This is a genomic window from Actinopolymorpha sp. B9G3 (assembly GCF_040120725.1).
In the GTDB taxonomy this organism is placed as follows: Bacteria; Actinomycetota; Actinomycetes; order Propionibacteriales; family Actinopolymorphaceae; genus Thermasporomyces.
On the sequence record NZ_JBEEAB010000006.1, the window covers coordinates 342874 to 392683 of the forward strand.

Sequence of the window (49810 nt, forward strand, 5' to 3'; positions counted from 1 at the left end):
ATCGGCGTACGGACGATCCATCCGCCCGCTGCCGCCAGGATCACCAGTGCGGCCAGCAGGGACGCCACGGAGACCACAGGACCGGGATCGACCGCCGGCATTGCGGTCGGCGGTCCCGACGGCACCGAACCCGACGGATTCGAACCCGACGGCACCGAACCCGACGACGTCGAACTCGGCCGAGTCCAATCCGGCAGGTCCCGGCGGAGGTTCGCCGCGAGTGCGGTCACCGCATCCGTCCGCCTTCCAGCGTCAGGCTCGGCGAGAGCCGAGCGCAGCACGAGCAGGCGTACCGTCCGCTCCTTCACCGCACGACTCCCACGCGCCACCAGGGCACGGGGATCGTCTCCTGGCCGCACATCGACGACGTGGCCGCGGACGATCCGTCCGGACAGCTGCCCCGCGTACGACGGCGCGCCAGGCAACTCCCCGAAGTCGGGGAACGCCAACGTGAACCCGCGCCTCGTGAGGAACGCGCTGAACGCCGCCCGCTCACCAGCCAACGACGGGAACGGCGGCGAGCTGAGCACCAGCGCCGTCCAGGTGTCGGTCGCCTCATCCGGCTCGATGTCCGCCACCGTCCGGGCGCGGTCGATCTCGCGTTCCAGCCAGCCGCGACCGCGCGCGATCCGGGCAGGGAGAGCGAGCACGATCCCGATCCCGGCCGCGTCCAGAGCCCGGACGCGGGCAAGGTCGTAACCCACCGGTACCTCGTCGAGGTCCGCCAGCTTCGCTACGCCGTCGATACGTACGAACGGCACCGCGGCACCCTCGCTCGGCGAGCCCTCCTCGTTCGCCGCCCCGTCAACGCTTGACCCGCCAGTACCGGACTCGCCAGTGCCCGGCCCGCCATTGCCCGGCCCGCCATTGCCCGACCGCCCTGGACTGGGGGTGGCTTCGGCTGTCGTGACCCGGGAGCCGAACTGTGCACGCAGCGCGGTGACGACCCGCCCGAAGGCACCGTCCGGATCGCCCACACGACCGCGAAACACCACCGCGGGACCGTCGCCGGTGAGGGGCGCCGGGATCGAAGAGGCACCCCGTGCGACGGGGATGACGGACCCGTCCCCCCGGTAGTCGCGCAACGGCCGCATCCCGACGACGACGTGCGTGACGCCCGCGCTTCGCAACCGTCGTACGACCGACTCTGCCGTTCCCGCGCCCGCCACGGTCGAGTCGGTGACGGCGATCGCCACGCTGCCGGACCGCTGTTCGGCCGCTACCCGGACCACGAGCGCCGGTACGGCCAGCGCGACGGCGAGCAGGCACGCGAGCGCAAACCGCGCCCTCATCGCGTCGCTCCTGCGCCGCCGACCCGGCGATGCGGCACCCGTGCGCGCACCAGTCGCAGCAGTCGCACCAGGTCGCCGAGATCACCCGGCCGAGGTACCAGCATCAGCAGCCGCCCACCTGTCACTCTCCGGTAGCAGGCGAGCAGGACGACAGCGGTTCCGCCGTACGCCACGACCGACGCGACGGCTGCTCCCTCGATCCCCCACACCGGGATCAGCAGCAGGTCCGTGATGACTGTCAACGCCGCCCCCACACCGCTGCCGACCGACACCAGGCCCGGCCGGCCGCGTCCCTTCAGGTCCGCCGCGAGCACCCGCGCCATGGCCAGCGGCACCATGCCGACCAGCAGGATGAGCAGCGCGGAGGTTCCTTGCCGGTACGCCGGACCGAATACCCACCCGAGCAGCAGCGACGCCCCACCCGCCAGGACGAGCGCAGCGGCGACCGTCGCCAGCAACGTCAACCGGCTCGTCCGTTCGGTGACCGCGGTGGCGCGCCGGTCCGGCTGGCCGGCGACGTGGGGGAAGAGCATCGAGGCGGCGGCCGTGGACGCCTGGCCGACCACATCGGCGACCCGCGTGGCCACGAAGTAGATGCCGGCCAGATCGAGCCGCAGCAGTGCGGGCACGAGCAGCAGGTCAAGGCGCAGGTTGAGGAACGTCAACACATTGCCCAGCTGGCCCGCCAGTCCCAGCCGCATCGCCTCCCGGGAGAACGCCGCGTCGAACCGGGGCCGCAGCGAACCCACCGCCCGGCGTACGCCCCACAACGCGACCGCCGCCGCCACCGCCGCACCGAGCACGGTCGCGAGAAGGTAACCCTCGGCGGTACGCACGAACAGGACCAGCAGCAGGACCGTGATGCCGAGCGTCGCGGCGCTGCGGAGGGCATCCGCGAAGACGTAGGACCGGCGGCGTTCGAGCCCGAGCAGCAAGGCGCCCGCGACTTCGTACCCGAGGGTGGCCACCGCCAGGAGTGCGGCCGCGACGAACAGCAGCGGTGCCTGCCGCTCCAGGACGACCGCGCCCACGACGGGTGCCGCGGCCCCCGTCAGCAGCACCGCGGCGAGCACGGCGCCCAACGTGAGCGCGAGGACGTACGCCACCACCGCTCCGCGTGAGTCCGGCCGCCGCCCGAGGAAGTAGATGGCCGCGATGTTGAGACCACCGTTGGCGACGATCGCGACCGCCCACCCGACCGTCAGGCCGACGCCGGCGACACCGAGCGCGGACGGGTCGAGCAGCCGGGCCGCGACCACCCCGGCGAGGAACACCGCGGCGACCGACAGCAGGCGGGCGGCTGTGAGCGCGACCATCGCCGAGCCGAGCGACCCTTTAGTCGCTGTTCGCCCGGCGCTCCGCGAGGTGCCGCGCCTGGGAATGAGGCTCTCCTGACACATGTGGGGGCTTGCCGTAAACGACCACGCTAAGCATGCCCGTGGAACCCCGGCCATGCGTCGGTGCCTCGTCGGGCTTCCAGGCATGCTCAACGTGGTCATTGGCACGCGGGTGCCGGGGGGTTGCGGCGCTACTTGAGCAGGCGGGAGAGGCGACGGTCGGCGAGTGGCTTGCCGCCGGTCTGGCACGTGGGGCAGTACTGCAGGCTCGAGTCCGCGAACGACACCTCGCGTACGGTGTCGCCGCACACGGGGCACGCCTCGCCGGTGCGCCCGTGCACGGCGAGGTTGGTCTTCTTCTCCGACTTGAGCTCCTTCGCGGCGAGGCCACGGGAGCGTTCGGCGGCGTCGGTGAGCACCGACTGGATCGCGTCGTACAGCGTCCTGCGTTCGGCGTCGGTCAACCCACTCGCCGGCTTGAACGGCGAGAACCGCGCCGCGTGCAGGATCTCGTCGGAGTAGGCGTTGCCGATCCCCGCGATCCGGCCCTGTTCGGTGAGGACGCCCTTGAGCTGCGATCGACCCGCGGCGGCCAGGATCTCGCCGAGCCGCTCAGGGGTGAAGTCGTCGCCGAGCGGATCGGGTCCGAGCTTGGCGACGCCGGGCACGTCGGCGGACCTCGCGACGACGTAGCAGGCGAGGCGCTTCTGCGTGCCGGCCTCGGTGAGGGTGAAGCCCACGCCGTCGCCCAGATGCACCCGCAGTGCGAGCGGGTTGTTACGCCCACGCGGCCGGACGGGCATCTCCGACAACGATGTGCTCCACCGCAGCCAGCCCGCGCGAGCCAGGTGCGTGACGAAGTGCAGGTCCTCGGCGCCGTCCTGGCGCATCGTCAGGTCGAGGAACTTCCCGTGCCGACCCACGCTCGCGATCGTCCGCCCGACAAGCGCGTCGATCGGCGGCTGGAACGTCTTGAGCGCGCTGATCGCCACGACGTCCACGCGCGTCACGGCTCGGCCGACCGCCTCCTCGCGGAGGAATTCGGCGAGCGCCTCCACCTCTGGCAGCTCAGGCATGTGCCCATCTTCCCCTGTCGCACAAGTGGTCTGGATGAACGAGTCCGTTCGTACGCATGCCGCGCGGGCGCGGGTCTCCGACACCTCGTGGATAGAGCGGTTGCCGACCCGGGCGGCGGAACAGATGCGGTGATCCCGTTTTGTCGGTATTCGCGGTAGGTATTGCGGGAGGTATTCGCGGTATTCGCGGGTCGAGATGCGACGCGCCTGGGCGACCTGGGCGCTGACCGACCACTCCTTCCTCCGCCGCGGCCGGCCCGGAGGGGCTCCAGGTCAGCAAATACGCGGCCCGTACCTGTCCAGGCGCGGCGCAGTCCTACTCCGGCGCTCGAAGCGACCCCGTCCCTGGGGGATGGGGCGCTCGCTCAGAAGTCCTGACCCGACCCACGCAGAGGTCCGGCGATATCCGGACAGGCCGCGCATAGCCGGTCGTACGCCGCCGCAACTCCCTTGCCCGCGAGGGAGGATCGAAGCATGTCCGACGTCACCGCACCGCCGGTCAACGGCGAGGTCTTCCTCGATGCCAGGGGTGACGAACGCTCGCTGCGGGTCAGCTGGTACGAGCAGTCCAGCCATGACGGCACCGTCGTACTGTCGATCTGGCGCGAGGCGATATGCGTGGTCTCGTTCCGGCTCGAGGGTCGCGAGGTGCCGATCCTGATCGAGGCTCTCGCCAGGGCCTCGGACCTGTTTCCCTCCTCGGCGGCGCGCCCTCAGGTGCCGGAGCAGGCCGGGTCGGCGGACAACGCGTAGGACGGACGCGACCGGCCGCCCCGCCCGGCTCCTCGGTGCTGACGAAGACCGACCCGACGTACGCGGCGAAATGGCCTGCTTGCAGTCGTCGGGGCCGACGTCTCGTGATCATGCGTGGGAAACCGGGGATCTGGCCGGGGTAAGACGACCGGTTTCCCGTACTTGATCACGGCCAAGGCCCCTACACGCCCCGAAGACCCTCATGATCACGGTCATGATCACGGTCTCTTGGCCCGCCGAACGCCGGCGGCGGGGGAAGCTTGAGCGACTGGTCGAGCAACTCGAGGTAGGTCGCCCTGGGTACCTCGACGGCCCCCAAGGACGCGAGGTGGGGCGTACGCCACTGCAGGTCGAGCAGCCGCCGTTCTGCATCCCCGCCCGCGGCCAGGAGCTCCACCAGGCCCACGAGGGCGACCTTCGACGCGTCCGTCTGCCGGTGGAACATCGACTCCCCGCCGAAGAAGCCGCCGATCGCGAGCCCGTACAGTCCGCCCGCCAGCTGCCCCTCCGGCGTCCACGCCTCCACGGAATGAGCCCAGCCGAGCTGGTGCAGTCGTTCGTACGCCCGGATGATCTCCGGCGAGATCCACCCGCCGGGCCGGCCCGGATCCGCGCACGCCGCGACCACCTCGTCGAAGACTGTGTTGATCCGGATCACGTACCGCCGGCACGAACGCCGCAGCGACCGCGACACCGCAAGACCGTCCAGCGGAAGGATCCCCCGCTGCGCCGGCGACCACCAGGTCATCGCACCAGACCGCCGGACCGGCATCGGGAAGATGCCCTGGCGGTATGCAGCGAGGATGGTCGCAGGCTCGAGGTCGGCGCCCTGACCGATGAGGTCCCCGGTGCCCGCGACCTCAGGCGACGGAAACTCCCAGCGGGTGGGCGGTAGCTCGGTCGGCACGGGACCATCCTGCCGCCACCTCCCGCCCGGAGGATGGCGGCCCGACGTCAGCTGTCCCACCCGTCGGCGCTCGGTGCGCCGGGCGGTGATCATGAAGAAAATCGGTCTATACGCCCCGAAAACCCTCATGTCAGGATCATGATCACCGGGAGGTGACCAGCGCCCACAGCTGACGCGCACTGCTCCACCGTCCCCAGGCGATCAGCGCGGAGACGACGAGCAGAGGGACCGGCCGGAAGGCACCGCTACCCACGACGAGCAGCTGGATGAGAACCGCGCCCGCCATCAGCCCGACGAATCCCAGCGCGGCAAGGCCGACGAGCCGCGGGATGAACATCGCCACCGCGCCCGCAACCTCGAGGACGCCGATCAGGTAGCGGAACCAGTCGCCGAAGCCGATGGCGTCGAACGTCGCCACGACCAGCTCGTCACCGGTGAACTTCCCGAGGGCGGCCATCAGGAACCAGAGTGCTGTGACGACCTGGAGAACCCAGAGCGTGATGCTCTTGGCGCGGCCGCCGATGGTGCGTTCGGTGGCGGGGCGGGTGGTGGTTGCCATGTCCTACGTTCCTCTCCTCGGCCCGGATTCCGCTCCAGGGCAGCCACCAGTGGCGGCTTGGGGTGGTGGTGATGCTTCCTGTTGGTGGTGGACGTGCGCGGCGGCGGCGTCAGACCGTGACCCGCCGCATGGTGCTGGGATGCGATGGTGCTGGATGCGCGGCGCGCTGGCCTCAGACCGTGACCCGCCGCATGGTGGTGAACCCGCCGAACGCAAGTGCAGCCGTGGCGAGGACCAGCACTCCCGTCAGACCGAGGGCACTCGAGGTCGCGAAGAAGCCGCCGACTCCGGACCAGCCATCAAGCCACGTGATGGCAAGCGCGGCGACAACCAGCACGGCAACCTGCGCAGCGGTGAAGATCACCACGCCGGCCTGGTTCCAGCGCCGGTAGATCAGCCCGAACCACATGCCGTAGACGAACACCAGCGTCAGCACGACGTACGACGTCAGCCAGGTCAGGTACCACGGTCCGTCGAGAATCCACGGGATCCGGAAGAAGTGCATGGACACACCCCAGCCTCCGGTGGCGCCTTCGACCCCCTGCAGGACCGTGACACCCAGCGCGTAGACGGCGGCGAGCGCGCCGAAGAACGCAAGGGTGCCCAGATAGTAGGAGCGGCGGCTCAGCCCCAACGCGAAGCCGAACGGCAGCAGCCGCGTGACACTCCGCGCACCGGGAAAGAACAGCAGGGCCAGCAGGGTCGACAGTCCGCCGGTGAACGCACCGCCTGCAGGCGTCGGGACCATCGTGAAGATGACGAGGTTCACCAGGAACGCGAATGCGGTCACACCACAAGGCAGGATGACGTACTGCAGCCGGTCCATCAGGTGGTAGCGGGCGACCTTGGTCAGCGTGCTCATGCCGTTGCCCTCTTTCTTGGCTCCTCAGCCGACTCGTCGCCTGTCGTGTGCACCATCAGCTGTTGCAGTGAGAGCGGTTCCAGCTTCAGGTGCAGGGTGCTCGCCCGCGCCCGGTCGGCCGCGTCGAGTGGATCGGCGACCGTGACCGAGACCCGCGACCCGATGCCCCTGCGGTGCAGGACGCGCCTGCCGGCGACGAAGTGCTCGACGGCGGTGCCTGGGCCACTGACCGTGACCGCGCTGCCGCGTACGTCGTCGGTTGCGGCGGCCAGCACGATCCGGCCCTTGTCGATCATGACGACGTGCTCCAGGAGGTCCGCCACCTCGTCGATCAGGTGGGTGGACAGCAGGATCGTCCGGGGATGTTGCGCGTAATCGGCGAGTAGACGGTCGTAGAACAGCTGGCGTGCCACCGCGTCGAGTCCGGCGTACGGCTCGTCGAGAAGGGTCAGCTCCGCGCGCGCGGCGAGCCCGATCACGATGGACAGAGCCGAACGCATGCCGCGGGAGAGCTTGCAGACCCCCCGGTTGGGAGGCAGGTCGAAGTCGCGCAGCAGCGTCTCGGCGAACTCAGCGTCCCAGTTCGGGTAGAACCACGAAGCTGCCTGGACGGCCTGGCGCACCTTGAGGTCGGGGAACACCTGGTCCTCGCGGACGAAGACCATCCGGCGCAGCACCCGGTCGTTCTCCATCGGATCCTCGCCGAAGACGCGCACGGATCCACCGGTGGCGAACTCCTGGCCGGTGACGAGGCGCATGAACGTGCTCTTGCCGGCGCCGTTGCGACCGAGTAGTCCGGTGATCGCGCCTGCTTCGACATCGACGGTGACGTCGTCGAGCGCGGTCTGGTCGCGGTACCTGCGGGTCAGGCCAATCGCGGAGATCGTCGGTGTCATGCTGTGCCGCCTCCGGTGGTGTGGCTGGCGCTGTCGCTGCGGCTGGCGCTGTGGCTACTGCTGGCGCCCGTGGTCGTGCTGGCGCCGGTGCCCGTGCTGGCGCCGCGGCTGTTGCTCGCGTCCCGGACCATCGAGACCAGGGTGTCGTCGTCGATGCCGAGGCGCCTGGCTTCGATGAGCATCCGGTCGATGTACAGCTCGGCGAACCTCTTCCGGCGCTCGGTGACGAGCCGCTCACGGGCGCCGGGGGCGACGAACATTCCGATGCCGCGGCGCTTCTCCAGCAGTCCGTCGTCGATCAGGACGTTGATGCCCTTGGCCGCGGTGGCGGGGTTGATCCGGTAGTAGGCCGCAAGCTCGTTGGTCGATGGCACACGTTCCCCCTCAGCCAGGTTTCCCTCGGCGATGTCGTCGGCGATCTGCTCGGCGATCTGCACGAACAGCGGGCTTCCCTCGTCGAGCACATTCACCTCCGGCACCGTCTCCGCCTCTCACAATCAGAGGTTCAGGGGTTCATTACTTGAGTAATGTACCTACGAACCATCGGCCTGGCAATCTCTCAGTCCAGGAGCCGGCCAGTGCGCTCCAGGGCCGCCATGATCCTGAAGGAAATGGGGCCGTATTCGCCGAAGAAGCTTCATGATCACACTCATGATCACGGGAGCGAGGGGGCCCGGATCGGGGCGGGAGGACGTAGAGTTCGCGACAGATCCCCGCATCAGATGCGGGTTCGCGGCTCTGCGCCACCGGCCCGGCCGGCACGACCGCAGCGGCCACGGGATGGGACAGGTGGACCATGAACGCAGGCACACCATGAGCGTCAGCAAGATGGTGGCCCGGAGCCTCGCGCCCGTCGCCCGGCAGATGACCCCGCGTGCGGCCACCGGCTTCTTTCGTACGATCCTGGACGCCGCGATCGACGGACGAAGCGGATTCCCCGGCGCGGTCGCGGTCGGCGACCGCCAGCTGACCAAGGCTGACGGCGACGCCACGCGCGCGGCCAACGCGATCGTCGAACAGCACGTACGCCTCGCCGGCGCGCAGGGCTTCGTGACGAGCCTCGGCGGCTTCGTCGTCATGGCGCTCACGCTTCCCGCCAACATCACCGGCCTCGCCATCCTGCAGGCCCGCATGGTCGCCGCGATCGCCCACGTGCGGGGCTATGACCTGTCCGATTCCCGTGTACGCACCGCCGTCATCGCCTGCATGCTCGGCGAGGAAGCGGCGGAGGAGCTTCTCCGCAAGGGCACCCTGCCGACGACTCCATTGGGTATCGCCACGGCGCCGGTCCCCGATCCCGGGCTTGATGCCCGGGTGGCCGCGGAACTGGGTACGGCTCTCACAGCGCAGATCGGCGGCAAACGCCTCGGGCTCAGCGTGACCCGTCGGGTCCCGCTCGTCGGCGGGGGCGTGGGCGCGGTCGTCGACGGGGTTGCGACGTACCGTGTCGGCCGTTATGCACAGCGCGAACTGCCTCCGCGGCGTTCCGGAGAACGCCCTACCGCATCCCACTGACAGCCATTCCAGCCAGCCGGCGCCCCGAATGGCGCACGGTGCGTGACACCGTCGACGTCCTGAGCCACGACCGCGACCTTCCGGCTCCATGGACGAGTCCGGAAGTGGCAAGCATTCTTCCGCGTCTCTGACGCACGCTCTACGCTGCGGAAACGCTTCGATGACCGCAATCCGGTCTGCGAGGCGGGACAGCCGTGTGCGCTGAGGCCCGTTCGTGCCCCCGTGCCGGCTCCCACTGCTTCTTCAACCACTCGAAGCGCGACTGAAACGAGGTGAACCCATGACGCACAGCCGGCGCGCGTTCCTTGCGGCGGCCTCTGGACTCGTCGGCACCGCCCTGCTCGGCACCTCCGGTTGCGGTCGAGGCAACTATCTGACGCCTGAGGGCACGCTGAGTCTGTGGTACTGGGACCGGTCGATCAGCGACAAGCTGCTCGACATGGCGCCCGACGAGACCGGGGTCCCGCTCACCCAGCAGAAGATCGGCGGCGACTTCAAGGCGAAGCTGCTCACCAGCCTCGCCGGCCAGGCGTACATCCCCGACATCACCGGGCTCAACGAGGACGTTGCGACGTACTTCCCGGACGCCGACCAGTTCATCGACCTGTACGAACTCGGCGCCAAGGACGTCGAGTCGCAGTACCTCGACTGGAAGTGGCAGCGCGGTGTGACGCCGGACGGCAGGCTGATCGGCTTCCCGATGGACACCGGCCCGACGGCCCTCTTCTACCGACCCGACATCTTCGAACAGGCGGGCCTGCCCACCGAGCCTGACGACGTGGCGGCGGAGCTCGACACGTGGGAGGCCTACCTCGAGGCCGGTACGACACTGACCGAGGCTCTGCCGAAGACCAAGATGGTTCCGAACATCGTCGACCGGGTCTACTTCCAGGCCGTGGCCCAGCAGGCAACCCGCTACCTCGACGAGAAGAACAACTTCATCGGAGACGGCCCCCAGATCAAGGGCCCCTGGGACCTCGCCGTCGACGCCTACCAACGGAAGCTCGCGGCCAACGCCGACGACTGGACGCCGGACTGGAACGCCGGCATGACCACCGGCCGGATCGCGACGTTCGTCGGCGCCGTGTGGATGGCCCAGGTCCTCAAGGACTCGGCCGGCGACACGTCAGGCAAGTGGCGGGTCTGCCGCGCGCCCGGCGGGGCTGGCAACCACGGCGGGTCCTTCCTGGGCATCACGAGTTCGTGCCGCGATCCCGAGGCCGCGTGGGAGGTCATCTCCTGGCTCCAGTCACCGGAGAACCAACTGGTCTACGGCCTCAACGAGATGCAGCTGTATCCGGCCGCGGCGTCCGCGCTCGAGGACGAGCGGGCCCAGCAGAAGGACGAGTTCTACGGCGGGCAGATCATCAATGACGTCTTCGCCACCGCGGCCAAGGAAGTCAAACCGGTCTACCTCAGCCCGTACGACAACGTCATCAACCCGGCGTTCACCGACGAGCTCGCGCTTGTCTGGAGCGCGGGCAAGGACCCCGACCGGGCGTGGCGGGACGCACTCAACGAGGTCGACCGGCAACTTTCGCACCTGGGGTTGATCTGACATGACGACGACACCTCTTGCCGCACCGCCGGAGTCGGCGCCAGGATCCGCCCTCCGTGCGGCAGCCGGCCGCAAGCGCAGCGAATACCTCTCGCTGTATCTCGCGATCTCGCCGTTCTACATCCTCTTCGCGATCTTCGGACTCTTCCCGATCATCTTCTCGTTCTACCTGTCGTTCCAGAACTGGGACGGCATCGGTGACATGCGCTTCGTCGGGCTCGCGCAGTACGAGTTCATGCTGTCGGACCCGATCTTCTGGAAGTCGATCGTCAACACGTTCCAGATCTGGATCATCTCGACGATTCCGATGCTGGCGTTGGCGTTGGTCATCGCCTTCATGCTGAACCAGCAGATCCGCGGGCGTAGCGGCTACCGCATCGCGTACTTCATTCCGAACGTCACGTCGATCGTCGCCATCGCCATCATCTTCGGGTCGATCTTCTCCAACGAGTTCGGCCTCATCAACGCGTTCCTGCAGAGTGTCGGTCTCGGCACCGTCGAGTGGCTGAACACCCCGTGGGGCATCAAGTTCGCCATCGCCGCGATGGTGATCTGGCGCTGGACCGGTTACAACGCGATCATCTATCTCGCCGGCCTGCAGGCGATTCCGACCGAGTTGTACGAAGCCGCACGGGTCGACGGCGCCAGCTGGTTCCAGGTGTTCTTCCGGATCACCATCCCGCTGCTGCGGCCGATCATCCTCTTCACCGTCATCACCTCGACCATCGGCGGTATGCAGCTCTTCACCGAACCGCAGGTGCTGGTCGGCAACGAGGGTGGCGTCGGTAACGAGGGCCAGACGATGGTGCTCTACCTGTACCAGCAGGCGTTCATCCTCAACCAGTTCGGCTACGGCGCAGCGATCGGGTGGGCGTTGTTCGTCATCATGATCATCTTCTCGCTCATCAACTGGCGGCTCGTCCAGGGTGCCGGCACCCGCAGCCTGCGGAGAGGGGCACGCGCATGAACGCGCAGACCTCGCAATGGTTCAAGTCCGTCGTCACGCATGTGCTGCTGATCCTGGGCGTCGCCATCTCGATCTTCCCGTTCTACTGGATGTTCGTGATGGCGAGCCGGACGACGACGGAGATCTTCAGCTATCCGCCGAAGCTCCTGCCCGGCGGAAACCTGCTGGAGAACATCCGCAACCTGCTCGACAGCATCGACATCTGGGGGTCAACGCTCAACACCCTCATCGTCGCGGTGGCGACGACGATCCTGGTGTTGTTCTTCGACTCGCTCGCGGCGTTCGCCTTCGCGAAGTTCGAGTTTCCGGCCAAGAACGTGCTGTTCGTCTTCCTGCTGGCGACGTTCATGATCCCGTCGCAGCTGTCGACGGTGCCGTCGTTCGTCATCATGGCGAACCTCGGCTGGGTCGGGACACTGCAGGCGTTGATCGTGCCAGGGGCGGTGAACGCGTTCGGCATCTTCTTGTTGCGGCAGTATGCGCAGGGCGCCATTCCGTCCGATCTGCTCGACGCGGCACGGATCGACGGGTGCAGTTTCCTCCGTCAGTACTGGCATGTGGCGGTGCCCCTGCTGCGGCCGGCGATGGCCTTCCTCGGGATCTTCACGTTCATCAACGCCTGGAACGACTACTTCTGGCCGTTGATCGTGCTGATCGACCCCGAACGCATCACGCTGCAGGTGGCGCTGTCGCAGCTGTTCGGGCTCTACCAGACCGACTACAGCATGGTGATGGCCGGCGCGCTGCTCGCGGTGATCCCGTTGATCATCGTGTTCTTCCTCGGCGCCCGGCAGTTCCTGTCCGACCTCGCGGCGGGAGCGCTCAAGCAGTAGGCCGCGGCCTGGCCGGGTGGTTGGGTCCAGCCAGCCAGCCAGCCAGCCGGCCGGCGGCGGTAAATGACCACGCTGAGCACGCGCTTCGGACCTGAGCCAGGCATCGACGCCTGGCGTCCGGGCAGTTGCCTGCTCAGCGTGGTCATTTGCGGCTCACCTGACGAGGCTGCCTGCTCAGCGTGGTCATTTGCAGCTCGCCTGACGAGGCACCGTGCTCAGCGTGGTCATTTGCGCGTCTCCTCGGGTGCCCTCACCTTGCGGTTACTCTGCGAGCATGCGGAAGAAGCGTGCGGCTCCGGCCCTGCTCCTGCCGCATGCCGTGCGGGCGTTGGTTCCGGTGTTCGCGCCGATCGGGGGCGCCGGACGGTCGACCGTGTCCGGACTGCTCGCCCAAGTGCTCGCGCCCACCACACGCACCCTCGTCGTCGATTCGGCACCGCCGTCGTCCTCACCCTGGCCGGGCTGGCTCGGCATCGATGCCGGCGAGTGGCCGCATCCCGGGCTTCCGGCCGTCCTCAGCCACGGACCCGTCGCCGGGCTGGCGTCGGTCGTCGGTCGGCCGGTGCCGCTCGGTGGGCAAGGCAGGGGTCCGGGCCGGGGTCGGGAGGACCCTCTCGATGTCGGCCCGGGAGGACCCGGCGGTCCCGGCTACGACGTACTCACCGACTGCCGTCCGCTCACCGCTCCGCCCGTCGTGGTTCCTGAGGACCCGAGGTGGTACGTCGACGTGCTGGAGTCCGGCAGTTGGTTCGCTGGCGTGCTCGACCTCCGCGCGCCAGTGCCGGCAGCCCATGTCCAGGCCCGGAACGCCGGGCACGCGTCGGTGCTCGACCTGTGGTGGCGGAGGACCGACGCCGTGCCGGTGGTGGTGCTGCCGTCCAGCGGTGACGGCCTCCGGGCCACGCGACGCCTGCTGGCTCTGCTCGACCGCGACGGACTGTCCCCTGCACGGATCGTCCTCGCTGTCGTCGATGTTGCCGGGCCGGACGTGCCGCGCCACGTGCGTACGGGGATCGCGGGCCTCGGCGGGGCCGACCAGCGCGGGGTGGCGGCGGTCGTGCCGGTCCCGTACGACCCGGCCATCCGGGCGTACGGGCTCAGCCGGCTCGACCAGGTATCCCACGCAGTCCTCGCCGCAGTGACGGACGTCGCCCGGCTTGTTGTCGCCGGCGTACGACCGCACCGGGATGCGCCGGCTGAGGGCCCTGGGGCGGAGCAGACGGAGCGACGCACGTCGGCCCGAACGAGAGCACCTGGATGGGTTCCGGTCCGACATCGGGTGTCCGCCACGCCGTACGACCCGCTTGTCGAGCCGTCCGAGTTCGATCCATCCGCGTCCGATCTATTCCAGTCCGATCTATCCGGGTCCGAGCCGTCCGAGTCCGAGTCCGAGCTGTCCGGGTCCGAGCCGTCCGAGTCCGAGCCGTCGGCGTCCACTCCGTCTGCGCGGCGTGATCGGCTTGACTCCTCGGATGCGGCCGACCGGGCCGAGGAGCCGTGGAGCCGGGCTTGACCCTGCCCTTGGGGTAGACCCGACCGTGGACCACGGCCGCCGGGGCGCGGCCGCCACGCTGAACAGGTACCGCACGCTCGGAGGTGCTCCACCCATGAACATCAGCCAACCCACGATCATCGACCGGGCGGCGCAGCCCTACGTCGCGATCACGTCGTCCGTCCCGATGAACCAACTCGGCAGCAACCTTCCGCCGCTGATCGGCGAGGTGTTCGGCTGGCTCGGAGCGCACGACATCGCCCCGGCCGGCTCGCCGTTCTGGAAGTACAACATCATCGACATGGAGGGCGAGCTCGAGGTCGAGGTCGGCGTACCCGTGGCCAGCGAGGTCACCGGTGACGACCGCGTACAGGGGGGCGTCCTGCCCGCGGGCCGCTACGCCACGCTCCACCACGTGGGCCATCCCGACGAGCTGATCGACGCCACCGCCGCTCTGCTCAAGTGGGCCGACGGTGAGAGTCTCACCTGGGACGTATCGGATACACCGGATGGTGAGCGGTGGGCCGCCCGCCTGGAGTTGTACCAAACCGATCCGGACGAGGAGCCCGACATGAACAAGTGGGAGACCGACCTCGTCTTCAAGCTCTCCGACTGATCATCGCCCGGGAGGTCCGGCACCGGTCCTCCCGGGCCCTCTCCTCGTCCCCCGCGGACCTCGACTCGCGTCCGCTCCTCCAGTGATCATGATCGTGATCATGAACGTTTCGAAGGGCTATGGCCGACTTTCTCTTCATGATCACGGGCCAGACGGCCGCTCTCGGGCTTCATCTGTCGGGTCACCACCCACGTCGTACGCTGCCGGCGTGACCCCAACCGAGGGCCTCACCGAAGGCACCACCCCCGCCCCTGCCCGACGCAACGCCGACGCCTCGGGGACGTCGGCTGCCGACGGTCCGGGCAGAGGGACCGCTGCGACCCCCGCCACAGGCACCCGGCCCACGTCCACCGTTGAGGCCCCCGCCGCGTCCACCGCTGACACCCTGGGCGGACGTACCGTCGACGCGGCGCCCGCAGACATCGCCGACCCCACGCCCCCAAGCACCACCGACCCCACGCCCCCAAGCACCACCGACATCCAGGCCGGAGACGCCGCGGAGGCGACGGACCAGTTGCTGAGCATCGGCGTGTTCGCCCGGCGGTCGCGGCTGTCGCTGAAGGCACTCCGGCTCTACGACCGGCTCGGCCTGCTCACCCCTGCCGATGTCGATCCGGGCAACGGATACCGGCGGTACCGGGAGAGCCAGCTGTTCGCGGCCCGGCTGATCGTGCTGTTGCGGCAGCTCGACATGCCGCTGTCGACGGTGCGGGACATCCTCGCGGCGCCCGGCGCAACGGGGGCCGACGTCCTCACCGCGTACTGGGAGGCCATCGAACGCCGGCTCGCCGGTCAACGGGAACTGGCCGCACTTCTCCGCACCAGCCTGCTCGGCGGGGACGCCCGGTTCGACGGGTACGACGTGCGCGAGCGGGAGGTCCCCGATCAGCTGGTGCTCACCGAGTGCCGGCACCTGCGCCTGGAGGAGCTCGAGTCCTGGCTTACCGCGACGAAGGTCCGGCTGTCGGCGGTCGCCCAGGACAACGGCGGGATGACCGGGCCGCTCTTCGTCATCTTCCACGGCGCGGTCAACGACGACAGCGACGGACCGGTCGAGGTCTGCGTACCCGTGCGGGGGACCCTCGGACGTGACGGAGCGTTACCCGCTGATGGTCCTACCGCGCGGGAGGAGCCGGCCCACCGCGAGGCGTACGTCCGGGTGACCAAGGCGCAGTTCGACATGCCGCAGATCCTGTCCGCCTACGACGCCGTTGAACGCTGGATGACCGCGCGGAAGCGGACCTGCGCCGGGTCGCCGCGCGAGGTCTACCTTCCCGGCGTCGACGTCGCCGCGGCCGCGCCGACCGACCACGTGTGCGACGTCGCGTACCCGATCTGACCGCACCCCGCTCGAAGGGCCGCCGCTCCAGCGAGCAGCAGGAGGATCGCCAGGACGTCGATCGGACGCTGTTCGGGCTGGTTTTGGGCGGCGCTGAAGGTCCCCCGTGCGATCTGGACCAGGCGATGACCAGCGGGACGCCGACGGGTGCGCCGGCGATGCCGGTCCACCACAGCCGTTCCTACCGCGTGGGGAGTACGCCTTCGGCAACGGCATCGTTCGTACCCTCGCCAACCGCGTCGTTCGTGCCTGTGCCAACCGCGTCGTTCGTACCGTCTGACCCGTCCCGGTCGGAATGTCCTGCGTCGCGGCCGGTGGGCGCCGGTCCCTGGCCGCTGGCGTCGGGCGCCGCGTCGAGGCGGGCGAGGAACACCTCGGGTGACATCAGCCCTGGCGGACTGCCCGCGCGGGCGGCCTGGTTGGCGAGCTGGCGGGCGAGTTCGTTGGCGGGGGTGGGTACGCCGTGGAGCCGTCCGAGAAGGACGATCTCGCCGTTGAGATAGTCGGCCTCGATCGTGCGGGTGCCCCTCGCGAGGCTCTGCCACGAGGAGCTGCCGGTGCGGTCCTGGCCGTTGACCGGTTTGACCTGCAGCAGGTCGCCGCGGCGGGCCCGGTCCTCCTCGAACGACTGGTACTCGATGCCGGCCGCGTCCAGCGCCGCGAGACCCTCCGCGCGCAGTCGGTCGATCACCTCGTCGCGGCCGTCGCCTCGCGTGCACACGGCGTCGACGGCGTTGCCGAGGTTGCCGAGCAGCTTGGTGTACTTCCGCCGCATGATGTCGGGACGCGGTTCGGAGGCGAACGTCGCGGACCGGAACGCCTCCGCGACCTCACGGGCGGTGTCGTCGACACCGCTCGGGTACCTGCCGAGGTCGAGGATCCCGGTGACCGGCGTGGACGGTGCCTGGACGACCCCCGGCGTGAGGTACGTCGCGGGGAACATCACGTGGACGCCGTAGACGTTGGCGAACTGCCGCAGGACCATAGGCTCGTTCGCGACGCCGTTCTGCACGCAGAAGACCGGCGTCTGCGCGTCGGCCGCTCCAGCGAGGGCCCGGACCGCGTCCGCCGTGTCCGTACTCTTCATCGTCAGCAGCACGATGTCGCCGCGCCGCCACTCGATCTCGCTCGGGTCCCCCACCGCGGGCAGCGGCAGCGTCTCCGTGTCGTACGGCGACTCCACCCGCAGCCCGTCGTCCCGGATCGCGTCGAGGTGCGCTCCACGCGCGATCAGTACGACCTCGTGGCCCGCTCTGTGCAGTCGAGCTCCCAACACGCCGCCGATCGCCCCGGCACCGTAGATGACGAATCGCCGACCCGCCTCACCCATGTCCTGTCTCCCAAGGATTCGTCCCGCCCGAACTCCCGTCGTACGAAGGTCTATCGACTGGGCGGGGCCGCTGGCAAATGACCACGTTGAGCATGCAGGTGTGACCTGGACCGGTGTCGATGCCTGGCTGGGCGTCCGTACGCCTGCTCAGCGTGGTCATTCGCGGGCTGCCCCGAAACGCCTGCCTCCCCCGGAACGCCTGCGGCATGCGGGACGACCGGCGCCCTGTCCTGGACGACCTGCTCGCCATGCGGGAAGACCGGCGCGCTATGCGGGGACGGTGGGCAGGCCCGCGACGGCGGCTGCCACCTGGTCCGAGGCGAGTTCGTGGTCGACAAGCTCACCGGCGAGATACGTACCGTAGGCCGCGAGATCCAGGTGACCGTGCCCGCACAGTGCGGTGAGAATGACCTTCTCCTCGCCAGACTCCTTGCAGCGCAGGGCTTCGTCGATGCACGCGGCGAGGGCGTGGGTGGGCTCCGGCGCCGGCACGATCCCTTCCGTACGCGCGAACTGCACACCCGCCTCGAAGCACTCCCGCTGCGTCTTCGCCACCGCCTCGATCAAACCCAGCTCGTAGATATGGGAGAGCAGCGGCGACATGCCGTGGTAGCGCAGCCCACCGGCGTGGATCGGGTCGGGGATGAAGTCGTGGCCCAGCGTGTGCATCTTCATCAAGGGCGTCATGCCTGCCGTGTCACCGAAGTCGTACGCATAGACCCCCTTCGTCAGCGACGGGCAGCTCGCCGGCTCCACGGCGCGGATCGTGACGTCGAGCCGACCCGCCAGCTTCTCGCGGAGGAAGGGGAACGCGAGCCCGCCGAAGTTCGAGCCGCCGCCGGTGCAGCCGATGAGGACGTCCGGTGTCAACCCCACCTTGCCGAACTGCGCGACCGCCTCCTCGCCGATGATCGTCTGGTGCAGCAGCACGTGGTTGAGGACGCTGCCGAGGGAGTAGTTGGTGTCGGCGTTCGTCGCCGCGACCTCGACCGCCTCCGAGATCGCGATGCCGAGCGACCCGGGCGAGTCGGGATCCTTCTCCAGCACGGCGCGCCCGGCCGCGGTCAGGTCCGACGGCGACGGGTGGATGGTGCCGCCGAACGTCTCGATCATGATCTTGCGGTACGGCTTCTGGTCGTACGACGCGCGCACCTGCCAGACCTCGCAGGCCAGGTCGTACTGCGAGCAGGCGAACGCCAGCGCCGTGCCCCACTGGCCTGCGCCTGTCTCGGTCGTCAACCTGCGTACGCCCGCCTTGGCGTTGTAGTACGCCTGTGGCACGGCGGTGTTGGGCTTGTGGGACCCGGCGGGTGAGCCGCCTTCGTACTTGTAGAAGATCTTGGCCGGCGTGCCGAGCGCCTTCTCCAGGCGATGGGCGCGGTAGAGCGGCGACGGCCGCCACAGCCGGTAGACGTCGAGGACCTCCTCGGGAATCTCGACGTACCGCTCGGTCGTCACCTCCTGCAGGATGAGGTCCATCGGGAAGAGCGGGGCGAGGTCGTCCGGGCCAACCGGCTGGTGGGTGCCCGGGTGCAGGACCGGCGGCGGTGGGCTCGGCAGGTCAGCGAGCACGTTGTACCAGGCTCGTGGCAGCTCGGACTCGTCGAGAACAATCTTCGTCGGTGCAGGCATGCCGGTCACGGTAGCCGGGCCGCGTCGATGGGCGGAACCCCGAAGCCGTGGGTACGCCCGGTCGGTTCACCGGACGGTCAGGATGCGGACCCGCCCGAGCGAGCCCGCGGCGGTCAGTTCGACGACCCCGATCGGTCGATCGCCTGCCAGGCTGCGGATGTGGGCCTCCGACGGCTGGTCACGACCTTCGGCAAAGAGGACGTACGACTATGGGCTGCCGGAGGTCGAGCTGCAGGCTGCCCACATATTGGTACGCGCGTCCATTATTTGATACATCGAGGCGAGTTGCTACTGCCACCGGTTAACGTGTGTCGCGGTCATGAGTGCCAGCAAGGGCGCCAAGCCCTGAGAGCCCCGGCTTGCTGGCCGGCAACCCTCCAACCGCGGTGGGGTGCCCCGGGTGAGGACCAGGTGGTGCCGCCCGGCACCACAAGCGCGGGACCCGCAGCCCACAGGGTCCCCGAGACCTTGTGAGGTACGCCATGACACCAGTCGACACCGCGCCTGCGCCCTGTGCGCCGTTCGCCCCCAGCGCCACCACACTGCCGCTGAGCCCCACCCCACTGTCGTTCACCGCCACCTCGCCGCCGCCGAACACCGCTCCACCCTCGCCGAACACCGTTCCACGTGGCTCAGAAGCCGGCCTCCAGCCGCTCCTCCCGGTGGTCGGTGCCGACCTGCAGGTGCCGGTCGTCAGCGGCCAGCAGGTGCCGTACGCCCAACTCGACTATGCAGCAAGCGCGCCCTGCCTGTCCGCCGTCGCGGCCCACCTGAACGGCGTTCTCCCGTTCTACGCGAGCGTGCACCGAGGGGCGGGATACGCCTCGCAGGTGAGTACGACGCTCTACGAGACCGCGCGGGCCAAGGTCGCCGCGTTCGTGGGTGCCCGCCCGGACGACGTGGTGGTCTTCACCCGCAACACGACCGATGCGCTCACCCTGCTCGCACACTGCGTACCCACGGGCGAAGCGGTCGTCCACCTCGACATCGAACATCACGCCAACCTGCTCCCGTGGCGGCATCGCGCGAGTGGAAAGACCCGCTGCGTCCTCGCCGGCACCACGCAGCGCGCCACGCTCGTCAGCCTGCGCGCCGAACTCGCCGCCCGCCCGGCCGCACTGGTCGCGGTCACCGGCGCGTCCAACGTCACCGGCGAGCTGCTGCCGATCGCCGACATCGTGGACATCGCGCACGCTGCCGGGGCGCGGGTCGTCGTGGACGCGGCCCAACTCGCCCCGCACCGCCGGATCGACCTGGCGGCCAGCGGTGTGGACTACCTCGCGCTGTCGGGTCACAAGCTCTACGCACCGTTCGGAGCGGGTGTCCTCGTCGGACGTCGCGACTGGCTCGACGCTGCCCCGGCCTACCTTCCCGGTGGCGGCGCGGCGCGCGAGGTCGGCCTCACCCACACCGATTGGGCGCCCGCGCCCGCCCGGCACGAGGGTGGTACGCCCAACGTGCTCGGCGCGGTGGCGCTCGGCTTTGCGTGCGACGCCCTGGCCGGCCTCCCCGACGGTGCGCTCGAAACCCACGAGGAGACCCTTCGGGAACGCCTGACCGAGCGGCTGGCCAGCATTCCCGGCGTACGCCTGCATCGGATCTGGCGGGACAGCCCGAGCTCGATCGGTGTGGTGGCGTTCTCGGTGGGCGAGTTCCACCCGGGTCTCGTCGCGGCGTACGTCTCGGCCGAGCACGGCATCGGCATCCGGCATGGACGGTTCTGCGCTCACCCGCTGGTGTCCCGGCTGGGTGCGCCGGAGGGTGCGCTTCGGGCGAGCTTCGGCGTCGGGAGCACGGTGGCCGACGTCGACCGACTCGCCGATGCCGTGAGCGCGCTGGTCTCGTCGGGAACCTGCTGGTCGTACTCCGACAGCAGCGGTGCGTGGGCCCCGACACCGGACCCGCGGCCCCGTCCGTCGTGGGCCCAGCCGGAAGCGGCGGTGATCCCATGACCGGGACCCGGGTCACGAGATCTGGCTGATCAGCTGGCTGCCAGGACAGAACACCGGACTCCACGACCATGGTGAGGCTCTGGGCGCGTTCATCGTGATCGAGGGCACGCTGTCCGAGGCAACCGTCCAGCCGGCGAGCCAGGTCGGCGGCCCCGTTCGTACCGCCCGTCGTGCGTTCGCGGCGGGTTCGGTTCGTGGCTTCGGGTATGAGCACATCCACGACGTCGCCAACCTGGGTACCGTCCCCGCCATCAGTCTGCACGCCTACGCACCGGAGCTCACCGCCATGACGCAGTACGTCCTCGAAGGCCAACGACTTCGCGTCGTCTCGTCGGATCGCGCGGGAGTGGACTGGTGACCAGCACGACGCAGACCCTCCATGGCCAGCAGACCCCGCAGTCCCCTCAGTCCCCTCAGTCCCCTCAGACCCCTCAGACCCCGCAGTCCCCTCAGACCCCGCAATCCCCTCAGCCCCCACAGGGCATCGACGACCTGCTCGCCCGCGCCCGCAGCCACCTCGACCGCGTGAGTCCGGCTGAGGCGTACGAACAGGTGAAGGCCGGCGCGCTGCTCGTCGACATCCGCCCGAGCGAGCAACGGCGACGTGAGGGCCACGTCGAAGGCGCCGTCCCGAATGTGCTCGTCATCGAACGCAACGTCCTCGAATGGCGGCTCGACCCGGCATCCGTCGCTCGCGCCCCCGAAGCGACCGGCTACGACGTGGCGGTCATCGTCCTGTGCTCGCAGGGTTATGCCTCCAGTCTGGCGGCCGCGACCCTGCAGGAGTTGGGGCTGCACCGGGCGACCGACGTCGACGGCGGATTCGTGGACTGGCGAGCGGCAGGTCTGCCGCATCGGACGGAGTAGCCCCGCCCGACCACCGCTGAGGCGAAGCTATGGGACCAGGGCGCCCCTCACGCAGAGCCGCCTGGGATGAGGGGCACCTTGAGCCGAACCTTTGGGAGCAGGACGCCCCTCCATCCAGTGCCGCCTGGGTTGACGGGCACTCTCAGTCGCCGGTGGGATCGGCACGGCTGAGTCCCAGGTCCCGTTGCCACGGATCCTGGTCACGGCTCACCACGCCCGTACTCTTCCGCAACCCCAGCAGCCACTGTCCGCCGTCGGACCCGGTGAGCAGCCCCAACGCGGCGGACGGCTGGAAGTCACCCGCGTTGCCCTCGGGTGCGACACCGCAGGCACCGTCGTACTCACCGGGCGGCTTCACCCACAGCTGCAGGTCGAGCCCGTACGCACCACCGGGTCGCGGGCGGTCCCCGACCTGCTGACCAGCCGGGTTGCACCACTCCGATCCCGCCGGTGGGCGACCGTTGCGGCTGGTGTCGATGACGAACGTGGGATGGATACCGTCCGGTTCCATCCGTTCGACGACCTCCTGGCCGTACGCCACGTTGGCCTCGGTCGGCTGGTAGTTGGAGACGTTGAGCGAGAAGCCGCGCGCGTTGCCGACATGGGCCCGGCGGAGGCGCTCGGCCATGGTCGCGGAGTCGACCCAGTTGGAGTGCCCCGCGTCGATGTAGACCCACGTGTTGGGTGCGCGGTTGGCGAACTGGTCCACGGCGTACGAGATCAGCGCGAGCGCCTCGTTCCGCTGCGTGTCGGGGCGGCAGTCCAACTGTGCAAGGGCATCCGGCTCGAGGATCACCACCGCCGGTCGCTGGCCGACCGCACTGGCGAGGCCGTCGACCCACTTCCGGTACGCCACCGAGCCGTCCGCGCCACCAGCACTGAACTGGCCGCAGTCACGGCCCGGGATGTTGTACGCCACCAGCACCGGCAGTTTGTCGGCCGCCTCGGCTCCGCGTACGTACATGCTGGCTTCCGTGCGATCGTTGTCGTTGCCCAGGAACCACCGGCTGATCGGCATCTCGGCGATCCCGGTCTTGATCGCCTCCTGCCGCGGGTCACCGGGGTTGGTCTGCACCCACTTGGCAGGTTGCGACCGCGGGTCGACGTAGAGGCCGGTCGTCATCGATACGGGATCGCCAGGCATCGATCGGCCCGCTGGCCAGGTGAGGCCCGACCACTGCCCAGACCACAGCCTGGACTGAGGATTGAGGCTCACGACGCTCACGGCACTGAAGAAGAGAAGGAGTGCCACCAGAACCGCCACCGCGGTTCGGCGGCGTGGACGCGTCGGTCGTGTGCCCGGAAGGTCCATCGCTGTCTCCCCCTGGGTACCGGTGCCGGCCGCACACTGCTGTGGACGTGGGCAATGCCAACGTAACCCGGGGGTGGGGAAGGCGTCCGCGACTCCGCGGATCGGTGCCAGATGCCCGGCCTGTCCCGCCGTGACGAGTGCGGCGAACGCGTTTCATGCTTGGCAAACCGCGCAGGTACGGGCCAGTGCGGACAGCCTGTGCCGGAACGCCACATCCGCCGAACGTCGTCGGCAAACCGACCCAGTCCTCCGACGGGCGGACGAACGGTCCTCAGCGGGGGAGCTGCGCCTCCACTGCGGCGACGAGGGCCACGTCCTCAGGATCCGTGCGCGGCCGGAACCGGCCGACGACAGCGCCCTGCGGGTCGACGAGGAACTTCTCGAAGTTCCACTGCACGTCTCCCGCCTCGCCGTCGGCGTCGGCCGTGGAGGTGAGCTCGACATAGACCGGGTGCCGGTCGGCACCGTTGACGTCGAGCTTCTCGAACATCGGGAACGTCACGCCGTACGTCGTGGAGCAGAACTCCTGGATCTCCTCGTGCGTACCCGGCTCCTGCCCACCGAACTGGTTGCACGGGAAACCGACGACCGAGAAGCCACGGTCGGCAAAGCGCTGGTGAAGACGTTCCAGGCCGGAGTACTGCGGCGTGAGGCCACATTTGGAGGCGACGTTGACGACCAGCAGAGCCGAGCCGGCGAGGTCGCCAAGTGAACCGGAGTCGCCGGCGAGGGTACGCAGTGGGATGTCGTGAATGCTCACGGTGGTCCTTCCGGAGTTCGGGCGGCGAGACAACTCTCGGCACCCTTGAGCGTGGGACGCGCCGTCGACAATACCCATGCCATCCGCGCGGCAGCCCTGAGCGGACCCGCGCCACCGCCGTTCCCGCGCACTGGTAGGACTGCAGTGTGCACAGCGGTGACGATCAGGACGCCGGGCCCGACGGCGTTGCGGCGTTCAACCCGCATCGCGAGCTGCTCTTCGGCGTCGCCTACCGCGTACTCGGCCGTGCGGTGGACGCCGAGGATGTCGTCCAGGACGCCTGGCTGCGCTGGCGGGACGTCGACCACGCGCGCGTCGTGGACGTCCGTGCTTACCTCGTGAAGGTCACCACCAGACTCGCCATCGACCGGCTGCGCAGCGCCCAGCGCAGGCGTGAGACCTACGTCGGCCCCTGGTTGCCGGAGCCCATCCTCACCGGTACTGGCCACACTCGCACCGGCCTTCCCGGCTCCGGCCCTCACGCCACGAGCGTCGCGGGCTCCAGCGTCGCCGGCAGCAGTCTCACGGGCGGAGGCCTCACCAGTCCGGACGTCGCGGACGAGGTGGCGCGCGCCGAGACGGTGTCGTTCGCCCTGCTGGTGGTCCTCGAAACCCTGTCTCCGCTGGAACGCGCGGTGTTCGTGCTACGGGAGGCGTTCGCCCTGTCCTACGCCGAGATCGGGGAGGTGCTGGACCGGACCGAGGAGGCCGTTCGCCAGCTCGCCCGCCGCGCGCGCGACCACGTACGCGAACGCCGGCCGAGGTTCGACACCGACCACGCGACCCAGCGGAGGGTGACGGAGCAGTTCCTCGCGGCCAGTATGTCCGGCGATCTCGCTTCCCTCATGCGGGTCCTCGCGCCGGACGTCACGCTGCACGGCGATGGCGGCGGCGTGGCCAAAGGGCCGCTCCGCGTCATCTCCACCGCCGACAAGGTGGGTCGCTTCCTGCTCGGCATGGCCACCAACGCACCACCGGAGCCGCGGGCCTTCCTCGCCACGGTCAACGGCCAGGTCGCGCTCGTCGTCACCTCGCGCGGCGTACCGCACTCGGTTCTCGCGCTCGAGGTGGCGGACGGCAGGGTGACGACCGTGCGGCTGATCGCCAATCCGGACAAACTCCGCGGCCTGCGGGACATCGAACGAGTCGGAACGCCCATCCCGCTCGGCTGACCGGCCGGACCCGTGTGTGCTTGCGCCGCGAAGGATCGCAGAACCACGTCGGCCGTACGGACGTGCAGTCAGTAGCTGGTGATCACGCCCGTCAATGCTTGGACTCGTCCTCGCTCACATAGGTGCCGCGTCCCGTGACGGTGAAAGCAAGCCCTTCCTCGACGACTAGGCGCACTGCCCTTCGCACCGTCGCGCGCGCCAGTCCGTACTCGCCCATCAGCTGAGACTCGGACGGAATCGGCCAGCCGGGCTCCCAGTCGCCGCGTGCGATCCGGGCGGCAAGGATGCCTGCGAGCTGCCGGTAGGGCGGCTCCGGGGCGTTGTGTCGCACCTGCTCGTCAGGTCCGTAGTCCATGGCTGGGCAGGCTAGGGCGGGCAATCATAGCCGCGCCGGGTCATCATCAGCTGCACTTGGATGTAGACGTCTAGATCGGGCTAGGGTTACAGTTTCCGTCGCTCGGGGGGTCAAGCGAAGGAGGCGACTGTGCGGTGGAAGGTGGCGACGTTCGCGGCGTTCGTCCTTATCGGCCTGGTGTGGGCGGCGGGGTTCGGCCGGTGAGCGCGGATGCGGAGATGGCCGACCCGATCGACTCCGGCGTGGTGGACTGGGTGTTCGAAGGGTCGGTGGCCGCGGACTTCGGCTACACGCAGGGCGATCTGGGCATCCTGGCCCGGTTGCTGTGCCGCCCCTGCCCCACCTGCGGGGCCGAGCCGGGAACCTGGTGCCGCACGCGGAACGGCCGGGTGCTCGTCGGTCTGGACACCCGGCATTCCGCGCGGCGGCGATTCCAGGCCGGGTGCACCCCCGTCGTCCGGTGACCATGATCGTGATCGTGAAGGAAAAGTCAGCTATCCACCGAAAAGTCTTCATGATCACGATCATGATCACGGGCAGGACGGCCTGAAACTCACCGCGCAGCCGACCGAACGGACCATGTCACGTCCGGTTCCTTCCCGTCGTCCGAGTGGGTGGACGGACCGCGGCCGATGGCCCCGAACCACGGCGGCCGCCCGCGGACTGCGTACACGGGTAGGAGTTCCCGCATGAAGCAGGTGACCGTGATCGGCGGCGGGCTGGGCGGCCTCGTCGCCGCGATCGCAGCTGCCGAAGCCGGCGCGAGAGTCGAGCTTTTCGAGTCACACCAGACGCTGGGCGGGCGGGCGCGCTCGACCGAGGGCGCGTACATCGCGAACGATGGTCCGCACGTCTTCTACAGCGACGGCCCGCACTGGCCGTGGCTCGTCGAGCGTCGCATCGTCACGCCCGCGGCGCGGATCCCGCTCCGTGAGGGCCGCTGGCTGCGCTTCCGCCACCAGGGCCGCCGCCGCGCCATGCCCCCGGCCGGCGTCCTGCGACCCGCGAGCCGCCGGCGCCTCGAGGCGCCGTTCGACCAGGACTTTCGCAGCTGGGCGACCTCCCGGTTCGGCGCCGGGAGCGCGCGGATGACGGCGAACATGATGGGCGTCGCGACGTTCGACCGTGACCCTGGCCGGCTGTCGGCGGCGTTCGTCTGGGAGCGGTTCCTGCGGGTCACGCGGCCCGGCTATCCCTCCCCGCGCTACGTCGTCGGTGGTTGGCGGGCCGCCGTCGACCGGCTCGCCGCGCGGGCGCGCGAACTCGGCGTACGCATCGAGACCGGAGCCCGGGTCGACGTCCTGCCGACATCCACCCCGGTGATCGTGGCGACCTCGCTCGACGCGGCCCGCCACCTGCTGGGCGACGACACGCTGCGGTGGGAGAGCGGACGGACGGCGATGCTCGATCTCGGCGTACGACGGCACAAGGGTGACGCGTTGGTCGTCTTCGACCTCGACGAGGCAGGATTCTTCGAACGCTTCACCGGACCGGACCCCACACTGGCGCCGCGCGACCACTCACTCGTGCAGGCGCAGATGCCGTTGCGGGTCAGTGAATCCAAGGCCTCGGGGCTCGCGCGGCTGGAGGGTCTCGTGGACCTCGCGCTACCGGGATGGCGGGAGCGTACGACGTGGCGGCGCGAAGCCGTGGCGGCCGGGCGTACCGGAGCACTCGACCTGCCCGGCACCAGCTGGCGCGACCGGCCGGCGATCGACCGCGGCCACGGTGTCTATCTGGTCGGCGACCAGGTGGCGGCGCCCGGCCTGCTCTCCGAGGTCACCCTGGCGAGCGCCCGCCAAGCCGCTCACCTCGCAGCCGGTGCGCCAGGACCCGCGGTCCTCGCCGCGCACCACCCGGCAGTCCGCCAGTAGCTTGCGGACAGGGCACGTCCTGCGACCCGAGACGATGCATGGCAACTCCCGACGACACGCGGTGAATGTGCCGCGCTTCATTGGGAGTGATCACGTAAACGTGATCACTCCCGGCTCAGCCCGGCGGACGGTTCACGGCGTGCCGCCGCCGGGGGTGAACAACCCACGGTCGAACGCGGTCGCCACCGCGGCGGCACGATCGTTGACGCCGAGCTTGGCGTAGATGTGGAGTACGTGCGTCTTCACGGTTGCCTCGCTGATGAACAGCTTCGCCGCCGCCTCCCGGTTGGTCGACCCCTTGGCGATCAGGCCAAGCACCTCCAGCTCCCGCTGGCTCAGCGGTTCCGGCGCCGGCTGGCGTACCTGACGTACCTCGCGTACCTGTCCCATCAGCCGCGACGCCACGGTCGGCGCGAGCACGGCCTCGCCCCGTGCGGCGGCGACGACGGCGCGGAAGAGCTCCTCGCGGGGCGCATCCTTGAGCAGGTAGCCCGTCGCGCCGGCCTCGATCGCGGCGACGACGTCGGAGTCGGTGTCGTACGTCGTCAACACGAGCACCCGCGCCGCACTCCCGCGTTCGGCGAGCTGGCCGATCGCCGAGACTCCGTCGACGCCGGGCATGCGGAGATCCATGAGGACGACGTCCGGGCGCAGCGCCAGTGCCTGGCGGACCGCCTCCGCTCCGTCGGCCGCCTCGCCGACGACCTCGAAGCGGGTGTCACCGCTGAACATTCCGCGCAATCCGTCACGGACCACCGGATGGTCGTCGACGATCAGGAGCCCGATCGGATTGGCGTGGTTGGCACCCTCGGGGTTCACCTCATCACGCCTATCCTCGCGGCCAGCTCCGCGCGCACTCCGGCGACCAGCCTCGCCCTCGCTACTCACACGGCCGCCCCCGCCACTCACTCGGCCGCCCCCGCCGCGATTGCTGGAACGCTGGCCGAGATGGCCGTTCCGACTCCCGACTCGGACTCGACCTCGAGCCGACCGGCCAGTCGGCGTACCCGCTGCCGCATCGCCGTCAGGCCGAACCCACCCTGCTGACCCGCGGCCTCGGGAACGTTGCCGATCTCGAACCCGGCACCGTCGTCACGGACGTCCAGCGTCACGACGTCCTCCATGTAGGACAACGTGAGGCCCACCCTCGTTGCGTTCGCGTGCTTGGCGACGTTGGCGAGGCCCTCCTGGGCCGTCCGGAGCAAGGTGACCTCGACCTCGGGATGCAAGGGGCGAGCCGTGCCCGTGGTGGTGACACTCGCGGGGACGTCGTTGACGGCCGACCAGCGTTCGACAACGTCCTCGAGTGCCTCGGGAAGCCGCGCGACCTCGAGCGCTTCGGGGCGGACGGCATGAACCGAACGACGGGCCTCGGACAGGCTCTCGCGGGCGAGGACCGCCGCGGTGTCAAGGTGACGTTGCCATTCGGCCGGGTTGTCCTTCGCCTGGTCGGCCGCCTGAAGCTGCGTGATGATGCCGGTGAGCCCCTGCGCCAGGGTGTCGTGGATCTCGCGTGCCATGCGCTGGCGCTCGTCGAGGACACCCGCCTCGCGCGCCTGGGTCAGCAGCTGTGTGTGGAGCCCGGCGTTCTCCTCCATCATCGCGGTGAGCTTGGCGTTGGCCTCGGCGAGTTCGGCGAGTGTCGCCTTGCGGTTCTCGTGCTGCCGGCCGGCGATGACGGCGAAGAAGCACATCGTGCCCGCGATGACGGTGTTGACGGCGAAGAGGGCGACGTAGCTCGCGATCATCGCGGGAGACGGCTCCTGCATCCCGCCGGTCTGCGACAGGGCGGAGACGGCCGCCGTCCCGGCGATCCCGACGAAACGCCAACGCCCGGGAAGAATGATCATCGAGTGGAGGTACCCCACCCACGCGAAGATGCCGTACCAGGGTGCCAGCGCCACGAGGATGCCGGCGAGGATCAGCAGGCCGACGAAGTAGACCGTGCTCAGAGGCTGCCGGTCGAAGGTCGTGGGCCGACGGGTCACGAAGCAGTACACCCAGGCGACGGCGAGCGCCGTCACGGCGAGGATGGCGTTGGTCCGTCCCTGGGACTGCTCGTGGAAGAGCGTCACGATCAGCGAGAGCCCCAGCAGGACGTACGGGAGGCCGCGATAGATCGGCATCTCGCGGCGTTCCCAGATCTCCAGCGCGCTTGCCGGCTCGATCACCTTCACGGTCTACCCCTCCTTCCGGGCGTCGGTCACTCCCAACGGAAGAGCTTCGCCGCGATGGCAGCCGCCGCCGCCGCGACCATCGCCATTATGACCAGGTGCAACGGCTCCGGCCCGGTGCCCGTCCAGGCGTCCTGGAGGGCCTGGACCCCGGGCGGCAGGTACGCACCCAGCTGCACCACGAGATCGGGCAGCATGAACCTCGGCAGGTAGACCCCGCCGAAGAACATCGACAGGAAGAAGATCGGCAACGCGATCGCCGTGGCCATCCGAGCGGTCTTGGCGGTGGCGGCCGCGAGGAGCCCCAGCGCGAACAGGGCGCCCCCACCGAACAGACAAGCCGCCACGAAGCCGCCGGGATGCTGGGGAAGTGGTACGTCGAACGCGAGATGCCCTACCAGGACGAGCAGCGCGATGCCCGCGAGGGCCGCCACGAAGTTGACCACCAGCTGGGCGATCAGCAGGTTCGCCGGGTGGACGGGTGTGGTCGCCAGTCGACGCAGAACGCCCTTCTCGCGATAGGTGGCGAGGCGGATCGGCAGCGTGTTGACCCCGAGCGTCGCCAGGGTGATCACGACGAGAGACGGCGCGAAGACGTCGATGAACGCCATCCCGCCAAACGTTTCCGAGGGCTCGCGGGTGGCCGGGATGAGGCCGATGACCACCATGATCGTCGTCGGCAGGGCCAGGGCGAGCAGTGGTGTGGCCAGGTCGCGGAGGAACAGTTTGGTCTCGATGGCGGTGACTCTGCCGAGTGAGCGCACGGGAATCTCCTACATGGTCAGGCGCCGGCCGGAGGGGCAGACGGCGGGGCAGACGGCGGGGCAGATGGCGGGGCAGACGGGCGCGGACATGCGAGTGCCGGGCGGGCGCGGCTGCGGTTCGGTTGGCCGTTTCAGTTACCGGTTGAGTTGTCGGTTGAGATGTCCAGAGAACGGCCGGTGAGCTCGACGAACGCGTCGTCGAGGCTGGCCTGCTCCACCCGGAGTTCGTGAGCGACGATCTGCTGACGGGCGAGGACCGAGGTGACGGCATGCAACACGTTGCCGGTCCCCGTCACCACGACCTGTCGGCCCGAACGGGTCACCGAGGTCACCTCTGGCAGGTCGGCCAGCACCGCGTCGTCGAGAGCCGCTGACGGCCTGAACCTGATCCGCTGCTCGTCGTTGACCCGCGACACGAGACCGGCGGGGGTGTCGAGCGCGACCAACCGGCCGGCGTCGATGACCGCGAGCCGGTCGCAGAGGCGTTCGGCCTCCTCCATGAAGTGAGTGACCAGGACGATCGTGACCCCCCGGTCGCGGACGCCTTCGATCAGGCTCCACGTGTCGCGACGGGCCTGCGGGTCGAGCCCCGTGGTGAGCTCGTCGAGGATCGCGATCTCGGGATTGCCAACGAGGGCGAGGGCCACCGAGAGCCGCTGCTTCTGGCCGCCGGAGAGACGCTTGAACGCCGTGGTGCGCTTCTCGTCGAGACCGAGATCCCGGATCAGCTGGTCGCTGTCGGCGGGGTTGCTGTAGAAGGAGCTGAAGAGGGCGAGGGCCTCCCAGACCCTGAGCTGCTCGGGCACCTCGCTCTCCTGCAGCTGCACACCGAGGCGCTGCCGCAGCTCTGCACGGTCGCGTCGAGGGTGGAGTCCGAGCACGCTGGCGGTGCCGCTGTCAGGCGTACGCAGTCCCGCGAGGCACTCCACGGTCGTGGTCTTGCCCGCACCGTTGGGTCCGAGGATGCCGAAGATCTCGCCTCGTTCGACCGTGAACGACACGTCGTCGACGGCGGTCTTGGCGCCGTAGCGCTTGTGGAGCTGGTTGACCTCGATGACTGGCACGGCCCGTCCTCCTCCGCTCAGGTGACGAGATCGAGCCTCGCCCAGGAGGGGCCACTCGCGGATCGTCTGGTCGGCCACACTCCTGCGTGGTTCGGGCTGAGCCGACACCTCCACCGAGCGGAGTACCCAGATCCACCGTTCGGTGGATCCGGGTACCGTCAGGCTGCCCGGCGACGGTCTAGGGCAGGGGTTCCGGACCGGGTTCCGGACGGGGTTCTCGACCGCCGGGCCGGCAGGCCATTCCGGTCGGTGGCCGGCGGGCGTTCCAGAAGAATTGGTCTGGGCGTACCATCCAGTCTCGTGGCCACCACACGTGCCAAACTCGCCTGGGACACCCTCGTCGACGTCGAGGCGGCTGGGCCGGGACCCCTACACGAACGCTTGACCCGGTCGCTCCGGCAGGCGATCCGCGACGGCCGGCTTCCGCCGAGCAGCGCGCTTCCGCCCAGCCGCGCACTCGCGACCGACCTCGGCTGCTCGCGCTGGGTCGTGACGCAGGCGTACGAACAACTGGTCGCTGAGGGCTATCTCACCGCGCGCACCGGCTCGGCGACCACCGTGCGCGCGACCGGTCCGACCGAGGACCGGGGGGCCGCACCCAACCGTCCGGGCGGCGGCGCCACGACGGCTGGCACGGGGGTCCCCTCCGCCACCAGCGCACCGGGCCGTACCCCCTCACATCCTGGCTCGGCGGGATCGGGCCAGTTTTCGACCCGGTACGACCTCGCGCCCGGACTCCCGGACCTGCGGGCGTTCCCGCGTCGGCGTTGGGTGGAGGCGGTGCGATCGCAGCTGGCCACCATGCCGTACGACGATCTCGGCTATCCCACGCCCGGCGGCGCGCCGCACCTGCGTGCGGTGATGGCCGACTACCTCCGCCGCGTCCGGGGCGCCCTCACCGACGCCGGCGATGTCACCTGCTGCTCGAGCGTCTCGGACGGGGTGGCCCGACTCGCGACATGCCTGCGTACGGCCGGCATCGAGCGGATCGCGGTCGAGGACCCCGGCTGGACCAGGCTCCGGCAGACCATCGAACGCGTCGGTCTGCGTACCGTCGGCATCCCCGTCGACGCCGACGGACTCCGCGCTGACGAACTCGCGAAACGCCGGGACGTCCGGGCGGTCCTGGTCACGCCGGCCCACCAGTTCCCGACCGGAGTCGTCCTCACGCCGGGACGCCGCGCAGTGCTGCTCGACTGGGCGCGTGACGTCGACGGGCTGATCCTCGAGGACGACTACGACGCGGAGTTCCGTTACGACCGGCGACCGGTCGGGACCCTGCAGGGTGCGGATCCGGAGCACGTCGCGCTGTTCGGTTCGTTGTCCAAGACGTTGTCGCCGGCGATCGGGATCGGCTGGATGGTCACACCCGCCCGCTGGACGGCCGAACTCCGCGCCGGGGAGGGCGGCATGTCGATGCCGTCGGCACTCGACCAACTGGCGTTCGGGGAGTTCGTCGAGTCCGGTGGGTACGACCGGCACCTCCGGGCCGCCCGCCAGCGATACCGCCACCGCCGCGACGCCCTGGTCGCCGCCATCGACGCGCGCCTGCCCAGGTGCACGCTGTCCGGTGTCGCGGCGGGTCTCCACCTCGTCCTCCGACTCGAGCCGGGGACCCCGACCGCGGAGGTGGTTGCCCGTGCGGCCGCCAGCGGTGTCCGGGTCGCCGACCTCGACGCGTACCGGGTTCGGCCCGACCCGTCCGCACCCGCCCTCGTCCTCGGCTACGGCAACCTGCCCGACGGCGCCGTCGACCCCGCGGTGAGCCTGCTCGCCGCCGCGGTCGCTGCGGTACGCCCGGATGCTTCCGTCCGCACGCCGGCCGGCCGGTGACGGTCGGCGCTTGGATGAGGGCGCCCCTCGTACAAACCGCCGATCCATGAGGGCGCCCCTCACCCAAGGCGGGCCGCTCCGACCCGGCGGCCGGGCGACGACCTCGATGGACGCGGACCGAGGAGAATGGCGCGATGGGCGAGACTCCGACCAGTTGGCCGAACGACGAGTTCCAGGCGGTGTTCTGGGCGACCAAGCGTGCCCTCGCCGAGGCCGCCGATGTGGCGTACCGGCGTCACGGCGTACGCGACGGGCAGCAGTTCCTCCTGATGGCACTGTGGAAGGAGGACGGCCTGCCGCCAGGTGAGCTCGCCCGGCGGCTGGGGCTCGCGACGCCGACGGTCACCCGGGCCGCCATCCGGATGGAGGCCGCGGGACTCGTCACCCGCACCCCTGACCTCTCCGACCGCCGCCTGGTCCGGATCCACCTCACCGAGCGCGGACGAGACCTGCAACACGTCCTGGACAAGGAGATGCGCGCCCTCTCCGACCGCGCCCTCGCGACGCTCTCCGACGAGCAACGCACGACGCTGATCGAGGCGCTCGACCTGATCCGCCGCAACCTCAGCCGCTGATCCATCCCCGTCCGCCAGCGCCCGTCGACGCTACGGGCAGCGGATCACCTGGCCGGCATAGGAGAGTCCCCCGCCGAAACCGAACAGCAGCACCGGCGCACCCGACGGGATCTCGCCGCGTTCGACGAGCTTGGACAGGGCAAGCGGAACGCTCGCCGCCGACGTGTTGCCCGACTCCACGACGTCGCGGGCGACCACCGCGTCCGTCACCCCGAGTTGGCGGGCGATCGGCTCGATGATGCGCAGGTTGGCCTGATGGGGGACGAACGCCGCAAGCTCCTCCGGCGCGATCCCGGCCCGATCGCAGGCCTGCCGCGCGAGGCCGGCCACAGCGGTCGTCGCCCAGCGGAAGACCGCCAGTCCTTCCTGCGAGAAGACGCCCGGTACACCCTCGATGCGTACCGCGTTGGACATCTCGGGTACGCAGCCCCACACGACCGGCCCGATGCCAGGCTCCTCGGCGGCACGCACCACCGCCGCTCCGGCGCCGTCGCCGACCAACACGCACGTCGTACGGTCGGTCCAGTCGGTGAACTCGGTCAGCTTCTCCGACGCGATGACGAGGGCGTTCCGTGCGGCGCCGGCCTGGATCGCATGGTCGGCGGTCGCGAGGCCGTAGCAGAAGCCCGAGCAGGCGGTGTTGATGTCGTACGCCGCGGGGGCGCGCACACCCAACCGCGCCGCCACCCGCCCGGCCATGTTGGGTGACCTGTCTCTCGCCGTGCAGGTCGCGACCACGACGAGGTCGATGTCCTCGGCGCCGAGACCACCGGCCGACAACGCCTTCTCCGCCGCGTACGCCGCCATCTCGTCCACGGACTCCGTCTCGGCGACGTGCCTGGTACGGATGCCGACCCGGGTGCGGATCCATTCGTCATTCGTGTCGACGATCTTCGCGAGATCGTCGTTGGTGAGAACCTTTGCCGGCTGGTAATGCCCGAGTGCCATGACCCGCGATCCCGTCACTGCGCGCTCCCTTGTGTACGACGTCGGTGACGCTTCCACTGTCATCGATCTCCCGGCGAGAAGGTACCCGCCCGGTCGCCAGTACCTACCCGGACGCGTGGGAGGATCTCGCCAGTTCCTCCCTCAGCAAACGTTCACGCCAGCGCTCCCTCCGGTTCGAGCGGGACTTGGACACCCCGCCGCGCCGACGCACCCGCCTCAGGCCGACGTGGCCAGCGCGCCTTCCAGCTCCACCGCCCAGTTCAACAGGTCCTCGTCGGCGTTCGGGCGCGCGGCGAACTGCACACCGAGCGGAAGGCCGTTGGCGGCCGCGCCGGCGGGCACCCCGACCACCGGCAGGCGGGCCTGGGTCCAGGGCAGGTTCATCAGCGGGCTGCCGGTGGTGTGGAGCCCTTCGGGTGCGGGACCTGTCGCGGCGGGGGCGATCCACATGTCGATCCCCTCGGCATCCATCTGCGCGACCAATGCCGCTGCGTACTCCTTGCGTTCGGTCAGGGCCCGTTCGTACGCCTGCACCGAAATCCGCCGGCCCTCACGGATCGCGGTGGCCGACTGCTCGCGGTAGCGGTCTTCGTACGTCCGGAACCACGTCTCGTGGGTCCGCGCGAGTTCCACCAGGTTGATCAGATCGTTGCGCTGGATGACGTCGCCGAGGTCGGTGAGCGTGGAGATCCGGCGTACGGCGAAGCCGGCGTCCTCCAGGTGCCCGACCTGGTCGGCGAACGCCTGCCGCGCCTCGGCAGTTGCCTGGTCGAGGTAAGGCCCCTCCGGTACACCGAGCACGGGGCGCCGCATCGGCCCCACCTCCGTCCGCGCCCGCCAGCCGTCGCAGACGACGGCCGCCGCGGTCGTCGCCGTCGCCACGTCGTGGCTGAGTAGACCGACCGTGTCGAACGACGGCGCGTTCGCGATCACGCCTGCCGTCCGGATGCGGCCGTAGGTGGGCTTGAATCCGACGACTCCGCAGAACGCCGCGGGCCGGATCACCGATCCCACCGTCTGCGTACCGATCGCGAGTGCCACCAGCCCCGCCGCCACCGCGGCGGCCGAACCGCTGCTCGACCCGCCCGGAGTGTGCCTCAGGTCGTGCGGGTTGCGGGTCGGGCCTGGCGCCATGAACGCGAACTCCGCCGTCACCGTCTTGCCCACCACCAGCGCGCCGGCGTCACGCAGGCGCGCCACCGCGGGTGCTTCGACCGCGTCGGACGCGGCGAGCACCTCGATCGGGAGCCGTGCACCGGCACCCGTCGGCAGGCCGTCGACGTGGACGACGTCCTTCACCCCCAGAGGTACGCCGAACAGCGGCGGGCGCTCGCGCGGATCCGGCCAACGACGTACCAGCTCGCTGACCTCCGTGCGCACCCGCTGCCGGCGGTCGGGTTCGGCGACGAACGCCTGGAGATCCGCGTCGACGGACTCGATCCGGGTGCAGATCTCGTCGGCCAAGCTCACCAGGTCGAGGTCACCGCGTCGTACGGCTGCCCACTCGGCCAGCAACGTGCGCGCGTCTGCCGTTGTCCCACGCATGCCGTCCACCGTGCCACACCACGCGCCGCCCAGTCGTCATGATCATGGAACCGCGCACCAGCCGCGACCGTCCGTGCGGCACGGCGTCACCACCCACCCCGAAACTGACGGGCAGATGTCGGAGCGTCTCTATAGGATGTTCGGCGGTCTTACCACGTGGTATGACCCGAGCGTGGGGAGACGTGGGTGGCGAGTGCGCAAGGCATGGTGAAGGCTTCACTGGCGGCCCGTCGTCTTCCGCAACGCCGCATACTCACCGACGACGTCTACGAAACCGTCAAGGCGTTGGTGATGGACCACGCCCTCGCCCCCGGGGCGCATCTCAACATCGACGCACTCGCCCGCGACCTCGAGGTCTCGCAGACCCCCGTCCGGGAAGCACTGGCGCGGCTCGAGTCCGACGGCCTCACTGTCAAGCAGCCCTTGCGCGGCTACACCGTGGCGCCCCTGCTCGACAAGGACCAGTTCGAGCACCTCTTCGGGCTCCGCTTCCTCCTCGAACCCTGGGCTGCCAGTCAGGCCGCGAGACGCGCGACCCCAGCCGACCACGCCGCCCTGGAGGCGACGTTCGCCCTGGTGACCGACGTGCCGGCCGAAGGAAGCTACGACGCCTACCGCGCCCTCACCGCCCATGACGAACGGTTCCACGCGCTGATCCACGAACTCTCGGGCAACACCCTGCTCGCCCCGACGTTCCAGCGACTGCACCCGCATCTGCACATCTTCCGGCTCTACTACGGCAAGGGCATCGGCGCGCAGGCGGTCGACGAGCACCGGTGCATCCTCGAGGCGATCCAGCGGGGCAGAGCCAAGGCTGCCGAGGCGGCCATGCGCGCCCACCTCACCGGATCCCGCGACCGGCTACGGCCCGTCTTCGACTGAACGACCACAACCACGGGCACCCCGGCGACGCGTTCCCAGCCGGGCCGGGTCGGCTCCCACAAGCGGCGCGCCGATCCCGTCGTTTTCCGAAATACGTAGAACTGCCGAAAAGCCGTTATCATCCGTCCCGTCGGCATCCTCCTGATTCGCCCGAGGTGCCAGAACGCCTTGCTGGGACGCGGATTCCGGTCGCCCAGGTAGGTGTGCAACATTGCGGGGTGCCTTTCGTCCACAACGACTACTACCAACGACGTCTGATCCGTCAGCTGCCCGCTGGTGGTCGTACGGCACTCGACGTCGGCTGCGGCACGGGCAGGTTCGCGCGGCGGTTGGCCCGGCGCGGCTACGACGTCGACGCGATCGACCAGTCGGCGGAGACGCTTGCGACAGCGCGCGCCTTGACGGCACAGATCTGGGCGGCCGGCACGATCCACTGGCAGCAGGCCGACATCACGACGGTCGACCTGCCGGACAAGCACTACGACTTCATCAGCTGCCTGGCGAGCATCCACCACGTACCGTTCGAGACCGTCGGCAGGTTGCGGGACGCGCTCACCCATGACGGCGTCCTCGCGATTCTCGGCCTCTACAACGAGGAGACCGCGAGCGACTGGCTCCTCAGCCTCGCCGCCGTCCCGGTGAACGCGGCGGCGAGGCTGACGATGGCCATCTCCGACAAGCTGCAACCCACCTGGGAGAACCACGTCCAGCGGCAGGTCAGCGCCCCGACCATGCCGCCGAGCATGACTCTTGCGCAGATTCGTACCGCCGCCGCCGAGGAACTTCCCGGCTGTACGATCCACCGCCTGCTCTTCTGGCGCTACCTGCTCGTCTACCGCAAGACGACCTGACCGGCGCCGCCTGCTCTGCCCAGGCGATCCGACGCCTCACTCGTCGGTGATGAAGTACTGCTCCGGGTTCGTGGGACCCGGCGTGGGATACAGGAACGACTGCGGCACGCTCTTCGGCACGTTGTGGAAGTTGTTCTTCACGATGCCGTACGACTGGGGCATCAGGATCGTCCCGATGTGGTAGAAGAACTCCTTCGAGATCGTGAGCAGCTCCTTCAACAACCGGTCGCGCTCGGCCTCGTCCATCGTCTGGCGTACCTGCTGGTAGAGCTCCATCTGCCGGCGTACCGGGGCCGGCGGTCGCTCGCCGTCCTTCCCGCCGGTCTGGTACCACAGCATCCACTGCGGTGCGTAGTTCGTCGACTCGTTGGCCGACGGGAAGTACCAGTCCGTCCGCATCAACGGCTCGATCCAACCGCCGCCCTCGGCCTGCCAGACCGCAGCGTCGTGCTGTCCGGCGTCGGTGCGTTCGTCGAACAGCGCGCGGTCCTCGTTCTTGACCTGGATGTCGACGCCGACCTCCCGCCAGTGCGAACGGACGAGCTGCATCGTGTCCGGCCACTCCGCGCGGAACGCGGTCGGCACCTCGACACCGAACGAGATCCGCTTGCCGTCAGGCCCGAGCCGGAACCCGTCGCCGTCGCGTTCGGTGAACCCGGACCTGTCGAGGTGTTCGTTGGCCAGGTCCACGTCGTAGTCGGTGTACTGCTTGGCCATCTCCTCGTCGTAGTACGGCGAGCTGTCACGCGGCGCCACCTGGAAGGGTTCACCCTGCCGCTGGTAGACGGAGTCGATGATCTCCTGGCGGTTGATGGCGTAGGACAGCCCGATCCGGAAGTCCTTGTTGTTGAAGACCTCCCGCTTCGCCGGATCGGGATGGTTGAGGTTCAGCGCGACGACACAGGCGTTGGAGTCCGATGGCACCTCGTCGAAAAACGTGTAGTTGCCCTTGGCCCGCCCGCGCGCGAGGACCGGCTTGTTCTGCAGGGTGTTGATGGTGCGGTCCTGCATGTCGATCTCGCCGTTGCTGGCGGCCAGAACCATGACCTGCGGGTCGGCGATGTGCCGGTAGACGAGCCGGTCGATGTAGGGGAGCTGGCTGCCTTCGGGATCGGTCTTCCAGTAGTACGGATTGCGGTCGTAGATGTAGCGGGTGCCCTCGCCGAACACCGTCCTCGCCAGCCAGCCGTGCAGCCGCGGCACGTCCTTGTTCGCCCAGGTGTCGGCCTTGAGAAGCAGCAGCTCGACCCAGCTTGCCTGATCCTCGTCCTCGGCGAGCTGGTCGGCGTCGGGGTTGTACTTCTTGTGGAACCGCTGCATGTAGTGCTTGGGGAACTCGAGGATGTCCAGGGCGTACGGCGTCGCGTTGCTCTGGATGAACAGGCTGTTCGGTTGCGCGAACGTGAACCGTACGGTGACCTCGTCGACCTTCTCGATCTCGCCGGGCTCGTCACCGGAGAGGTACATCGGCGGCGGCACGGGAAAGAGGTCGGTGTTGAGCAGCACGTCGTCGTAGGCGAAGACCAGGTCGTCGGCGGTGAACGGCCTGCCGTCCGACCACTTCATCCCCTTGCGAAGGGTGACGACGTACGCCCGTCCGCCGTCCTCGACCGTGATGTCCTTGGCGACGTTGGGGATCACCTTCTGGAACTGCGGATCCCACCGCATGAACGTCTCGTAGCCGACAGTACGGCCGAGCCAAGCGCCGTCGGACGGGCCGAGCGTGCCGCTGTTCCACTCGCCGCCGTACACCCCGATGCGGTCGTTCGGCTCGACGACCAGGGGTTCGTCGGGAAGCCGTTCAGCGACGGGAGGCAACTTCCCGTCCTTGACCAGCGCCGCCAACATCGGCGCCTCCTTTCCCTTCGTTCCCGGGCCGCTGCCCTGGTCGCCGTTGCCGTTGCCGTTGCGCTCTGATCCGGGGTCGGTCGAGAGGAACGAGCAGCCGGTCGCCGGTGCCACCGATGCCGCTGATGCCGTGACGAGAAGTGCCGCCCCGCTGGTACGGAGCAGGTTCCGTCGTGTCACTTCGTTGTGGAGCCACGCGCGGCTGGTCACGACGCCTCATCTCTTCTGCGTACGTCCATCCGCCGAACCTGCCGCGGTGAACCCGCAGAGACAGTGTGGGAGAGCGCTTTCCATCGATGTGAAACGGATTGTATGAGCGACATGCCGGACAAACAAGGACAGATGTCCTGGTCGCCCGGCTGAAACACGCCAGGGAGAACAGGGGCCTGTTGAGGCCCGGGGGGAAGAGAACGTGTTGGGTGCGCGAGGGGGGAGTTGAGCCGTAGAACCAGCACGCTCGATCACGCCCAAACCGCCGTCCTGAGCGTGAAACCGGCGTCTCGTTACCTCCGGTTCCGGCAACGCCGCGACGGATCTGTCGCCGTCGCCTTCCTGAGCTGATCTCCCACCGACCATCGCGAGAGGGCAGCGTCGCGCAGGGCGTCGCGCAGAGGCCGCCTATCTGCAACCCGACGGTTGCGCTCTGCGGAATCTTGTGCAACCGTTTGATTGCACTCAATGGAGGTTTTCATGGACACGGTCACAAGGCCCAACGAAGGCGAGACCCGCTCGATCCTCGTGGTGCTCTTTCTCGGGGCGTTCGCGATGGGCAGCGCGGACATGCTCGTCGTGGGGATGCTCGACCTGATCTCGGCCGACCTGGCCGTCTCGGTCCCGCAGGCCGGCGCACTGGTGACCGCCTTCGCGCTGAGCATGGCGATCGGTGGGCCGGTGCTCGCACTCCTGACGGCGCACCTGGACCGCAGGATCGTCCTGCTCGGTGCCGTGGCGGCTTTCGCGCTGCTCAACGTGGTTCCGGTGCTGGTGGCCGACTACACGTTCTTCCTCCTGGCGCGCGCCGGGGCCGGAGCGGTCGAAGGCCTGTTCATCGCGGCCGCGCTCACCGCGGTGGAGGGCATCGTGCCGAAGGACCGGTCCGGCCGCGCGATGGGACTGGTGATCACCGGATTCGCCACCTCGAGCGCACTCGGGCTGCCCCTCGGGACGCTGGCAGGACAGGTCCTCGGCTGGCGCGCGTCGTTCGCCGCCCTCGTGGGCATCGCGCTCGGGGTCCTCATCGCTGGCGTCCGGGTGCTCCCTTCGGTCCCGACGGCGCGCGCGAGCCGGACGGCCGGCGCTCAGCTCCGCCTCGCGTTCGCACCGCGCGTGCTCGCCGCTTTGGCGCTGTGCTGCCTGGTCTTCGCGGGCGTCCAGTCGGCCCTCACCTACCTAGTGCCGTACCTTGGCGACGTCACCAGGATCTCGGGCACGACGGTGGTGGGCGTGCTGTTCGCCTTCGGCGTGGCGACCACCGTTGGATCCGCGGCCGGCGCCCGGTTCGCCGATGCCCACGCCGCGCGCGCCCTGGTGGGCGGGACTGTCGGCCTGACGGCCGTGCTCGTGACCATGTACCTCTTCGGCGGGCACGCGGTGGTGGCTGTCCTCACCATCGTCGGCATGGGACTGTTCGCCATGGGGATGGCGCCGGCCCTGCAGAGCCGGGTGATGAGCCTCGCCGGACCCGGCGCGGCCCTCGCGGCCTCGCTGCCGGCGTCCGCCGCCAATGCCGGGGACTCCGTCGGCGCGCTCCTCGGGGGAGTCGCGATCAGCCATGCCGGTCTGGCCGCCGCTGTCCTCGCCGGGGCCGTGGTCACCGCCGTCGCCGTCGCCGTCGCCGTCGCCACCAGCCGTCTCCGCCCCACGACACCCGCCGCCGAGGTCACCCCGACGACCGAGGTCACCCCGCCGAGCGCTGAGCTGATCGGGGCCTGAGCGCCGATCGGGAAAGGAAGGAACGAACGACATGACAGACAACCCGCAGACAGTCGCCGAGCACGACACGTTCACCGTGCGCCGCACGATCCACATCGCCGCCCCGGTGGAGAAGGTGTGGAACGCCGTCACCGAGCCTGAGCACATCTCCCGCTGGTTCGGGCGCACGGTGCTCCAAGGGACCGGCGTCGGAGCCCCCGGCACCGTGGCCTGGCCGGACGAGTCCGCCATCCCGATCCGCGTCGAGGCGGTCGACCGGCCGAGGATGATCTCCTACCGCTGGTGCAACGACGAGGCGGTCGAGTCCGTTCCGAGCGAGCTCGACGCCGCACACTCGACGGTGTTCACCTTCACTCTTGAGCCGTTGCGCGACGGCACCCAGCTCACGGTGGTCGAGACGGGATTCGAGACGACACTCGACCCGGCCCGGAACATCGAGAGCCACCGTCAGGGCTGGGACGAGCAGCTGGACCGGCTGGTCGCGATGTTGGAGGCACGGTGATGACGGAGATTCTGGTTCCTGTGTTCGCCGCGCTGGGTGACGAGACCCGCTGGAGCATCCTGACCGCACTGGGCGAGGCCCCGGCGTCCGCGTCGGCACTGGCCGCCAGGCTGCCCATCAGCCGCCAGGCGATCGCCAAGCACCTCGAGATCCTTCATCGGGTCGGGCTGGTCGAGCCGGTACCGGTCGGTCGTGAGGTGCGGTACCAGGTGCTGGGCTTGGAACTCAGCGCTACCGCCCGACGGCTCGACGCCATCGGCACCGCTTGGGAGCAACGCCTCGCGGACATCAAGAAGATCGCAGAGGGCCTGTGATGAGGCCGCGCTCAACGGCCCTCGAGGACGCCGGTCTCCCGCCCGTGGTCGACCAGGCAGTCTACGAGCTGGAGATCGAGCGGCTGCGCCAGCGGGAGCAGGCGCACACTCGTGAAGCCGACGCGATCGCCGCGGCCCGTCGACGGCTGCCGATGGTCGAGGTGGACGGCGGCTCGGAGCTGCTTGGCCCCGACGGCCCCAAGCACGTCCAGGCACACCAGGAGGCCCCGGCGCGGCAACGGCGACAAGCGAATATGGGGAGGCCCGAGCCATCGCACCCACGCGCTCCCGAAGTGGACGAGGCCCCGGATCCGAAGACCCAGGGCCAGTCACTGTGGTGCGCGAGGGGGGAGTTGAACCCCCACGCCCTTGCGGGCACAGGAACCTGAATCCTGCGCGTCTGCCTATTCCGCCACTCGCGCGCGAGGCGTTGCGTCCGGGACGACCGGAAGCGCCTAGATGCTAACAGTCCCCGGCGTGGGGGCGTTCCCGGGCGGGGTGCGTGACACTCGGCGGCTTCCGTGCCCGGCCGGCGGCGGCACTCGACCGGCAGCACCGGCCACTCATGGTCGACTCTCGTCCTGGACGTCCGATACTCGACTCCTCGCATTTGGCTGTCCGGTGCCACGGCACCGGCACCGCAACCGACCGGCCACCCCGGACGTGATCATGCAGGACAGGCGGGCCACAGCGAGCAGGAGCCATTGGAGCCATTTTCATGATCACCATGACCGCGGCCGGACCCGACGGTCCAGCCAGGCGTGCCGCGCGCGCAGTTCGCTCCCGGCGGCGCCAGCACGGCATGAGCGCGGCATGATCGGCCGTCAGGATCCGGACCGCGCCAGGACAACTCCGGGTCACTTCCCGGTCGCGCCACGGCAAGGGGTGGTAGGAGGCGGCCACTCCAGGGCTTGGCAGTTACGATCGACCGGAACATGGCACACCCTGCGCGGGAAGGGAGGTACCCGTGGGAGTCTTTCGTCGCTTTGAACGAGGTCTGGAGGGTCTCGTCACCGGGCCTTTTGCGCGCGTGTTCCGCTCGGCCGTCCAGCCGGTGGAGATCGCCTCGGCCCTCCAGCGCGAGCTCGACAACTCCGCACAGGTGGTGTCTCGCGACTCGAGTCTGGTGCCCAACGACTTCACCATCGAGTTGGCACCCAGCGACCACGAACGCCTCGGCCCCTACGCCCAGACGCTCAGCAGGGAACTCGCCGACGTTGTAAATCGGCACGCGCACGCACAGCACTACTCCTTTACCGGCCCGGTCACGGTGGGGTTCGAACGCCGTGACGACCTGTCCACGGGCCGCTTCCGCGTCCGGGGGAGCGCGGTCGCGGCGGTCATGCCGAGGGGTGGCCGTCCCGGCTATCCTGACGCGCGCCAGCCACACCAGGGCCCCGGCTACCCGCCAGGACCTGGCCCGGGTCCTTACCCTGGTCAGCAACCTGGCTACGGTCCGCCACCAGGAGGTCCGGCAGGCCCTGGCGGTCCCGGCGGTCCAGGACCCGGACCCGGCCAAGGTCGGGGACCCGGCCAGAACCCACAGTCCTGGCCGCCACCCGGTCAAGGACCGGGTGGACCCGCCGGCCCTCCGCACGGCCCGGGCCAGGGCGGCGGCTACCCCGGCGGACCAGGACCGCACCCGCAGGGACCCGGCCAGGGACCGGGGCACAGCCTCGGACAAGGCCCACTCCCGAGCCAGGATTCGGGCGGTCCGGAACCAGAGGCCCCGCCCGCGGGTCCACAGGTGCCCTACCTCGAGGTCAACGGTCAGCGGCACCCGCTCGACCCACCGGGCGTGGTCCTCGGCCGCGGTACCGAGGCCGACCTGCGGATCACCGACCCCGGCGTCTCCCGCCGGCACGCCGAGATCCGGGTCGTCAAGGACGGTGGCTCCTACACCGTCACGGTCCATGACCTCGGCTCGACCAACGGCATCGTGGTCAACGGCCAACGCGTCGACTACGCCGCACTCCATGACGGCAGCCAGATTCTCCTGGGCAATACGCTGCTCGTCCTACGTCGCCCCGGTGGTGTGCGTTAGTGTCCGAGCTCACTCTCACGATCATCAAGCTGGGGTTCCTGGCGGTGCTCTGGCTCTTTGTGTTGTCGACGGTGTCGGTGATTCGTTCCGACATTTTCGGCTCCAGAGTCAGCGGCAGCAACAGGAGTCAGCGGCAGCCCAAGCCGGCCAAACCATCCCGGCCACCGCGGCGTAAGCGAGGTGAACCCTCGGTCGCCGTGGTGGTCCAGGGCACGAGCTCGGGCCTGCAGGTGCCGTTGGGTGATTCACCGCTCGCCATCGGCCGTGGATCGGAGTGTGAGATCCAGATCGAGGACGAGTACGTATCCACCAGGCATGCGGTCCTACGTCCCCAGGGGACGACGTGGTACGTCGAGGACCTCGGTTCCACCAACGGCACGTTCGTCGGTGAGTCCCGTATCCACGGCCCCACAGCGGTCGGGTCGGGGGTCCCGGTCCGGATCGGCAAGACGATCATCGAGCTGTACAAATAGGCGCGCAAAACGATGACCTCCGAGGTTTCTGGCCAAGAGAAGGCAGGATGACGCTCGCCCTCCGATACGCCGCACACACCGACGTCGGCCTCGGTCCGAAGACACGGAACGAGGACTCCGGCTACGCCGGTCCACACCTGCTCGCCATCGCTGACGGCATGGGGGGCACGGTGGGTGGCGACGTCGCCAGCGCCATCACGATCACGACCGTGCGTGCCCTGGACAAGGCCGGCCACAACGAACCGTTGCGCGCACTCGGCCAGGCCGCGGTCGAGGCCAACTCCCGGATAGCCGCCCGGATCGACACCGACCCGCACCTCGAGGGGATGGGCACGACGCTCACCGCCATCCTCGTCCAGGACGGTCTCGCCAACGTCGCGCACATCGGAGACTCCCGGGCCTACCACTTCCGTGCTGGCCGGCTGCGGATGATCACCCGCGACCACACGTTCGTCCAGAGCCTGATCGACGAGGGCCGGATCACGCTCGAGGAGGCCGAGCACCACCCGCACCGGTCACTCATCATGCGCGCGCTCGAAGGCCGGCAGGACGCCCGCCCCGACCTCGACCGGCTCGAACTCGAGCCCGGCGATCGGCTGCTCGTGTGCAGCGACGGTCTCGACAACGCCGCTGTGAAGGACGACGCGATCGCGGACGTGCTGGGCCGGTTCGCCGGCCCGCAGGAGGCCGCGGACGCCCTCATCGCCCTGGCCCTCGACCAGGGCAGCCCGGACAACGTGACCTGCGTCGTCGCCGACGTCGTCGATGTCAGCCAGGGCGCTGCAGACGCGCCGACCCTCATCGGCACCGCGGTGGCGGCACCGGCTGTGGTGGGCGCGGCCGCCGAACCCGACAACCAGGCCCTCGACGACTCCGCCTTCGAACACACGGCGGCCTTGAGTCCCGGCGCCATCGTCCATCCCGCTTCCCGGCAGGCGCACGGCCTCTCGGGCGACGGTCTTCCCCATGGCGAGTCGGACCTGGAGGAGGAGCTTCGCTACGCACCGCGGCCTCCGCGCCGATTCCGCTGGCTGAGCCGCATCGTCGTCGCGGTCGTCGTCCTCGGCCTCCTGGGCACGGGCGGACGATGGGCCTACGGATGGACGCAGGACCAGTACTACGTCGGCCCATTCCCCACCGACGCGCAGGCGAACACCAGCAGGGCCCGGGTGGCGATCTTTCGCGGCATCTCCCAGCAGATCCCCGGCGTGCCCCTCTCCCACGTCTACGAGATGCAGTCCTTCGCGCTGAGCAAGCTTCCGTCGTACCAACGCCAGCAGGTCGCCGACACGATCCCCGCCGACAGTCTCAGCCATGCGCGGGAGATCGTCGGCAAGCTACGCAATCTCGCCCAGCAGTGCGCTCCCGCGCCGACCCAGAGCCCGACGCCCACCCCCTCCAAGACGCCCGACTCCAGTCCGACCGCCGGGAAGAAGCCGACAGCGACGTCGAAGCCGACCAAGCCCGCGGAAGGGGCAGCCAGCCCGTCGACGACTCCCCGCGCAGGCGACGCCCGTGCGCCGCAGGAGTGCGATCCCGCGGACTCCACCCCCTCACCCACGTCTGGCTCGAAGTGAGCGAGACCCAGGCACCCGCCGTCGAGGTCCGCAAGCGCCGCACCGCGGAGCTTGTGCTGACACTGCTCGCCCTGGCGGTCGCCGTCGGCGCCTACGCGGTCGTCGGCATCACGCTGACCGGCGAACTCTCGTCCCAGGTCTTTTCCTACGGAGCAGGCCTCACCCTGCTGGTCGGGATCGCCCACGTCATCATCCGGATCCGTACGCCCTATGCCGACCCGATCCTGCTGCCGTGCGTCGTGTTGCTCAACGGCATCGGACTCGCCCTGATCCATCGGCTCGACCTCACCAAGATCGAGAACGCCCGCCTCGACGGCGAGTCGCTGCCACGCGCCGACGCGCCTCTGCAGCTCACGTGGACCGCCGTCGGCGTCGCGGGGTTCATCCTGGTCCTGCTGCTCATCCGCGACCACCGGCGACTCCAGCGGGCCACCTACACCGCGTTGTTCGCCGGCGTGGGGCTGCTCCTGCTCCCGTTGGTCCCGGGCCTGGGGGTGCGCTTCCAGGGGGCGCAGATCTGGATCCGCTTCGCCGGGCTGTCGTTCCAGCCGGGCGAGATCGCCAAGGTCTGCCTGATCGTGTTCTTCGCCGGTTATCTCGTCGTGAAGAAGGACGCACTCGCCCTCGCCGGGCGCAGGTTCCTCGGCATCGACCTGCCACGTGGCCGCGACCTCGGGCCGATCCTGGCGGCGTGGATGATCAGCCTCGCCATCCTGGTGTTCCAGCGCGACCTCGGCACCGCCCTGCTGTTCTTCGGTGCGTTCGTCGTCTTGTTGTACGTCTCCACCGAACGCCCCGGCTGGGTGTTCCTCGGCGGGTCGTTGTTCGTCGGCGGCGCGTGGTTCGCCTACTTCGCCGCGACCACACTCAACATCTCTCAGTTCTCCCACATCGCCAACCGGGTCGACTCCTGGCTCGACCCGTTCGCGGACCGGGATGGTGCGTACCAGATCATCCAGTCGTTGTACGGACTCGCCTACGGCGGCATCCTCGGCCGAGGGCTCGGTGACGGCCATCCCACCCTCGTCCCGCTCGCCAAGAGCGACTTCATCATCGCCGTCATCGGTGAGGAACTCGGACTCACTGGGCTGATGGCGGTCCTCGTCCTCTACGGCATCATCGTCGAACGCGGCCTGCGGACGGCCCTGCTGTGCCGGGACCAGTTCGGCAAGCTGCTCGCCACCGGGTTCGCGGCCGTCTTCGCCCTCCAGGTCTTCGTCGTGATCGGCGGCGTGACCAAGCTGATCCCCCTGACCGGTCTGACGACGCCGTTCCTGTCCTACGGCGGTTCGTCCCTGGTGGCCAACTGGGCCCTCGTCGCCCTGATGCTGCGCATCAGCGACTACGCACGCCGCCCGCCAGCTCCGGTGGCGGTGCAGACCGATGATGCGATGACACAGGTGGTGAGTCGCCGATGATGGAAGCGATGCCCCCAACGATCACGGCCGTGGAGACGGAGACGGTGGTGGCAGCGATGACCCCGAAGATCGCAGCCGCAGGGACGGTCGTGATCCGATGAATCGTCCGATCAGGCGGCTCGCCGTCGCGTTCATGGTGCTCTTCTTCGCGCTGCTCGCCAACGCCAACTACATCCAGGTGTTCCAGGCGCCGGACTACAACGACAACACCGACAACACCCGGGTGCTGCTCGACGAGTACGCCCGGCAGCGTGGACCGATCCTGGTCGGCCAGCCGCCGGACCAGATCGAGGTCGCGCGGTCCGTCGAGACCACCGACGACCTGGTCTACCTCCGGAAGTACGCCAAACCCGCGCTCTACGGCCACATCACCGGCTACTACTCCTACACGTTGGGCCCGAACGCGATCGAGTCGGCGTACAACTCGATCCTCGCCGGCACGGACGACGGGTTCTTCGTCCGGCGGGTCGTCGACCTGGTCACCAACCGCCAACCCAAGGGCGGCAGCGTCAAGCTCAGCATCGACCCACGGGCGCAGCAGGCCGCATTCGACGGGCTCGAGGGCAAGACCGGCTCCGTCGTCGCGATCGAACCGGCGACCGGCAAGATCCTCGCCATGGTGAGCCGGCCCGGCTACGACCCGAACCGGCTTTCCTCCCACGACGCCGGGAAGATCAGCGACGCGTGGGCCGAGCTCAACGACGACCAAACCGATCCGCTGGAGAACCGGGCCACGCAGCGGCGCTACCCGCCGGGTTCGACGTTCAAGCTGGTGACGTCGGCGGCGGCACTGTCCTCGGGTAGCTACACACCGGAGACCAATGTCCCGGCGCCGGCCGAGCTCGACCTGCCGCAGACCACGAAGAACATGACCAACTGGCAGGACGGGTTGTGCGACTCGGGGGACGAGATCAGCCTCCAGCGTGCGCTCGAGACCTCCTGCAACACCGCCTACGCCGACCTCGCGCTCAAGCTCGGCGACGAGGCGCTGCGGGAGCAGGCGGAGAAGTTCGGTTTCGGCGCCGCGCACCTTTCGGACCTGCGCGGGGTTTCCAGCGTGTTCCCCGAGGAGGTCGACAAGCCGCAGACAGCGTTGAGCGCGATCGGTCAGTACGACGTCGCGGCGACGCCGCTCCAGATGGCCATGGTGACTGCCGGCATCGCCAACGGCGGCACGGTGATGAAGCCCTACGTCGTCTCCGAGCTCAGCGGTCCCGACCTGAACTCGCTCGATGAGACCGATCCGGAGGTCTTGTCAGAGGCGGTGTCACCGCAGGTCGCCGAGCAGCTCAAGCAGATGATGGTCGGCGTGGTCGAGAACGGCACCGGGTCGCCGGTGAAGATGGGTGTCCCCGTCGCCGGCAAGACAGGTACGGCGCAGACCACGCCGGACCGGCCGCCGTTCGCGTGGTTCGTTTCGTTCGCTCCCGCCGATAACCCATCGGTCGCCGTCGCCGTTGTCATCGAGAAGGCTGACGTCGGCCGCAGCGAGATCTCCGGCGGCAGGCTGGCAGCTCCCATCGCGAAGGACGTCATGGAAGCGGTGATCGAGTGAGCTCCGCGCAGTCCGCACAGAAGGGTGACGCATGACTGAGCCACGATTCCTCGGCGGTCGGTATGACCTTGGCGAGGTGCTCGGTCACGGGGGTATGGCCGAGGTGCGTATCGGTATTGATCGGCGTCTTGGTCGGACGGTTGCGGTGAAGACGTTGCGGGCTGATCTGGCTTCTGATCCGACGTTTCAGGCGCGGTTTCGGCGGTTTCGGCGGGAGGCGCAGTCGGCGGCGGCGTTGAACCATCCCTCGTTCTG

The 49810-nt window shown here is 69.3% G+C and carries 46 protein-coding genes, 1 tRNA gene, 2 pseudogenes and 1 riboswitch (1 of these 50 cut by a window edge); of the genes and pseudogenes, 28 read left to right on the top strand and 21 right to left on the bottom strand.

Going from position 1 to position 49810, the window contains the following annotated elements; translation table 11 throughout:
* The 3 genes from ABNF93_RS14010 to ABNF93_RS14020 all read right to left on the bottom strand — a co-directional run.
* Positions 1-1292, bottom strand: the 5' portion of a protein-coding gene (locus tag ABNF93_RS14010; RefSeq protein ID WP_349328423.1) for a DUF5693 family protein. 910 nt of this gene lie to the left of the window's left edge; 1292 of the gene's 2202 nt are visible here — the first part of the coding sequence; it begins with the start codon at positions 1290-1292; its stop codon lies beyond the left edge, outside the window.
* Positions 1289-2608 (bottom strand): lipopolysaccharide biosynthesis protein, encoded by a 1320-nt coding sequence (locus tag ABNF93_RS14015; protein WP_349328425.1) that lies wholly within the window; start codon positions 2606-2608, stop codon positions 1289-1291. Before ABNF93_RS14015 ends, ABNF93_RS14010 begins: the two co-directional genes overlap by 4 nt.
* 212 nt (positions 2609-2820) lie before the next feature.
* Positions 2821-3705, bottom strand: a complete 885-nt coding sequence (locus ABNF93_RS14020) for an Fpg/Nei family DNA glycosylase (protein ID WP_349328426.1) — start codon at positions 3703-3705, stop codon at positions 2821-2823.
* A gap of 474 nt (positions 3706-4179) precedes the next feature.
* On the opposite strand from ABNF93_RS14020, the gene ABNF93_RS14025 reads away from it, so the two are divergent.
* The gene (locus ABNF93_RS14025; RefSeq protein WP_349328427.1) at positions 4180-4458 is read left to right on the top strand and encodes a hypothetical protein; all 279 of its coding nucleotides are present in this window, start codon (positions 4180-4182) and stop codon (positions 4456-4458) included.
* 181 nt (positions 4459-4639) lie between these two features.
* Here the strand turns inward: ABNF93_RS14025 and aat are convergent, their stop codons facing one another.
* From aat to ABNF93_RS14050, 5 genes are all read right to left on the bottom strand, one after another.
* The gene (gene aat / locus ABNF93_RS14030; RefSeq protein ID WP_349328428.1) at positions 4640-5365 is read right to left on the bottom strand and encodes a leucyl/phenylalanyl-tRNA--protein transferase; all 726 of its coding nucleotides are present in this window, start codon (positions 5363-5365) and stop codon (positions 4640-4642) included.
* Positions 5366-5507: 142 nt separating this feature from the next.
* Positions 5508-5924 (bottom strand): DoxX family protein, encoded by a 417-nt coding sequence (locus ABNF93_RS14035; protein ID WP_349328430.1) that lies wholly within the window; start codon positions 5922-5924, stop codon positions 5508-5510.
* 172 nt (positions 5925-6096) lie between these two features.
* On the bottom strand, positions 6097-6786 hold the full coding sequence (locus tag ABNF93_RS14040) for a hypothetical protein (RefSeq protein WP_349328431.1): 690 nt from the start codon (positions 6784-6786) through the stop codon (positions 6097-6099).
* Positions 6783-7682 carry an ABC transporter ATP-binding protein gene (locus ABNF93_RS14045; RefSeq protein ID WP_349328432.1) on the bottom strand — a complete coding sequence of 300 codons (900 nt, stop codon included), beginning with the start codon at positions 7680-7682 and terminating at the stop codon, positions 6783-6785. The genes ABNF93_RS14040 and ABNF93_RS14045 overlap by 4 nt, the downstream gene beginning before the upstream one ends.
* Positions 7679-8161, bottom strand: a complete 483-nt coding sequence (locus tag ABNF93_RS14050; RefSeq protein ID WP_349328433.1) for a GntR family transcriptional regulator — start codon at positions 8159-8161, stop codon at positions 7679-7681. The genes ABNF93_RS14045 and ABNF93_RS14050 overlap by 4 nt, the downstream gene beginning before the upstream one ends.
* Before the next feature lie 334 nt (positions 8162-8495).
* On the opposite strand from ABNF93_RS14050, the gene ABNF93_RS14055 reads away from it, so the two are divergent.
* The 7 genes from ABNF93_RS14055 to ABNF93_RS14085 all read left to right on the top strand — a co-directional run bounded on the left by ABNF93_RS14055 (position 8496) and on the right by ABNF93_RS14085 (position 16002).
* Complete coding sequence (locus ABNF93_RS14055) at positions 8496-9197, top strand: hypothetical protein (RefSeq protein ID WP_349328435.1); 702 nt, start codon at positions 8496-8498, stop codon at positions 9195-9197.
* 280 nt (positions 9198-9477) lie between these two features.
* Positions 9478-10755 carry an extracellular solute-binding protein gene (locus tag ABNF93_RS14060; RefSeq protein WP_349328436.1) on the top strand — a complete coding sequence of 426 codons (1278 nt, stop codon included), beginning with the start codon at positions 9478-9480 and terminating at the stop codon, positions 10753-10755.
* Between the two features lies 1 nt (position 10756).
* A complete protein-coding gene (locus tag ABNF93_RS14065; RefSeq protein WP_349328437.1) occupies positions 10757-11722 on the top strand; it encodes a carbohydrate ABC transporter permease in 966 nt (321 codons plus the stop codon).
* Positions 11719-12555: a carbohydrate ABC transporter permease gene (locus tag ABNF93_RS14070; protein ID WP_349328438.1), complete on the top strand. Its 837-nt coding sequence runs from the start codon at positions 11719-11721 to the stop codon at positions 12553-12555. The genes ABNF93_RS14065 and ABNF93_RS14070 overlap by 4 nt, the downstream gene beginning before the upstream one ends.
* Before the next feature lie 274 nt (positions 12556-12829).
* Entirely contained in the window at positions 12830-14068 is a 1239-nt protein-coding gene (locus ABNF93_RS14075; RefSeq protein ID WP_349328439.1) for a hypothetical protein, read from the top strand.
* A 94-nt stretch (positions 14069-14162) separates the two neighbouring features.
* Complete coding sequence (locus ABNF93_RS14080) at positions 14163-14663, top strand: GyrI-like domain-containing protein (protein WP_349328440.1); 501 nt, start codon at positions 14163-14165, stop codon at positions 14661-14663.
* A 208-nt stretch (positions 14664-14871) separates the two neighbouring features.
* Positions 14872-16002: a MerR family transcriptional regulator gene (locus ABNF93_RS14085; RefSeq protein ID WP_349328441.1), complete on the top strand. Its 1131-nt coding sequence runs from the start codon at positions 14872-14874 to the stop codon at positions 16000-16002.
* A 181-nt stretch (positions 16003-16183) separates the two neighbouring features.
* On the opposite strand, the gene ABNF93_RS14090 is transcribed toward ABNF93_RS14085, so the two are convergent.
* Together ABNF93_RS14090 and ABNF93_RS14095 are read right to left on the bottom strand one after the other, a co-directional pair.
* Positions 16184-17332, bottom strand: coding sequence for a ketopantoate reductase family protein (locus tag ABNF93_RS14090; RefSeq protein WP_349328442.1), 1149 nt, complete (start codon positions 17330-17332; stop codon positions 16184-16186).
* A gap of 267 nt (positions 17333-17599) precedes the next feature.
* Positions 17600-18964: a TrpB-like pyridoxal phosphate-dependent enzyme gene (locus ABNF93_RS14095; protein WP_349328443.1), complete on the bottom strand. Its 1365-nt coding sequence runs from the start codon at positions 18962-18964 to the stop codon at positions 17600-17602.
* Between the two features lie 315 nt (positions 18965-19279).
* Positions 19280-19406, top strand: a riboswitch (SAM riboswitch).
* A 40-nt stretch (positions 19407-19446) separates the two neighbouring features.
* On the opposite strand from ABNF93_RS14095, the gene ABNF93_RS14100 reads away from it, so the two are divergent.
* The 3 genes from ABNF93_RS14100 to ABNF93_RS14110 are packed head-to-tail and all read left to right on the top strand — an operon-like array spanning position 19447 to position 21783.
* Positions 19447-20916, top strand: coding sequence for an aminotransferase class V-fold PLP-dependent enzyme (locus ABNF93_RS14100; protein ID WP_349328444.1), 1470 nt, complete (start codon positions 19447-19449; stop codon positions 20914-20916).
* 19 nt (positions 20917-20935) lie between these two features.
* Positions 20936-21274, top strand: coding sequence for a cysteine dioxygenase (locus ABNF93_RS14105; RefSeq protein WP_349328484.1), 339 nt, complete (start codon positions 20936-20938; stop codon positions 21272-21274).
* Positions 21271-21783: a rhodanese-like domain-containing protein gene (locus tag ABNF93_RS14110; RefSeq protein ID WP_349328445.1), complete on the top strand. Its 513-nt coding sequence runs from the start codon at positions 21271-21273 to the stop codon at positions 21781-21783. Before ABNF93_RS14105 ends, ABNF93_RS14110 begins: the two co-directional genes overlap by 4 nt.
* A gap of 142 nt (positions 21784-21925) precedes the next feature.
* On the opposite strand, the gene ABNF93_RS14115 is transcribed toward ABNF93_RS14110, so the two are convergent.
* Together ABNF93_RS14115 and ABNF93_RS14120 are read right to left on the bottom strand one after the other, a co-directional pair.
* A complete protein-coding gene (locus tag ABNF93_RS14115) occupies positions 21926-22906 on the bottom strand; it encodes a glycoside hydrolase family 6 protein (protein WP_349328446.1) in 981 nt (326 codons plus the stop codon).
* Positions 22907-23366: 460 nt separating this feature from the next.
* The gene (locus ABNF93_RS14120; RefSeq protein WP_349328447.1) at positions 23367-23855 is read right to left on the bottom strand and encodes a glutathione peroxidase; all 489 of its coding nucleotides are present in this window, start codon (positions 23853-23855) and stop codon (positions 23367-23369) included.
* Between the two features lie 146 nt (positions 23856-24001).
* Here ABNF93_RS14120 and sigJ point away from each other — a divergent pair, with 146 nt between their 5' ends.
* Entirely contained in the window at positions 24002-25027 is a 1026-nt protein-coding gene (sigJ, locus tag ABNF93_RS14125) for an RNA polymerase sigma factor SigJ (RefSeq protein WP_349328448.1), read from the top strand.
* Between the two features lie 91 nt (positions 25028-25118).
* Here the strand turns inward: sigJ and ABNF93_RS14130 are convergent, their stop codons facing one another.
* On the bottom strand, positions 25119-25382 hold the full coding sequence (locus ABNF93_RS14130) for a GntR family transcriptional regulator (protein ID WP_349328449.1): 264 nt from the start codon (positions 25380-25382) through the stop codon (positions 25119-25121).
* Between the two features lie 200 nt (positions 25383-25582).
* Between ABNF93_RS14130 and ABNF93_RS14135 the strand changes: the two genes are divergently transcribed.
* Positions 25583-25846 carry a zinc finger domain-containing protein gene (locus ABNF93_RS14135; protein WP_349328450.1) on the top strand — a complete coding sequence of 88 codons (264 nt, stop codon included), beginning with the start codon at positions 25583-25585 and terminating at the stop codon, positions 25844-25846.
* Between the two features lie 225 nt (positions 25847-26071).
* A complete protein-coding gene (locus ABNF93_RS14140) occupies positions 26072-27256 on the top strand; it encodes an NAD(P)-binding protein (RefSeq protein ID WP_349328451.1) in 1185 nt (394 codons plus the stop codon).
* 132 nt (positions 27257-27388) lie between these two features.
* On the opposite strand, the gene ABNF93_RS14145 is transcribed toward ABNF93_RS14140, so the two are convergent.
* The 4 genes from ABNF93_RS14145 to ABNF93_RS14160 all read right to left on the bottom strand — a co-directional run bounded on the left by ABNF93_RS14145 (position 27389) and on the right by ABNF93_RS14160 (position 31258).
* Positions 27389-28075 (bottom strand): response regulator, encoded by a 687-nt coding sequence (locus tag ABNF93_RS14145; protein WP_349328452.1) that lies wholly within the window; start codon positions 28073-28075, stop codon positions 27389-27391.
* 86 nt (positions 28076-28161) lie between these two features.
* A complete protein-coding gene (locus tag ABNF93_RS14150) occupies positions 28162-29433 on the bottom strand; it encodes a sensor histidine kinase (RefSeq protein ID WP_349328453.1) in 1272 nt (423 codons plus the stop codon).
* Positions 29434-29459: 26 nt separating this feature from the next.
* On the bottom strand, positions 29460-30194 hold the full coding sequence (locus ABNF93_RS14155) for an ABC transporter permease (protein ID WP_349328454.1): 735 nt from the start codon (positions 30192-30194) through the stop codon (positions 29460-29462).
* A 131-nt stretch (positions 30195-30325) separates the two neighbouring features.
* On the bottom strand, positions 30326-31258 hold the full coding sequence (locus ABNF93_RS14160) for an ABC transporter ATP-binding protein (RefSeq protein WP_349328455.1): 933 nt from the start codon (positions 31256-31258) through the stop codon (positions 30326-30328).
* Between the two features lie 300 nt (positions 31259-31558).
* On the opposite strand from ABNF93_RS14160, the gene pdxR reads away from it, so the two are divergent.
* Together pdxR and ABNF93_RS14170 are read left to right on the top strand one after the other, a co-directional pair.
* Complete coding sequence (gene pdxR / locus ABNF93_RS14165; protein WP_349328456.1) at positions 31559-33091, top strand: MocR-like pyridoxine biosynthesis transcription factor PdxR; 1533 nt, start codon at positions 31559-31561, stop codon at positions 33089-33091.
* A gap of 134 nt (positions 33092-33225) precedes the next feature.
* Positions 33226-33666 (top strand): MarR family winged helix-turn-helix transcriptional regulator, encoded by a 441-nt coding sequence (locus ABNF93_RS14170; RefSeq protein ID WP_349328457.1) that lies wholly within the window; start codon positions 33226-33228, stop codon positions 33664-33666.
* A 30-nt stretch (positions 33667-33696) separates the two neighbouring features.
* Here ABNF93_RS14170 and ABNF93_RS14175 read toward each other — a convergent pair whose 3' ends face one another.
* Complete coding sequence (locus ABNF93_RS14175) at positions 33697-34632, bottom strand: beta-ketoacyl-ACP synthase III (RefSeq protein WP_349328458.1); 936 nt, start codon at positions 34630-34632, stop codon at positions 33697-33699.
* Positions 34633-34830: 198 nt separating this feature from the next.
* Complete coding sequence (locus ABNF93_RS14180; RefSeq protein ID WP_349328459.1) at positions 34831-36159, bottom strand: amidase; 1329 nt, start codon at positions 36157-36159, stop codon at positions 34831-34833.
* Positions 36160-36345: 186 nt separating this feature from the next.
* Between ABNF93_RS14180 and ABNF93_RS14185 the strand changes: the two genes are divergently transcribed.
* Positions 36346-37041: a GntR family transcriptional regulator gene (locus tag ABNF93_RS14185; protein ID WP_349328460.1), complete on the top strand. Its 696-nt coding sequence runs from the start codon at positions 36346-36348 to the stop codon at positions 37039-37041.
* A 218-nt stretch (positions 37042-37259) separates the two neighbouring features.
* Positions 37260-37892 carry a class I SAM-dependent methyltransferase gene (locus ABNF93_RS14190; RefSeq protein ID WP_349328461.1) on the top strand — a complete coding sequence of 211 codons (633 nt, stop codon included), beginning with the start codon at positions 37260-37262 and terminating at the stop codon, positions 37890-37892.
* A 36-nt stretch (positions 37893-37928) separates the two neighbouring features.
* On the opposite strand, the gene ABNF93_RS14195 is transcribed toward ABNF93_RS14190, so the two are convergent.
* The gene (locus tag ABNF93_RS14195) at positions 37929-39950 is read right to left on the bottom strand and encodes an ABC transporter substrate-binding protein (protein WP_349328462.1); all 2022 of its coding nucleotides are present in this window, start codon (positions 39948-39950) and stop codon (positions 37929-37931) included.
* A gap of 480 nt (positions 39951-40430) precedes the next feature.
* Between ABNF93_RS14195 and ABNF93_RS14200 the strand changes: the two genes are divergently transcribed.
* The 4 genes and pseudogenes from ABNF93_RS14200 to ABNF93_RS14215 form a co-directional block, all read left to right on the top strand.
* Positions 40431-41672, top strand: a complete 1242-nt coding sequence (locus ABNF93_RS14200; protein ID WP_349328463.1) for an MFS transporter — start codon at positions 40431-40433, stop codon at positions 41670-41672.
* Between the two features lie 31 nt (positions 41673-41703).
* Positions 41704-42174 carry an SRPBCC domain-containing protein gene (locus ABNF93_RS14205; protein ID WP_349328464.1) on the top strand — a complete coding sequence of 157 codons (471 nt, stop codon included), beginning with the start codon at positions 41704-41706 and terminating at the stop codon, positions 42172-42174.
* Positions 42174-42488 (top strand): ArsR/SmtB family transcription factor, encoded by a 315-nt coding sequence (locus ABNF93_RS14210; RefSeq protein WP_349328465.1) that lies wholly within the window; start codon positions 42174-42176, stop codon positions 42486-42488. Before ABNF93_RS14205 ends, ABNF93_RS14210 begins: the two co-directional genes overlap by 1 nt.
* A pseudogene (locus ABNF93_RS14215) lies at positions 42488-42634 on the top strand (hypothetical protein); the annotation flags it as partial. The gene ABNF93_RS14210 and the pseudogene ABNF93_RS14215, both read left to right, overlap by 1 nt.
* A 189-nt stretch (positions 42635-42823) precedes the next feature.
* On the opposite strand, the gene ABNF93_RS14220 reads toward ABNF93_RS14215, so the two are convergent.
* Positions 42824-42910 (bottom strand) — tRNA-Leu (locus ABNF93_RS14220).
* A gap of 545 nt (positions 42911-43455) precedes the next feature.
* On the opposite strand from ABNF93_RS14220, the gene ABNF93_RS14225 reads away from it, so the two are divergent.
* The 6 genes and pseudogenes from ABNF93_RS14225 to ABNF93_RS14250 all read left to right on the top strand — a co-directional run.
* Positions 43456-44532 carry an FHA domain-containing protein gene (locus ABNF93_RS14225; protein ID WP_349328466.1) on the top strand — a complete coding sequence of 359 codons (1077 nt, stop codon included), beginning with the start codon at positions 43456-43458 and terminating at the stop codon, positions 44530-44532.
* Positions 44532-45005, top strand: coding sequence for an FHA domain-containing protein FhaB/FipA (locus ABNF93_RS14230; RefSeq protein WP_349328467.1), 474 nt, complete (start codon positions 44532-44534; stop codon positions 45003-45005). The genes ABNF93_RS14225 and ABNF93_RS14230 overlap by 1 nt, the downstream gene beginning before the upstream one ends.
* Positions 45006-45052: 47 nt before the next feature.
* Positions 45053-46582, top strand: coding sequence for a PP2C family protein-serine/threonine phosphatase (locus ABNF93_RS14235; protein ID WP_349328468.1), 1530 nt, complete (start codon positions 45053-45055; stop codon positions 46580-46582).
* A complete protein-coding gene (locus ABNF93_RS14240) occupies positions 46579-48000 on the top strand; it encodes an FtsW/RodA/SpoVE family cell cycle protein (protein WP_349328469.1) in 1422 nt (473 codons plus the stop codon). Before ABNF93_RS14235 ends, ABNF93_RS14240 begins: the two co-directional genes overlap by 4 nt.
* A 97-nt stretch (positions 48001-48097) precedes the next feature.
* Positions 48098-49555 (top strand): peptidoglycan D,D-transpeptidase FtsI family protein, encoded by a 1458-nt coding sequence (locus ABNF93_RS14245; protein WP_349328470.1) that lies wholly within the window; start codon positions 48098-48100, stop codon positions 49553-49555.
* 31 nt (positions 49556-49586) lie between these two features.
* Positions 49587-49810, top strand: a pseudogene (locus tag ABNF93_RS14250) (Stk1 family PASTA domain-containing Ser/Thr kinase); the annotation flags it as partial.

Bases quoted from the DNA above. Each gene is read 5' to 3' on its own strand.
- ABNF93_RS14235 (WP_349328468.1), top strand. From the start codon at position 45,053: ATGACGCTCGCCCTCCGATACGCCGCACACACCGACGTCGGCCTCGGT.
- ABNF93_RS14130 (WP_349328449.1), bottom strand. From the start codon at position 25,382: ATGGACTACGGACCTGACGAGCAGGTGCGACACAACGCCCCGGAGCCG.
- ABNF93_RS14015 (WP_349328425.1), bottom strand. From the start codon at position 2,608: ATGGTCGCGCTCACAGCCGCCCGCCTGCTGTCGGTCGCCGCGGTGTTC.
- ABNF93_RS14070 (WP_349328438.1), top strand. From the start codon at position 11,719: ATGAACGCGCAGACCTCGCAATGGTTCAAGTCCGTCGTCACGCATGTG.
- ABNF93_RS14025 (WP_349328427.1), top strand. From the start codon at position 4,180: ATGTCCGACGTCACCGCACCGCCGGTCAACGGCGAGGTCTTCCTCGAT.
- ABNF93_RS14205 (WP_349328464.1), top strand. From the start codon at position 41,704: ATGACAGACAACCCGCAGACAGTCGCCGAGCACGACACGTTCACCGTG.
- ABNF93_RS14095 (WP_349328443.1), bottom strand. From the start codon at position 18,964: ATGCCTGCACCGACGAAGATTGTTCTCGACGAGTCCGAGCTGCCACGA.
- ABNF93_RS14180 (WP_349328459.1), bottom strand. From the start codon at position 36,159: ATGCGTGGGACAACGGCAGACGCGCGCACGTTGCTGGCCGAGTGGGCA.
- ABNF93_RS14200 (WP_349328463.1), top strand. From the start codon at position 40,431: ATGGACACGGTCACAAGGCCCAACGAAGGCGAGACCCGCTCGATCCTC.
- ABNF93_RS14040 (WP_349328431.1), bottom strand. From the start codon at position 6,786: ATGAGCACGCTGACCAAGGTCGCCCGCTACCACCTGATGGACCGGCTG.
- ABNF93_RS14115 (WP_349328446.1), bottom strand. From the start codon at position 22,906: ATGACGACCGGCCTCTACGTCGACCCGCGGTCGCAACCTGCCAAGTGG.
- ABNF93_RS14020 (WP_349328426.1), bottom strand. From the start codon at position 3,705: ATGCCTGAGCTGCCAGAGGTGGAGGCGCTCGCCGAATTCCTCCGCGAG.
- ABNF93_RS14065 (WP_349328437.1), top strand. From the start codon at position 10,757: ATGACGACGACACCTCTTGCCGCACCGCCGGAGTCGGCGCCAGGATCC.
- ABNF93_RS14075 (WP_349328439.1), top strand. From the start codon at position 12,830: ATGCGGAAGAAGCGTGCGGCTCCGGCCCTGCTCCTGCCGCATGCCGTG.
- ABNF93_RS14100 (WP_349328444.1), top strand. From the start codon at position 19,447: ATGACACCAGTCGACACCGCGCCTGCGCCCTGTGCGCCGTTCGCCCCC.
- ABNF93_RS14245 (WP_349328470.1), top strand. From the start codon at position 48,098: ATGAATCGTCCGATCAGGCGGCTCGCCGTCGCGTTCATGGTGCTCTTC.
- ABNF93_RS14045 (WP_349328432.1), bottom strand. From the start codon at position 7,682: ATGACACCGACGATCTCCGCGATTGGCCTGACCCGCAGGTACCGCGAC.
- ABNF93_RS14090 (WP_349328442.1), bottom strand. From the start codon at position 17,332: ATGGGTGAGGCGGGTCGGCGATTCGTCATCTACGGTGCCGGGGCGATC.
- ABNF93_RS14035 (WP_349328430.1), bottom strand. From the start codon at position 5,924: ATGGCAACCACCACCCGCCCCGCCACCGAACGCACCATCGGCGGCCGC.
- ABNF93_RS14055 (WP_349328435.1), top strand. From the start codon at position 8,496: ATGAGCGTCAGCAAGATGGTGGCCCGGAGCCTCGCGCCCGTCGCCCGG.
- ABNF93_RS14170 (WP_349328457.1), top strand. From the start codon at position 33,226: ATGGGCGAGACTCCGACCAGTTGGCCGAACGACGAGTTCCAGGCGGTG.
- ABNF93_RS14140 (WP_349328451.1), top strand. From the start codon at position 26,072: ATGAAGCAGGTGACCGTGATCGGCGGCGGGCTGGGCGGCCTCGTCGCC.
- ABNF93_RS14210 (WP_349328465.1), top strand. From the start codon at position 42,174: ATGACGGAGATTCTGGTTCCTGTGTTCGCCGCGCTGGGTGACGAGACC.
- ABNF93_RS14080 (WP_349328440.1), top strand. From the start codon at position 14,163: ATGAACATCAGCCAACCCACGATCATCGACCGGGCGGCGCAGCCCTAC.
- ABNF93_RS14060 (WP_349328436.1), top strand. From the start codon at position 9,478: ATGACGCACAGCCGGCGCGCGTTCCTTGCGGCGGCCTCTGGACTCGTC.